The 57,671-nt window shown below is 34.1% G+C and carries 45 protein-coding genes and 1 other RNA gene (2 of these 46 only partly in view); 25 read left to right on the top strand and 21 right to left on the bottom strand.

Features of this window, described 5'->3' with window-relative positions; genetic code table 11:
- Positions 1 to 792 carry the 5' portion of a sigma-70 family RNA polymerase sigma factor gene (locus tag A8143_RS00745; protein WP_070137019.1) on the bottom strand. Its footprint begins 75 nt before the window's first position, so the window shows 792 of its 867 coding nt (coding positions 1-792); the start codon lies at positions 790 to 792; its stop codon lies off the left edge, out of view.
- Between the two features lie 227 nt (positions 793 to 1,019).
- A complete protein-coding gene (locus tag A8143_RS00750) occupies positions 1,020 to 2,237 on the bottom strand; it encodes an NAD(P)-dependent oxidoreductase (protein WP_083261160.1) in 1,218 nt (405 codons plus the stop codon).
- A 113-nt stretch (positions 2,238 to 2,350) separates the two neighbouring features.
- Between A8143_RS00750 and ssrA the strand changes: the two genes are divergently transcribed.
- Positions 2,351 to 2,753: a transfer-messenger RNA gene (ssrA, locus tag A8143_RS00755) on the top strand.
- A gap of 261 nt (positions 2,754 to 3,014) precedes the next feature.
- Here ssrA and A8143_RS00760 read toward each other — a convergent pair.
- Genes A8143_RS00760 through A8143_RS00770 form a run of 3 tightly spaced genes read right to left on the bottom strand, consistent with a single transcriptional unit; the run spans position 3,015 to position 7,614 of the window.
- The gene (locus tag A8143_RS00760) at positions 3,015 to 4,478 is read right to left on the bottom strand and encodes a cellulose synthase family protein (RefSeq protein WP_070137021.1); all 1,464 of its coding nucleotides are present in this window, start codon (positions 4,476 to 4,478) and stop codon (positions 3,015 to 3,017) included.
- A complete protein-coding gene (locus A8143_RS00765) occupies positions 4,475 to 6,631 on the bottom strand; it encodes an RND transporter family protein (protein WP_070137023.1) in 2,157 nt (718 codons plus the stop codon). The genes A8143_RS00760 and A8143_RS00765 overlap by 4 nt, the downstream gene beginning before the upstream one ends.
- Positions 6,628 to 7,614, bottom strand: a complete 987-nt coding sequence (locus A8143_RS00770) for an SGNH/GDSL hydrolase family protein (protein ID WP_070137025.1) — start codon at positions 7,612 to 7,614, stop codon at positions 6,628 to 6,630. Before A8143_RS00770 ends, A8143_RS00765 begins: the two co-directional genes overlap by 4 nt.
- 93 nt (positions 7,615 to 7,707) lie before the next feature.
- Between A8143_RS00770 and A8143_RS00775 the strand changes: the two genes are divergently transcribed.
- The 4 genes from A8143_RS00775 to A8143_RS00785 are packed head-to-tail and all read left to right on the top strand — an operon-like array spanning position 7,708 to position 12,618.
- Positions 7,708 to 9,459 carry a carbamoyltransferase family protein gene (locus tag A8143_RS00775; protein ID WP_070137027.1) on the top strand — a complete coding sequence of 584 codons (1,752 nt, stop codon included), beginning with the start codon at positions 7,708 to 7,710 and terminating at the stop codon, positions 9,457 to 9,459.
- A 2-nt stretch (positions 9,460 to 9,461) separates the two neighbouring features.
- Positions 9,462 to 9,614 carry a DUF5989 family protein gene (locus tag A8143_RS17155; RefSeq protein WP_245676447.1) on the top strand — a complete coding sequence of 51 codons (153 nt, stop codon included), beginning with the start codon at positions 9,462 to 9,464 and terminating at the stop codon, positions 9,612 to 9,614.
- A 2-nt stretch (positions 9,615 to 9,616) separates the two neighbouring features.
- Positions 9,617 to 9,964: a hypothetical protein gene (locus tag A8143_RS00780; RefSeq protein ID WP_070137029.1), complete on the top strand. Its 348-nt coding sequence runs from the start codon at positions 9,617 to 9,619 to the stop codon at positions 9,962 to 9,964.
- 56 nt (positions 9,965 to 10,020) lie between these two features.
- The gene (locus A8143_RS00785; protein ID WP_083261161.1) at positions 10,021 to 12,618 is read left to right on the top strand and encodes a sensor histidine kinase; all 2,598 of its coding nucleotides are present in this window, start codon (positions 10,021 to 10,023) and stop codon (positions 12,616 to 12,618) included.
- Here the strand turns inward: A8143_RS00785 and A8143_RS00790 are convergent.
- Positions 12,599 to 13,303 carry a LytR/AlgR family response regulator transcription factor gene (locus tag A8143_RS00790; protein ID WP_070137033.1) on the bottom strand — a complete coding sequence of 235 codons (705 nt, stop codon included), beginning with the start codon at positions 13,301 to 13,303 and terminating at the stop codon, positions 12,599 to 12,601. The two genes, A8143_RS00785 and A8143_RS00790, sit on opposite strands and share 20 nt — an antisense overlap.
- 101 nt (positions 13,304 to 13,404) lie before the next feature.
- On the opposite strand from A8143_RS00790, the gene A8143_RS00795 reads away from it, so the two are divergent.
- The 4 genes from A8143_RS00795 to A8143_RS00810 all read left to right on the top strand — a co-directional run bounded on the left by A8143_RS00795 (position 13,405) and on the right by A8143_RS00810 (position 18,669).
- On the top strand, positions 13,405 to 14,904 hold the full coding sequence (locus A8143_RS00795; RefSeq protein WP_139134224.1) for a vanadium-dependent haloperoxidase: 1,500 nt from the start codon (positions 13,405 to 13,407) through the stop codon (positions 14,902 to 14,904).
- 79 nt (positions 14,905 to 14,983) lie between these two features.
- Positions 14,984 to 15,394: a hypothetical protein gene (locus A8143_RS00800; protein ID WP_070137401.1), complete on the top strand. Its 411-nt coding sequence runs from the start codon at positions 14,984 to 14,986 to the stop codon at positions 15,392 to 15,394.
- A 165-nt stretch (positions 15,395 to 15,559) separates the two neighbouring features.
- Positions 15,560 to 17,893 carry a T9SS type B sorting domain-containing protein gene (locus A8143_RS00805; RefSeq protein WP_217494768.1) on the top strand — a complete coding sequence of 778 codons (2,334 nt, stop codon included), beginning with the start codon at positions 15,560 to 15,562 and terminating at the stop codon, positions 17,891 to 17,893.
- A gap of 62 nt (positions 17,894 to 17,955) precedes the next feature.
- Entirely contained in the window at positions 17,956 to 18,669 is a 714-nt protein-coding gene (locus A8143_RS00810) for a hypothetical protein (protein WP_070137037.1), read from the top strand.
- On the opposite strand, the gene A8143_RS00815 is transcribed toward A8143_RS00810, so the two are convergent.
- Positions 18,653 to 20,020: a 1-acyl-sn-glycerol-3-phosphate acyltransferase gene (locus A8143_RS00815; RefSeq protein ID WP_070137039.1), complete on the bottom strand. Its 1,368-nt coding sequence runs from the start codon at positions 20,018 to 20,020 to the stop codon at positions 18,653 to 18,655. The two genes, A8143_RS00810 and A8143_RS00815, sit on opposite strands and share 17 nt — an antisense overlap.
- Before the next feature lie 69 nt (positions 20,021 to 20,089).
- Positions 20,090 to 21,205, bottom strand: a complete 1,116-nt coding sequence (locus A8143_RS00820) for a hypothetical protein (protein ID WP_070137040.1) — start codon at positions 21,203 to 21,205, stop codon at positions 20,090 to 20,092.
- Positions 21,206 to 21,340: 135 nt separating this feature from the next.
- Between A8143_RS00820 and A8143_RS00825 the strand changes: the two genes are divergently transcribed.
- A complete protein-coding gene (locus A8143_RS00825; protein ID WP_070137042.1) occupies positions 21,341 to 21,736 on the top strand; it encodes a hypothetical protein in 396 nt (131 codons plus the stop codon).
- A gap of 117 nt (positions 21,737 to 21,853) precedes the next feature.
- Entirely contained in the window at positions 21,854 to 22,048 is a 195-nt protein-coding gene (locus A8143_RS00830; protein WP_070137044.1) for a hypothetical protein, read from the top strand.
- On the opposite strand, the gene mnmA is transcribed toward A8143_RS00830, so the two are convergent.
- On the bottom strand, positions 22,049 to 23,224 hold the full coding sequence (mnmA, locus tag A8143_RS00835; RefSeq protein ID WP_070137046.1) for a tRNA 2-thiouridine(34) synthase MnmA: 1,176 nt from the start codon (positions 23,222 to 23,224) through the stop codon (positions 22,049 to 22,051).
- Positions 23,225 to 23,346: 122 nt separating this feature from the next.
- Here mnmA and A8143_RS00840 point away from each other — a divergent pair, with 122 nt between their 5' ends.
- Both A8143_RS00840 and A8143_RS00845 read left to right on the top strand, forming a co-directional pair.
- Positions 23,347 to 23,901, top strand: a complete 555-nt coding sequence (locus tag A8143_RS00840) for an acyl-CoA thioesterase (RefSeq protein ID WP_070137048.1) — start codon at positions 23,347 to 23,349, stop codon at positions 23,899 to 23,901.
- A 160-nt stretch (positions 23,902 to 24,061) separates the two neighbouring features.
- On the top strand, positions 24,062 to 24,574 hold the full coding sequence (locus tag A8143_RS00845; protein WP_070137050.1) for a DUF6155 family protein: 513 nt from the start codon (positions 24,062 to 24,064) through the stop codon (positions 24,572 to 24,574).
- Positions 24,575 to 24,628: 54 nt separating this feature from the next.
- Here the strand turns inward: A8143_RS00845 and A8143_RS00850 are convergent, their stop codons facing one another.
- From A8143_RS00850 to A8143_RS00860, 3 genes are all read right to left on the bottom strand, one after another.
- Entirely contained in the window at positions 24,629 to 26,770 is a 2,142-nt protein-coding gene (locus A8143_RS00850; protein WP_070137052.1) for a S46 family peptidase, read from the bottom strand.
- Positions 26,771 to 26,863: 93 nt separating this feature from the next.
- Positions 26,864 to 27,652, bottom strand: coding sequence for a T9SS-dependent choice-of-anchor J family protein (locus A8143_RS00855; protein ID WP_070137054.1), 789 nt, complete (start codon positions 27,650 to 27,652; stop codon positions 26,864 to 26,866).
- A 77-nt stretch (positions 27,653 to 27,729) separates the two neighbouring features.
- The gene (locus tag A8143_RS00860; RefSeq protein WP_070137056.1) at positions 27,730 to 28,014 is read right to left on the bottom strand and encodes a septum formation initiator family protein; all 285 of its coding nucleotides are present in this window, start codon (positions 28,012 to 28,014) and stop codon (positions 27,730 to 27,732) included.
- 121 nt (positions 28,015 to 28,135) lie between these two features.
- Between A8143_RS00860 and miaE the strand changes: the two genes are divergently transcribed.
- The 3 genes from miaE (at position 28,136) to A8143_RS00875 (ending at position 33,626) form a co-directional block, all read left to right on the top strand.
- A complete protein-coding gene (gene miaE, locus A8143_RS00865; protein ID WP_070137058.1) occupies positions 28,136 to 28,717 on the top strand; it encodes a tRNA-(ms[2]io[6]A)-hydroxylase in 582 nt (193 codons plus the stop codon).
- Positions 28,718 to 28,815: 98 nt separating this feature from the next.
- On the top strand, positions 28,816 to 31,821 hold the full coding sequence (locus tag A8143_RS00870) for an ATP-binding protein (RefSeq protein ID WP_070137060.1): 3,006 nt from the start codon (positions 28,816 to 28,818) through the stop codon (positions 31,819 to 31,821).
- The gene (locus A8143_RS00875; protein ID WP_070137062.1) at positions 31,821 to 33,626 is read left to right on the top strand and encodes an amidohydrolase family protein; all 1,806 of its coding nucleotides are present in this window, start codon (positions 31,821 to 31,823) and stop codon (positions 33,624 to 33,626) included. Before A8143_RS00870 ends, A8143_RS00875 begins: the two co-directional genes overlap by 1 nt.
- Positions 33,627 to 33,786: 160 nt before the next feature.
- On the opposite strand, the gene A8143_RS00880 is transcribed toward A8143_RS00875, so the two are convergent.
- Positions 33,787 to 35,124: a PIF1 family DEAD/DEAH box helicase gene (locus tag A8143_RS00880; RefSeq protein ID WP_070137064.1), complete on the bottom strand. Its 1,338-nt coding sequence runs from the start codon at positions 35,122 to 35,124 to the stop codon at positions 33,787 to 33,789.
- A 169-nt stretch (positions 35,125 to 35,293) separates the two neighbouring features.
- Between A8143_RS00880 and A8143_RS00885 the strand changes: the two genes are divergently transcribed.
- Complete coding sequence (locus A8143_RS00885; RefSeq protein WP_070137066.1) at positions 35,294 to 36,013, top strand: hypothetical protein; 720 nt, start codon at positions 35,294 to 35,296, stop codon at positions 36,011 to 36,013.
- 10 nt (positions 36,014 to 36,023) lie between these two features.
- Here A8143_RS00885 and A8143_RS00890 read toward each other — a convergent pair whose 3' ends face one another.
- From A8143_RS00890 to A8143_RS00910, 5 genes are all read right to left on the bottom strand, one after another.
- Complete coding sequence (locus A8143_RS00890; RefSeq protein ID WP_083261163.1) at positions 36,024 to 36,605, bottom strand: class I SAM-dependent methyltransferase; 582 nt, start codon at positions 36,603 to 36,605, stop codon at positions 36,024 to 36,026.
- Positions 36,598 to 37,854, bottom strand: coding sequence for a dihydroorotase (locus A8143_RS00895; RefSeq protein ID WP_070137068.1), 1,257 nt, complete (start codon positions 37,852 to 37,854; stop codon positions 36,598 to 36,600). Before A8143_RS00895 ends, A8143_RS00890 begins: the two co-directional genes overlap by 8 nt.
- Before the next feature lie 17 nt (positions 37,855 to 37,871).
- A complete protein-coding gene (locus A8143_RS00900; protein ID WP_070137070.1) occupies positions 37,872 to 39,914 on the bottom strand; it encodes a vWA domain-containing protein in 2,043 nt (680 codons plus the stop codon).
- Positions 39,915 to 39,993: 79 nt separating this feature from the next.
- Positions 39,994 to 40,752 (bottom strand): TIGR02757 family protein, encoded by a 759-nt coding sequence (locus A8143_RS00905; RefSeq protein ID WP_070137072.1) that lies wholly within the window; start codon positions 40,750 to 40,752, stop codon positions 39,994 to 39,996.
- Between the two features lie 21 nt (positions 40,753 to 40,773).
- Positions 40,774 to 41,424, bottom strand: a complete 651-nt coding sequence (locus A8143_RS00910; RefSeq protein WP_070137074.1) for an ABC transporter ATP-binding protein — start codon at positions 41,422 to 41,424, stop codon at positions 40,774 to 40,776.
- Positions 41,425 to 41,562: 138 nt separating this feature from the next.
- Between A8143_RS00910 and A8143_RS00915 the strand changes: the two genes are divergently transcribed.
- The 5 genes from A8143_RS00915 (at position 41,563) to A8143_RS00935 (ending at position 48,332) form a co-directional block, all read left to right on the top strand.
- Entirely contained in the window at positions 41,563 to 42,441 is an 879-nt protein-coding gene (locus tag A8143_RS00915) for a site-2 protease family protein (RefSeq protein ID WP_139134225.1), read from the top strand.
- A complete protein-coding gene (locus A8143_RS00920) occupies positions 42,434 to 42,964 on the top strand; it encodes a Smr/MutS family protein (protein WP_070137078.1) in 531 nt (176 codons plus the stop codon). The genes A8143_RS00915 and A8143_RS00920 overlap by 8 nt, the downstream gene beginning before the upstream one ends.
- Positions 42,965 to 43,433: 469 nt before the next feature.
- Positions 43,434 to 45,119, top strand: a complete 1,686-nt coding sequence (locus A8143_RS00925) for a T9SS type B sorting domain-containing protein (RefSeq protein ID WP_070137080.1) — start codon at positions 43,434 to 43,436, stop codon at positions 45,117 to 45,119.
- Between the two features lie 6 nt (positions 45,120 to 45,125).
- Positions 45,126 to 46,037, top strand: a complete 912-nt coding sequence (locus A8143_RS00930; RefSeq protein WP_083261164.1) for a PorP/SprF family type IX secretion system membrane protein — start codon at positions 45,126 to 45,128, stop codon at positions 46,035 to 46,037.
- Positions 46,038 to 46,043: 6 nt separating this feature from the next.
- A complete protein-coding gene (locus tag A8143_RS00935) occupies positions 46,044 to 48,332 on the top strand; it encodes an OmpA family protein (RefSeq protein ID WP_070137084.1) in 2,289 nt (762 codons plus the stop codon).
- A gap of 117 nt (positions 48,333 to 48,449) precedes the next feature.
- On the opposite strand, the gene A8143_RS00940 is transcribed toward A8143_RS00935, so the two are convergent.
- Positions 48,450 to 51,008, bottom strand: coding sequence for an ATP-dependent Clp protease ATP-binding subunit (locus A8143_RS00940; RefSeq protein ID WP_070137086.1), 2,559 nt, complete (start codon positions 51,006 to 51,008; stop codon positions 48,450 to 48,452).
- Positions 51,009 to 51,335: 327 nt separating this feature from the next.
- Here A8143_RS00940 and gyrA point away from each other — a divergent pair, with 327 nt between their 5' ends.
- The 3 genes from gyrA to A8143_RS00955 all read left to right on the top strand — a co-directional run bounded on the left by gyrA (position 51,336) and on the right by A8143_RS00955 (position 55,898).
- Positions 51,336 to 53,858, top strand: a complete 2,523-nt coding sequence (gyrA, locus tag A8143_RS00945) for a DNA gyrase subunit A (RefSeq protein ID WP_070137087.1) — start codon at positions 51,336 to 51,338, stop codon at positions 53,856 to 53,858.
- A 229-nt stretch (positions 53,859 to 54,087) separates the two neighbouring features.
- Positions 54,088 to 55,287: a tetratricopeptide repeat protein gene (locus tag A8143_RS00950; protein ID WP_139134226.1), complete on the top strand. Its 1,200-nt coding sequence runs from the start codon at positions 54,088 to 54,090 to the stop codon at positions 55,285 to 55,287.
- 80 nt (positions 55,288 to 55,367) lie between these two features.
- Positions 55,368 to 55,898, top strand: coding sequence for a GNAT family N-acetyltransferase (locus A8143_RS00955; RefSeq protein ID WP_070137094.1), 531 nt, complete (start codon positions 55,368 to 55,370; stop codon positions 55,896 to 55,898).
- On the opposite strand, the gene A8143_RS00960 is transcribed toward A8143_RS00955, so the two are convergent.
- Together A8143_RS00960 and A8143_RS00965 are read right to left on the bottom strand one after the other, a co-directional pair.
- Positions 55,861 to 56,577 carry an RluA family pseudouridine synthase gene (locus tag A8143_RS00960; RefSeq protein WP_070137096.1) on the bottom strand — a complete coding sequence of 239 codons (717 nt, stop codon included), beginning with the start codon at positions 56,575 to 56,577 and terminating at the stop codon, positions 55,861 to 55,863. The genes A8143_RS00955 and A8143_RS00960 overlap by 38 nt on opposite strands.
- Before the next feature lie 285 nt (positions 56,578 to 56,862).
- A protein-coding gene (locus A8143_RS00965; protein WP_070137099.1) for a TonB-dependent receptor crosses the window boundary here: on the bottom strand, positions 56,863 to 57,671 show its final stretch. 1,849 nt of this gene lie beyond the right edge of the window; only the last 809 of its 2,658 coding nucleotides appear in the window; its start codon lies beyond the right edge, outside the window; its stop codon occupies positions 56,863 to 56,865.

A 57,671-nucleotide genomic window follows, 5' to 3' on the forward strand; every position in this document is an offset into this window, starting at 1 on the left:
GCGAACTCTTTCACGTGTTAAATTGAATTTTGATCCAATTTCTTCTAAAGTCAATCCGTGATTCATTCCTATTCCAAAGAAAAGTCGAATAATTTCACGCTCTTTATCTGTTAATGTTGACAATGAACGTTCGATTTCTCGTTGTAACGATTCCGCCATCAATAATTTATCAGCTTTTGGAGAATCTCCATTGGCCATCACATCCATTAATGTACCGCCATCTTCTGATGAAGAGAGTGGTGCATCCATTGAAACGTGTCGACCAGCGACTTTCATTGATTCTTTAATTTTATCTTCAGGCACTTCAAGTACTTCTGCCAATTCTTCGGCTGAAGGTGGACGCTCATATTCTTGCTCCAACTTAGAAAATGCTTTGTTAATCTTGTTTAATGAACCAACCTGGTTCAGCGGTAATCGGACGATACGTGCTTGTTCAGCCAAAGCTTGCAAAATGGATTGACGAATCCACCAAACGGCATAGGATATGAATTTAAATCCTCTTGTTTCATCAAATTTTTGCGCAGCTTTAATTAATCCTAAATTCCCCTCGTTAATCAAATCTGGAAGTGTTAATCCTTGGTTTTGATATTGCTTTGCTACCGAAACAACGAATCGTAAGTTAGCTTTTGTTAGTTTTTCAAGTGCCAATTGGTCTCCTTGCTTGATACGTTTTGCTAACTCTACTTCAGTTTCGGCAGTAATAAGCTCCTCCTTACCAATATCCTGAAGATATTTATCTAAAGATTGACTCTCACGATTGGTGATGGATTTTGTAATTTTTAACTGCCTCATCCTTTTTCAAAAATTTATTTATTAATAAAGTAGAATGCAAAGATACGCTAATATTGGACTCATGTCAAGCGTAAAATACATCATACCTCGAATTATTTCTCAACATATAACCGAAAAATCGAAGAATAGGTTACATAATTCTTGTGTTTTTTTGGCTAATGCTTTGTTATTAGAACGTTTATGTCCTATTAAGATTACGCAAAATATGTTAAAAAAACTGTAAAAAATTAATTTCCCTTAACATAATCCTCCAAGTAGGAATACTTTGGCATTAACTCGCCATTTAAATTCGTTTCACTAGCTCGTTCGATAATGCCATCTTTATCTTCGCCAAATAATGACGGGAAGATTTTGTCGATTAATGAATTCCCGAAATCTTCAGAAGCATCTCGAGGTAATTCGCATGGTAAATTGTCTACTGCCTGAACGCCAATGGCACCCTCTTGCATAAAATCAACTTCTTTCTCAGCTTGAGGGTCGTATCCGTATAATGGATTTGCAATCGTCGAAGGCCTAATCGTTGTAGCAACTGGACCATCAATATCACAAGATATATCAGATATTACAGTTGTGCGAATTTGAGGATCTTTGATATCTTCACGTGTAAAAATATAAGGTGAACTCGAATCCCAATAATGACAAGCAACATACATGTCCGCTTTAAGTAAAAAAGATTTAAACTTCGAACGATGTCCTGCTCCACTTTGAAAAAAGGCGTTTCGGTCGAACGGTTTACCATCAAGTCGCTCATAATAATCACCAAGTTTAATATGAGCTAATACGGGTTCATCGAATTCTTTTTCTAAAAAATCATTAGCGCTAACTTCTTTTAAACCTACTAATTTGAAAATCTCCCTTGCTCCGTTTCCAACTCTACCAAATCCTGTGGCTACAATTTTTGTGTTTTTTGGTAGGATAACCTTTTTTAATTCATTCTCCAATTCAATTCTATCGTGACACTGATTTGCAGGTTTTAAACTGTATAATTTGTGTTTTAATCCAAATGCAAGAAATCCGTTGTAGCACCCTACAATTCCAGCATAACGACCAAAACCAATAATTCTATTCCCAGCAGAATTCGTCATTACCTCATAATCTATGAGTTGGATGTTTTTCTTCAAAATCTCTTGGAGAAGGGTTCTATTGTACGGTTGTTTTTTAAAGGTGTGCGAGAAGAAAATGTACTTTTTATTCGGTATTAAATCTTCTTTATTTACTTCTTTCACCCCTATCATAATATCACAATCATTAATATCCTCGACAACGGGTATTCCCAAGTTCGAATAATCCTCATCTGGAAAAGCACGAACCGAACTTGTTTGTACGACTAATTCTACATTAGGAAATTGTTCTTGAACTTCTAAACATTGTTTTGGTGTTAATGGAACTCTTTTGTCTGGTGGAACTTTCCCTTCGCGAATAATTGCGAGTTTAATTTTTGTCATTATCAAGGATTTTTGTGGTAATTTCGAGCAAAAATACAAATTTAAATGCTTAATAAAGTGTTAAGATTAGATGTTTGAATCGAAAAATAATTAATTTTGCACACTAGTTCTTTGGGGCCGACTTGGATTTGACTGCAACTGCGGTAGATATACAAGCATGTCGAGAAATGCAATATACCTCGTTAAAAGTATTTGTAAGAAGAATAATTGACAACAATAATTCTTACGCATTGGCTGCGTAATCTAACGAAGTTTAGATTATGCTTAATTCACCCGAAGTATAGTAAGGGAACCTAGCTGTCTGCCGACCTTTTGATCGTTTAGGTAGGATAACAGGCATCATAATTACGATCTGGCTTTCTTAGTGCTGCGATGAGGAAGTGAGATAAAGTAGCTTAGGTTAGGTGTGGGGTGTTTGTTCCCAGCATTTAATTGAAATTCAATAACAAACTAAACATGTAGAAACTATATAGACTCATTGTTAGGACGAGGGTTCGATCCCCTCCGGCTCCACAACAAACAGAATAATAAGATATTTCATTTTTTTGTGAGAGTCCCCTCCGGGTGGGGCTCCACGTTAAAATGAGGTGTGATCTAATTTAATAGCCCTTGTTTGTAAGGTGTTCAACATCAGTTAGAATTAATTATTTTGATTTAAATTGTTGTTGATAGATTTATGTTTCGTTTAACGTTTTATTGCGCCGAATATAGATATCTAAACCGCTATACTCTAAATATATTATGCTCTTTGGTTATGCTTTAACTGATTTGCTCAGATTATTTTCTGAAAGTTTGCTTTGAAAAGAGCACTGCTAATGCAAATCCAAGAGTAATAATTGCACCGTATACTCCCATGACAATATTTTTTTCAAAAAAGGCAAAAGTTAGAATGAACAGGCCATAACACATTAAGACTGATTCAAACACTTTTAAACGGTCTTCTTTTTTGAAATCATAACCCTTTTTAATTTTATTTTTCAATTCATCCGAGTCGCCAAATTTCGGTGTTCTAACGAACGGTGATTTTTTATTAAAGTACCCTTGTATAACTCCTTTAATCATAAATAATGAGATGCCGCTTGTCATTGCAAAAAACACGAATAGAGAGGGGGTGAACCATAACATTCTTTTGAGTTTATTTTTTTGTCCAACTAAATTTCCTATAAAAAATATTGCAATTAATAATGATGAAGTAATGAATCCAATAATCGCTAACTCTCTATTGTAAGCTAAGGAAAGTAAGTTGTTTTGCTGTAAATAATAGATGACTGGGCTGAATAGAATCAGCGGGATTAAAAGCAGGTAGATCGAACTATTAAAAAGGTGAAATGTTCCAAGTATTTTTTGTTTTAAACTACTGGTTGATTTCCACAATAATGAAATGTTCTTATTCACACACTCAGCAGCTCCTTTTGACCATCTAAATTGTTGTGTTCTAAATGCTTCAAAGGTTACAGGTAATTCAGCTGGTGATCCAACTTCAAATTTGTACACAAATCTCCATTTTTTTATCTGAGCTCGATAGCTCAAATCTAGGTCTTCTGTTAAAGTGTCGGCTTGCCAACCGCCTGCGTCCTCAATACATTTTTTTCGCCAAACTCCTGCGGTCCCATTAAAGTTGATGAAAGCGTTGCTCGCAGATCTTCCTAACTGTTCAATGCTGAAATGGGTGTTTAACATAATTGCTTGTGCCCTTGTAAGGAGAGAATAGTCTTCGTTGATATGTTGCCATTTAGTTTGAACTACGCCAATTTTGTCGTTTGAGAAATGGGGGATAGTTTCTAACAAAAAATTCTGCTGAATGATAAAATCTGCATCGAAAATTGCAATAAATTCTCCTTTTGCGGTATTCAATCCGTATGAAAGTGCTCCAGCCTTAAACCCTGTTCTATCTGGTCGACGAATGTGCTCAAGTTCGCAATTGAACTTCCTCTTTTTTATAAAGTTTTGAATTATTTCTGTGGTTTCATCTGTAGAATCATCCAATAATTGTATCTGAAGTTTATTCGTAGGATAGTTAATGGAAATTGCAGATTCAAGCAACCGTTCGATTACATATTTCTCATTATATACCGGTAATTGAATTGTAACAGTAGGTTTTTCTTTGTGTTGAGTTTTTTGGGGGGTACTCACTTTTCTCGCGGTAAACACTTTAATGACTAGGAGAAACTCGTGAATTACAAAAAACAATAAGACAAGGTTTAGTAAAAACCAAATAATAAATAATGAGTTCCAAATCATTTTAGTGCAATCTTTTTAAATGATGGCAAAAATAAAATATCTAAGATTAACGCCGATGCAATTCCCGTTAGAAAAACCCAAAAAAATGGTCTTAGCCAATCAAAATTTGAGAACACAAAACAAAATAAACCTGCAGCTAATACGGCACTTGTAGTAAGAATGGGGAAAAATTCAATTTCTTTCCTAGACTTAGCTTTACTGAACATTATAAATATTGAATCATCAATGCAAATACCACTCAACAGTGCGAGGAAAAATAAACTTTGTGGATTGAATGGTAAATTCAGGAAATTCATAATAATTACAGCTAGTAGAAGTGGTATTAAATTGGTTAAAATAAATGCAAATCCACTCATGGCTGACTTTAAGACGAAGATAATAAGTATTCCTGTCAAAATCGCGGATAGAGACCAAGCTTTCATTAATTCATTGGTAAGTCTAACTGTGCTTAAATCAGATAAATAGTCTATGCTAAGCAATTTAAATCTAATGTCGTCTTTAGATATTCTTTTTAGTTGCTTTTCTAAATTCTTGAATTTTTCTAGGCGTTGTTCAAGGGTAGGTTCGTTAAACCCAAAAATTAAGCGATATGAATTATTGTTTTCTGAAACAACATCTTGACTTCCGAATTGCTTGTGATAGTTAACTAAATAAGATTTCCAAGAATTTGTATCAAAATTCGGAAGTTTAAATGCTTCGTTTTTTTGTCCAAGTCTATAACGATGAGCTCTTTTTGCAATGAGTACAGGGCTGGTTAAGTATTTGGGAACGAATATTTGATTTATCATTCTTTCAACTGTTTCAATTTCTTTAAGGTGATTTAACTTCCATATAGAATCATCTTCGTTTATGCTAATTTGTATATGTCCAGTATAATTACCAAAGAATGAATTGCTTAATATTTGTTGCGCTTTTAATTCTGATGTATTTGTTTCTAGGAAATTGTTATCGTTTATTTGGACTTTTCGTTGTGCTACAAAAAATAATAAGAAAGCCAAAGTTGTGGTAAAAACTAACGATTTTTTAGAATTCTTGATTTGTACCTTGTTAAGAATTCTCCAGTTTTGAATGCGTGATATACGTTGAGCTTTAATGTAAACTGTAGAAGGATTAAAGATCTTTATGGCGATAAACCTTGAACTTAGGAATGACAATAAGATTGAGGATAGTGTGATTGTAGTTAATTCAAAGATGGATTGATGTTCGGTGAATATTAAAAATATGATATACGCAAAGGCGTTTGAGATGGAGGTGAAAAGTATAGGTTTTGAAAGCTGATGTGTAATTCTTTTTCTTAAGATTTTGGATGATGAAATATTGTCTCGCAATTGTGATTGTTGGTAAAGTATGTGAAGTATATCTGAGAGTGTGAATACAATAATCAATCCTGGCAAAGGGATTAGGTGAATTGTAAGTTTAAAATTGAACAGCCAAATAAAAATTATGGTAGTAGAAAAATTAAAAAAAATGAATAATAAGGAGAATAGAATTCCTTTCCAACTACCAATAAAAAGATAAAAAATACAAATGACACTGATAAGACTTACTAAGACCAAAAAAGAAGTCTCGCTATAGAATATATTTTCAGCGACCCTTGAATTATTAGGGGTAAAAATGTAGGAAGAGATAGGTTTTCTTAATTCGGGCCATTTTTTTATTTTCGATTGTAGATCTAGTTTCGTTTTTGGTTTTTCAGTGATATAGATTAATGCATATTTTCCATTAGGAGAGATGAATTTATGATAAATGTCTTTTTTCTTTCTAATAGAATTGATTTGACTACTTAAGTATTCGTTTAGTTGATTTCTGTTAAGGTGTTCATATTCAGGTTTGAGGGGTTTATTATTTGTGATTTTTAGACTTGTAATGCTGATAACCGTCTCGACTTGACTCAGATTCGTTAGTCGATGAGTGATTTGCTGAATTACTTTAAAAGCTTCTGGAGCGTTAAACGATGATTCATGCTCTAATAATAAAAAGGTAACATTTTTTTCTTGAGAAAAGTTAGAATCGAGCAGCGCCAGTTCTGCTAATTCCTTTTCTGAAACTAATTTTATAGTTGAAAGATTGCCGTTAAAAGGTATTCTCGGTAGAATAAAAATTGCTAGAGCTATCGGCAGAAATAAAAATAATCCAATTTTTTTAGTAATCATTCAGCAAGAATTTTTTGAATGAAAGGAGACAGTATTGTGGCAATATACTCATGTCCAGCTTCGTTTGGATGACTGTCAACGGGATAGTGTGTTAGCGTAGTGCTTTCAAAATCGAAATCAATTCGAACAAAATTGGGAACAGAGTGACTCAAGACTCTGTCATTATTTAGTTCGTCTAATAAAACCAGACCAAATTTAATGTTGTTTTCATAACACAATTCATTCATTTCTTTGATTAATAGTTCAGTCAATTCAATTTCCCGATTGACATTAGTTGATGATTTTTCCCAGAGAGTTTGTAACCAGTTGACACTGGCTAAGTACTCTCTAAAAAGCCAATTTTTATGCAGGTTTGCCCAATTCTCATATTCAATTGAATGCACATTCTCATTAATGTATGGGAACCTTGCGTTTTTCATGTTTTGATTGATTTCTGGATTAGCTTTGCCAAATCCAAGTTTTAAGTTTTTTCTGAAATATGGAGAAAGCACGTTTCTTGATGGGTGGACAGCAGAAAAATTTAACAGAATAGCCTCATAATTTTCCGAGTTTGGGATGATTTCATTTTTTAACTGTAAATAGGACTGAACTGTTCCATAACCAATCACTCCAAAATTTTCATAAATGTGAGTAGTGTCAAGATTTTGAAGCTTCTGAACAAAATTTTTATTGTTGTCAACACCGTAGCCATAGGTAAATGAACAACCTAGGAATGCAATCTTTTTTTTACGATTTAAAGACGGATGGATTGTTTCTCTTCTACCATTTTTGCAGTGAGTCGTTTTAAATTCTATGGAATCATTAAGCGATATTTTATAATTTCCCGGGTTGAGTTTAATTCCATAGCTGCTATCTCCAACAAAGGCATTTGAAGGATTTATTTTAATTTTATAATGATCATAGTTATAAGGACGGTAGCCCAGAATTAGCAATGCTAATTCGAAGCATACGAAAGTTATAATTGGGTAATAAATTAACTTCAATGAGTATTTTCTGAATACGGTTTTCAAACTTAAAAGATTTACAAACCAAATTTATACAATAGTTCTTATCTTCACATCTGTTTGAACTTAGAAATGGTGTTTAAAACGATTATCGGTATTTCAGCATATTATCATGACTCCGCAATAGCGCTTATTATCAATGGTGAAATTAAGTTTGCAGCTCAAGAGGAGCGTTATACGAGAGAAAAGAATACAGCTGCTTTTCCTTTCAATGCTATACGTAGTTGCTTGGAAGAATTTGATTTAACATTAGCGGAGGTCGATGCTGTCGTGTTCTATGAAAAACCATTCTTGAAATTAGAAAGGATAATTCAAAATTTTTATGAAATTGCACCGAATGGATTTATGCAATTTATGCCATTTTTTAAGGATTGGACAGCCAAAAAGCTCTTTTTAAAAAACGAAATTCGTAAAAAACTGAGGGAAATTGATGGGAATAACGGTCATTTAGTACCAGTTTTTTTTTCGAGTCATCATTTATCTCATGCTGCCAGTGCATTTTTTCCATCTCCTTTTGGTAAAGCCGCTATCCTAACGTTAGATGCAGTTGGGGAATGGGCTACAGCTTCGATTGGTCAAGGAGATCAAAATAAAATTGTCCTTGAAAAAGCAATGAATTTTCCAAATTCTGTTGGAATTCTCTACAGTTCATTCACTTATTTTTTGGGTTTCTCAGTGAACAGTGGAGAATATAAAATGATGGGACTGGCTCCTTTGGGTGATTTAAACTCTGATCAAACCAAGAGGTTTATAGCCATTATTAAAAAAGAGATTGTAACTGTTTTTAGTGATGGAAGTATCAAGTTAAACCAGCACTATTTTAAATATCGGTCAGGACTAAAGATGATTCGAAAGAAACGGTGGGAACAATTGTTCGGTGCGAAAAAGAAACCCAATGAATCATTTAATCAACGTCACAAAAATATCGCGCTTGCAATTCAAACTGTTTTAGAGGAAATCATACTGAAAATGGCTATTACAGCAAAAAAACTTACCGGCAGTTCAAACCTTTGTTTAGCTGGAGGTGTTGCTTTAAATTCCGTTGCAACAGGTAAATTAGTTGAATCAAAAATATTTGAGCAAATCTGGATTCAACCCGCAGCAGGTGATGCAGGAGGCGCTTTAGGTGCTGCATTGGCCTTTTATTATTCTAAAAATGATCGGTTTGTTTCGGCTAAAGATAAAATGAATCATGGTTTCATAGGTCCTGCCCATAAAAAAAGTGAAATTCTTGGTGCATTGAGGTTAAAGAAACTGAAATATGAATATTTTGATGAAGCGTTTTTATTGAATCAAAAAGTTGCAAAATTTCTTGCTCAAGATAAAGTAGTAGGGTGGGTTAAAGGTCGTTTGGAGTTTGGACCAAGAGCTTTAGGAGGCAGAAGTATATTGGCTTCTCCAAAAAGTAAAGGAATGAAAGATAGGATTAATAGACGCATCAAATTTAGAGAAGATTTTCGTCCATTTGCTCCTGTAATGTTATCTGGTGAAGCTGAGAAATACTTTAATGTTTGCCACGATGCTTCTTACATGCAATATGTTCATCGTATTACTGAAAATCAGAGAGAAGTTGGTTTGGAGCAGTTTCCTAGTGTTTTGCATGGCGATTCTTCAGCACGTATTCAGACCGTAACTTCTAATGAACATCCATTATATGGTATTTTGAATGCATTTAAAGTTCAAACAGGTATTGGAATGTTAATTAATACGAGCTTTAATCGCAACAAAGAACCAATTGTGCAAGGTCTAGAATCAATAATAGAAGTTTTTTTAATGTCTGATATTGATATTCTTGTAATCGATAATTTTTTTATAAAAAAATAAAAATGTTTGAAACAATTAAAGAGTTATTTCAATTCGTAAAATCGAGAAAAAAATATTGGTTGTTCCCCATAATTTTGATTTTAGTTTTTGTGGGTGTTATCCTTGTGTTCGGTGTTTCCACTGGTCTTGCACCATATATTTATCCATTTTTTTAAATATGCTAAATAATAACGTTTTACGTGATTTTTGTCTGTTGCTCCTTTTTGGTTTGATTGTCATAATTTATACAGAGAAGTGGATATGGGGTTGGGGACTCTTAACGTTTATGATTCTTGGCTTAGTTTTACCTCAAATTCAGCAATATGCACAGCTCTTTATTAACATGGTGAGTAATGGCTTACAGTTTCTGATATTGCCATTAATTGCTTCGATTATATTCTTTTTAATCTTAACACCAATAGCATTGGTTTATAGATTATACAAGAAGAGAAGTCTAAATAAGTCATCTAGTTTCGTATCGGTTAATGTTACTTTTAATGATGATTTTTTTAAAAGGCAGTGGTGAACCTTTAAAGGAAATGATAACTTTATGAATAAAATTCTACAAAAATTTCAAGAGGCATGAATTTGAAGTACTTATCCTTGGCTGCAAGAAACGCTTTGGTGTATTTTGTGTTGTTTATTTTGGGCTTAAGCATATTAGGGTACTTCATGATTTCATATAGCTCGAAAGAAATTCTAATGTTAACCGAAAAGAATTTAAGCCACTCTTCGGAGATGGTGAAAGTAAAATTCGAAAGTGATTTAAAGAATTTTGAGACTGATATTAAGCAACTTGCTGAAAGTCCAGTTTTACATGAATTTTTAGGGAGTAACGAAAACGCAAAAAAGGAACTGTTAACGGCGGAGTATGAATCATTTTTAAAAACGAATTTAAATTATTTTCAAATAAGATTATTAGATAGTCGAACGGGGGAGGAAATAATTCGGACTGAAAGAACAAAGGAAGGCAGCATTCATAGAACACCAGCAGAGCAGCTTCAAATTAAAAAAGATCGTGACTATTTTCAAGAAATTGAGAGTCTTACTGCGGATGAAGTTTATCTCTCTAAAATTGATTTGAATAAAGAACATAATAAAATAAGTATGCCAACAACCCCTACGATTAGAGTGGCAAAGCAGATTGTATTAAGAAATGAAATTCCATATTTTTTAATTTTAAATGTTGATTTATCAGATCAATTCGAATATTTAATAAAAAGTATTCCAAATTCATATGAATTAAAAGTGTTTAATAACGATGGTCATTATCTTATTCATCCGGATACAACTAAAGAGTTTAGTTTTGAATATGGAAAGTCCCCCAGTTTTTTTGATGATTATCAACTCTCCATCGATTCTATCAATTATAACACGATTGTTCAATCTACGAACTCGGAGGTAAATACATTTGCAAAGTTCAATTACCGTAGACCTAATTACGGAGTTTATTTTTTACTCACAGTTGATAAAGAATTGATTTTTTCCTCATTCTATTCATGGAGAAAGAATGTGATTTTGACCATTTTAATTATTGCTTTTTTATTTGTGCTTATAGCCTTTTTATATATGCGAAAACAGGTGAGGGAATTAAAGAGTATTACCGAAAAAATGGTGCATTTTTCAAGTCATTTAATCCCACATCATTTACCGATACATCGTTTTGATGAGATCGGAAAGCTGGCCAGAGGTTTTGAACATATGTCGAAAGAAATTGCAGAGAGTCATGAAGAAATTAATGAGGCTAAATTAAAAGCGGAATTAGCTTTTCAAGAAAAAAATGAATTCCTAGAAAACATGAGTCATGAAATTAGGAACCCACTGCAAGCAATTGTAGGAACGGTAGAAATTCTTAGCCAAAATTCGTCGAATTCTGCAGAAAGTAAATATCATGAAGCGCTACGCTTTAATGCATTACAATTAAAGTCTTTAGTTACAGATGTGTTGGATTATAGCAAAATTAAAAATCAACAAATTAGATTAAACGAATCGTGGACTGATTTGAATAAATTCATTAACGATTTTTGTAAAGGTTTTAAATACCAATTGATTGAGAGACAGTTAAAATTAGAAATGAACCTTCCAAATGCTTTTGTAATTTCTCATTTTAAAGTCGATCGAACAAGGTTATATCAAGTTTTAAATAACCTAATGACAAATGCAATAAAATTCACTCAAGAAAAAGGTGAAATCGCCTTAAAGGTTACTCAAGTAGACGAAAGCGGTGAATTGTTTAGATTCGAAGTTCATGATTCCGGAAGTGGCGTTTCGCAAGCTGAAGTGAATCAAATTATTGAAAGAACTTATACATCAAATTATAATACTGGAGCTGGTCTGGGACTGAGTATTGTACAGGAGCTCCTTCATTTACAAAATAGTAAGCTAGAAATCATTTCTAAGAAAGATGTTGGAAGTGTTTTTTCATTTCAACTTCGTTTAAAAAGTAAGTCTAATAAATCAAAATTGAATATTGATTTCATTAAGAATTTAAAGGTTAGTATTCTTGTGATAGATGATGACTCTTTACAATTGGACTGGTACCAATACGTACTTGAAGGAGTTAACGTTGAATTTTCCAAAAATATGGAAAAATCGCATGAATCAAAATTCAACATCATCATCGCTGATCGTCATTTAAACGAATCGATTATTTCTGACCAAAAATATAGAAATCTACTTTCTGATAAGTTGGCGATGAACGGTATAATAATATGGGTTAGTGCGGATGAGGCTTTTTTATCGACTACCAAACATCAAGACTTTGTTTTAACTAAACCAGTTAATAAGGAAAGGTTTTTATCCCTTTTACAGCAGGCTGTGGTTTACCAGTCTTTTGGTCAAGTAGATTTGCGTAGCATCCAAGAAGATTATGATTTTGAAGAAAACTTGGTCCAAAATGCTATGAAGGTATTGATTTCTGAATGGAAAAGAGATGTGGTCGATTTGTCTGAAGCGATTCTTAATAATGAGAAAAATAAGGTTGCCAAAATAAACCATCGAATAAACACAGCGTTGAAAAGACTAGGTTTGGTGAAGTTTGAAAATTATTTAATGGAAATTGAGGGCAACATGCCAGATAGTGATGAGCTAGCGTTAGAGTCTTTCGAAGAAGTGGTTCGCTTAACTTTCGAAGTATATTTACAAGATATTGAATCTGCACTTAATCGTTCCAGCCTTTAATTCTATTGGATACTTTATCCTTGTGCTTTGCGCCAATCGGTATTTGTGTACCATCTATAATTAAATGTTCTGTTCGTAATTCTTCTAAAAAGTTTAAATTAACAATGTACGACTTCTGAACTCTAACAAAATTTTCAGGTAGCTGAATTTCTAAGTTTTTTAAGCTCATTAATGACATTACTTTTTTTTCGTTTAAATAAAAAACTACATAGTTTGATTCGGACTTAATATAGCGAATTTCATCAATTTTTATTATAACAGTGGCGTTGCCATCTTTAACCAATAACGTTTTCTTTTTATAGCTATTGTTTGACTGAGTTTTTGACAGTAACCGCTCAATCGAACGCGAAAACCTAGTATAGCGAATTGGTTTAGCCAAAAAGTCTATAATTTGATCATAGTCATACGATTTTGCCCCAAAACTAATTTCACTTGTAATCATAATAACAGGAAGGTTATGAGGCAATTTTTCTAACAGAAGGTCAGCTTTAAAATCAGGTAAATTGAAATCTAAAAAAATGACATCAAAATCATCTGAATGAACAGCATTCAAGGCTTGATTACCATTTATAACAGTTGTGTGAGATTTAATGTGTTGATTTTTAGAGCAAAAATGCTGGAGCAAATCACAAACTAAAGGATCATCATCCACAATTAAAGTTTTAAGGCGTTCATCGATATTCATATTTCATCAATTCAAAAGGTGGTTTCACATATCACAATGAAGGAAAGCTAATAAAAAAAATATATTAGTCCTTAATTAAGCAATCAATTTAAATAGAAAGAATGAAAATTAAGCTACTAAGTGCTTATGCACTTTCCCTACTGTTACTGACTAATTGTGGCTCATCAAATGTTGATGATTCTCAAGGTCAAAAAGATGAAAAACAAACCGTAAAGGAAGAAAAGCGAGGTAAAGAAAACGTCGCTTACATCTGGGGTGCTGCTGCTTTGGAAGGTACAGCAAGAGATACTGATCGATTCAAACCACGCCCTACGGTAACTTCGAGGTATTTAGGTTTAACCTTTGTGGCAATATTTGACGCCTGGAGTAGGTATGATGAGAATGCTATTCCCGTATATGCTACTGACATTGAAAGAAGACCTATTGAAGAGCATACCATAGAAAACAAAGAAAAAGCAATAAGTTATGCAGCTTATGGAGCACTATGCGAATATTATTATTCAGACAGTGCCTACTTTCAAGGTATAATGGCCGACCTTGGTTTTGATTATAGCAATCGTACTATTGATCCGTCAACTCCAGAAGGAATAGGGAATTTAGTTGCTAAAAAGATAATTGAGGAAAGAAAAAATGATGGTTCAAATCAATATGCAACACATGAAGGTTCAAATGGTGTTCAATATTTTGATTATACGAACTATAAACCCGTTAATGAAGTTGAGAATTTAAAAGATATAAATCGTTGGCAACCTAAATACTTTGATGATGGTAAAGGCGGTAAATTTGCCCCAGGTTGTTTGACACCACATTGGTATTTAGTAGATCCAATTTCAATGGATTCTTCATCTCAGTTTCGTCCAGGTCCTCCACCATTAGTAGGCTCAGATCAATTGAAGAAAGAATTGGAAGAGGTTGTTTCCATTCAAGAAAACATGTCGGATCATGACAAAGCGCTTGTAGAGTTTATGCGGGATGGACCGAAATCAGTTCAACAAGCAGGTCATTGGTTGAAATTCGCTCAGTTTATATCAATTCGGGATAACCATACCTTAGATGAGGATGTGAAAATGTATTTTTTAGTAGAGGTTACAGCAATGGATGCGTTTATAGCGTCATGGGATTCTAAAATGTATTATGACTTTGCTAGACCATATGCTTTGGTTCATGAGTATTACGCAGGTAAAGAGATATTTGGTTGGGCCGGTGCAGGTAAAGGATTCAAAAAGATGGATGGTAGTGAATGGCAGCCTTATTCACCTGCTACATTCCTTTGCCCACCTTTTCCAAGTTATACTTCCGGTCATAGTACTATCAGCGGTGGATGTGCTGAGGCCTTGAAGTTGTTCACCGGGTCGGATGAATTTGGTGATAGCGCATTTGTGCATACAGGCGTGTTAACTGAAACTGACCCTGCATTTTATGGTGATACAGTATTGCTGAAGTTTCCAACATTTACAGAGGCTGCAGAAATGGCTGGACAGTCGCGAGTTATGGGTGGATATCATATTCAAGCTGATAACGTTGCAGGATTAGAACTTGGTCGTGATGTGGCAAGAAATGCGTGGGACTTTTACAATGTTCATATTGGTACTTCTAAATAATTTGTAAATCATTTGTTTGTTTAGATTTAATAAAGGCTGGGAGGTGTTTTCCTCCTGGCTTTTAAAAGAAGAGGAAGGCATGAAGAAACTAAAATTTTTATCAATCGCTATTGGATTCATTTATGTATGGTTTGGCATTCTTAAGTTTTTTCCAAGCTTGAGTCCAGCAGAATCATTGGCTGCAAATACTATTGAATTTTTATCTTTTGGTTTAATTACGCCAAATGTAGGAACAATTGTATTGGCTGTAGCAGAGGTTTTAATTGGTTTTGGACTTATTTTTACTTTAAAAATGAGCTGGGTTGTTCGAATCGCTATTGCTCATATGATTTTCACCTTTACCCCTTTATTTATTTTTCCAGAAATAGCTTTCAATAAGGCTCCATATAGTTTTACTATCACTGGTCAATATATCATGAAAAATGTAGTGATAATAGCTGCATTAGTACTTTTAATTCCCGCTAAAAAAAAAGTGATTAACCCAATTTAAACGATCTTTACTTGAGTTTAAATTCATATTAATTTTAGTTTAAATTCGACTAAGGTTGACGCTTATTATACTTTACGATGTACCTTTGCAGCAAAATTACTTTCAGGTATGTCAAACTTTAGCAAACTACACATTTTACAAATTATATTTCTAGCTTCTTTTTTTTTGAGTAATACAGTTAAGGCTCAGATTGTTTTTCAAGAAAACTTTGATGAGGAAGAAGCAACAACAGGCACAGACGAAGTTGGTGGTGTTGCCTGGGAAAGTGATTGTCCGGATTGTGCTGATGCTGCTGATTTTATGAAAGTACATACGGGTAGAATGACAGGTCAAGACACAAACGGTCCTGCAACATGGACTACTGATGAAATCGATATATCTTCTTGTGATCAAATCTCAATTTCTTTTGATTTAACGGAAGAAGGTACTATGGAGGGGTGTGGTACAGGTTGTAACTCCGTTGATTGGGTGAGGTTTGAATATAATATAAATGGTGCTGGTTGGGAAGATCCTGCTGTTGCGGAATTTTGTCCTGGAGATTGTGCCGGTATTTTTGTGATTCAATCTGATGATATGGAACTAGGAGAGTCGTTATTTGATTCGGGCTGTTTACCAGGTGGTGAAACTGTTCAATTGAGAATTACAGTTCAAGCATGGGCTGCAAGCGAAAGATGGAGAATTGATAACGTAATTGTTTCTTGTGAAGATGGACCCGAGCTTTTTGCCGGAGAAGATCAAACAATTTGCGCAGGTGAGGAATTAACCTTAACAGCTGAAAATCCTGATGGTGTAATTATTGAATGGAATAATGATGTTGAGGATGGGGTGCCTTTTATCCCTGAAGATGACATATATGTCGTTTCTGGTGAGCTTAGTGGTTGTGTAGCGAGAGATACAGTAGAAATTACCTTGATAGAAAGTCCTGAAATCGAAATCGAGGAAGTGCCTGATTTTACAGTTTCCGATGATTCGTATTTTATTTCGGCTATCCCCGCAGGTGGAGTCTGGTCTTCGGAATGTGGAGGTTGCATAGACGCTGAAACTGGTGAATTTGATCCAAGCATTGCAGGTGCCGGTGTTTGGGAAGTTTGTTATCAAGCCGGAGATGAACCTTGTACTAATGAAGTTTGTATAGACATTTTAGTCTCGGATGATGCAGGTTGTGTACTTGATGGTGAAATCATCAGTAATCCACCAACCTGTTTTGGTTTTTCAGATGGGTCAGTAACAATTAATATGACAGGAGCAACTGGGGATGTAATATATGAGATTAAAAATGAAGACGATGAAGTTTTAAATGTTGAAAATAGTAATACGGCGAACGGATTGAACGAAGGCTGGTATTACTTTACTATTTTGGATGACGGTCCTTGCGAATTTGTCGACTCAGTTTATCTCGATGATCCGGATCAAATGTCGATTGAATTGGAAACAATTAACCCACGGTGCCATGATGATTATACTGGAACAGCTTGGGTTGATACCGTTTATAATGCAACGGGAGATTATAATTCAATTGATTTTATTTGGTCTCCAAATCCAAATGGTGATAATGGAATAGGTGAGGATACTCTTTTTGAGGCTAATGCTGGAACTTATAATCTTCTCGTGAATGACGAAAATGGTTGTTCAATAGCCATTGATTTTGAATTGAAAAATCCAGCTGAATTAAAAATAAATAATTTAGGTTATGAACCTGCCTATTGTAGACTTTATGGTTATCAAAGTGGTAATGGTCTTGTTTATGCAGATGCTATTGGCGGTACACCAGATTATGATTATTTATGGGAAAATCTTAGTAATGGAGACGTTTTTATCAATACAACCTGGGGTGGCTTAAACCCTGGTAATTATAAAATTACAGTAACAGACAATAATGATTGTGTTGTTTCTGAGCTAATTACAGTAGATTCGCTGAACCCCATTGCTGATTTTGAAATGACGTCAGATCAGTTCTCGGCCGAATGGGAAGGTACTAGCGAATTGGATGTTAACTTTGTGAATCTGTCGGATAATTTTGCGAATCCTAACAATCCATTTGCTGATACTGCGTTTTTCTGGTCATTCGGTATGGGGGGCTATGAATTTTCAGATGACTATTATGAAACTTTTAATATGACTTATGCTAACGCTGGGGATTATGAAGTGTGTTTGGTGGCCACTAATAAAAATGGTTGTACAGATACTACTTGTCGTACAATAACAGTATTTGATCCTTTTATTTTTACTCCTGTAAATACGTTTACTCCGAATAATGATGGGATCAATGATGTGTTTACATTTGATGTATTATCTCAATCTATTGACCAGTTTGAGTGTGTAATCGTTAATCGCTGGGGGAATGTTGTGATAGAATTCAATGATATATCGGATATGTGGGACGGAAGAATGAAGAGCGGTTCAGATGCGGCTCAAGGAACATATTTCTACAATTATAGAGGTGTTTCCGATAATGGAACAAATTTTGAAGGTCAAGGAACAATACAATTATTGCGATAAGTTAACGAATTGGTGAAACTCTTTTTTCTTTCTTTCGTTATTAATTGAAAACGGAAGAAAGGATGAAGAAGTTGTTCTCAATCATAGTGGTGTTATTCGTGTCGTTATCGGTTAATGCTCAGAAAATTAGATTCACTGAAATGAATCAAAATGTTTTTAAGCATGATAATGTAAGAGGATTTCAATACCTTCACGAAAATACATACGACGGTTTTTATAATTGGATAGGTAATGCGAAGATAACCTTTGATACCATTTTACCAAACACCATTGAATCCCTTTACGCTGAATTAGCACATAAGGCAAATTTGCTGGGAGGTAATTCTTTTAGAGTGAATAGTTCTGATATTCATTCTTATGGTAAAAATAAGTTTATTGAAGTCAGCATCTATTATTTGAACCGGGAAAATTACGATGAAAATCGTGCTCATTTTATTTCAAATAGTGTCTATATATTTGGTTTTTTAAGTTATCATGAAAAAATTCCTGGCTACAGGGTAACAGTGAATGAGGAGAAGTTACTCGTAAAGGAACTGCAGTATTATGTATATGATTTACCGAATAAAATGCAAATGAATATAAAGTTGTATAATGGTGTAGGGCATACTGAGCTTACGATAACTGGAGATAATAGAAGTAAGGCGCATTACATCAAATTTAATTTAATTCAGAGAACATTTGCAAAAGGAATTATAAGAGAGCATAAATGGAGTTTTGGAGAATTTTTGATACGCATCATGGATCGGCATGATCTTGTGCTTAATTCGTTGGATTAAATCGATTATTGTTGATTAAAAAATCTTCTTTACATTTTTTTAATGATTCTATAATTTTCAACCTTTTACCCATGAGTTGAACGATTATTTCTCTTTTGTTCTTTGAATAAAATCTTAATTGATTTCGTTTTTTACTTTGTCGGATTGCTGAATCGTAGATTAAACAATAAATACCAGAAATATACATGGTAACTGGGTAAATTACTGCCCATAATCCCAACCAAAATAAACCGACTAGAATCGAAATTAAAATATACCAAAACAAAAACATGAAAAGTCCGATAGCCAAGCGAATTGAGCCAGAGAATGTTTGGTCGATTTTAAGTCGATCTGTAATGAATCCTGTTAATCGGTAAGGGATGTAATTATTAACAAATCCAAAAATAAAAAGGGGTAATCCTACTATGTAAGAGAGCATTCTTCTTTTGTTAATTTCTTTACGATATTCACCAATTACTTGATCACTTATGTTAAGTTCGTTTAAGCGAACAATATAGGATTTGATATCGTTAGCTAATTCTTCATAAAGGAATGGTGAATTCTCCTTAAAATGATTTATAGCCGCACTAAAATCCTGTTGAACATAAAAATCTCCTTCCTGATCATTTAAATCAATTGAGAAATCCCTTTTGATATCTCTGGAGTAAACTTCGAACAAATTGTTTAAAAGCTCTTCTTCCGCCTTTGATTCGAGATGAATTAGATTTTCTCGTAATTTTTCATGAAGTACTTTCGTGGCCTCCTTTGTGAATTCAATTTCAGCTGATTTGGAATTGAATTTTTTAAAACCATCCAATTCATCTAAATAGATCGGTTCGCTTATTTTTATAAACAAATCGCTTCTAAAAGTGTGTGGGTCACTATAGTTTAGGCCGATAGGTAAAATGGCAATTTTATATTTATTTTTGCTTTGCTGTTGAGCGCCCAAAGCAATTCTAATGGTACCTGTTTTTAATGGTTTTAGTTTTTTTTCAGTGAGACTAACACCTTCAGGGAAAATAAGTAACGATCCTTCTTTATTTAAATGCTCATAACATTTGCTGAACATTTCTTTGTTTTTATGCGTTTCTGTTGGACGTTTGTCCGGTCTGAATACTGGAATCATGTGAAAAATATTTTGAAACAACCAGCCCTTTAGTCCATTTCCAACATATTCTCCAGCAGCAATAAAATATAATGGGAATTTTACAGTAGTTGCAACAACTATAGGATCCATAAATGCGCTCGGATGATTAGCGATGACAATAACCGGCCCTCTGTCCGGAATGTGTTCTTTCCCAGATACACTTAATTTATTAAAATAGCCTTTTACAGTGAGCTGAGCGAGCTTTTTTAAAATTGTATATATCATTTAATTGGTATTGCTTCTTTTGTAAAACTAATAAAAAGGAATACTTATCAATAAGAAAATATGGTGATCTTAGCTGGATAACGCTACTTTATATCGAATTTCTTGTAGAGGACGAATGAATTCACAAATTAAAGGCCAGCTATCTGGATGTTTTTCAATTAGTTTGGCAATTTTTAATTGGTGTTTTTTAATGGCGTCTGTAATTGCAGGACCACTAATTTCAAGTGTTTTTGCAAGATTTCTTCCGTTTATTTTTACGGAGTTATCGTTCAACTGGCGCGCTGCTTGTTCGTAACGATCTAACAAGGCATGCGTTTTGTCTAAAGCAATTAGTTGACTTGATTTGTGCTTAGTTTGGTCTGTTCTTTTTACATCAATTAAATTGGCGCTTAAATTAATGTTTGATTTATCAACTGCCAAGTCATGAGCAGTAGCAACTGCGGTTTCAACGGCAGATTTAATTTCATTAATTCCAATGTCGGCGTTAATTATTTTATCTAAAAAACCTTTTTTGATACGGATGTTTGCGTCTAATTCAATTTCTTTAGATCGAAGAAGTTGGAGTAAGTAACGGTCTAAAAGTGCTCGATTATTATCTCGCTCCTGTTCTAATTTTACGTGTAATTCATCAACTTCGTCTGCATGTTTTAAATAGGCTTGTTGAATTCTACGAATACTATTTGATTGTTTTTTATGTAGTTTATATGTCCATAAAACTTGATTACGAATCGTTTTTCCAAGTGCAACTTTCATCTCTGAAGATAAGGCGTTACGACCAGAAGGAATGTAAAAATTACTAAATGATTTTGAGAAAGTAATTGAGAATACATCATTACTGTCATCGTTAAGACTTGGAACTCGAAAAATCAGAATGTTTTGCTCAATTTCATCTTGAATTGATAATTGCTTTATTGTTCGAGTATGACTTTCTTTTCTAACAGGCAAATCATCATCATCACCCCAAAAAACTTCCTTTTTTAAATCTCTGAATTTTTGAATTTTTATTTTTAATTCTTGATTTATGATGTTTTTAGGAGTGAAATCATCCATATTTTTTCCGTCACAAGAGTATAGGGCAATACCATTATCGTTGCAGAAACATCGAAAGTTAAGTGCTGCGGGGAATTGGTCAAAGAGTGATTCTAGTGCCAATACTGCGGGATGATATGAACTAATAATTTTCACTGCTTAATCAATAACTTAATATTTAAGTTAAGTTACAAAGTTTAAGTTTTAGCTTAATTCTGTAATGCAAATCTACTTAATTAATTTAAATATTTTTTACGAATTCACTTTGTTTGTAGTCTAAAATGGAAAGAAATGAAGGGTAATAGATGGAGTGATTCGTTAAGTAATAATTTAAGTAACTTAAGTGAAGGCTTGGGGAAAGAAGTTTGGTTCCTAACAAAGAGACTGTTTTTATTATTACAGTCCTTCCGAATTTATTTTAATGATCAAATCCAGTTTTTAAGGAGTTTTGAATACTCAAAGAAGAATATCGAAAATCACTTCATGCAAAAAGCAGCTCGATTTTTTGGCTTTGAATGGACTGCGCTAGATTTAAAACGCAAAAATAAAAACTGGAAAAAAAGGATTAAAAAGTGTTGTTTAAGGTATATCGATAAGAAGTTGAATATGGAAAAGAGAGAAAGTTCTGTAAAAGGATTTAATACGAATGGTGTTGGAACAAAAAACATTTATCGACCGCCAAGCTGACATTATTTAGTTTAAGGCGTAATAAATGATTCTAAAGGTAAAAAAATAGGGGGAGAACCTTTTTCGATTTTAGCCGTAGAATCTTCAGACAACAATGAAATTATATTAGTCAGAAAAATGGAATTTTTAAACATTAAAAAATCAATGCTAAATTCTGCGAAGGCAAAACTAGACCAGCATAAAGCACTCGGACAACATTCGCGTTTGTCTATTTTTCAAGTCGCTCAATTATTAGATTTTGTTAGCGGTAAAAGTGAAAGTAATCAAATTCCAAAAGAGTTGTTTTTAGAGGAAACCTTTAGTTTAAACTAATTATTGCGCTATTATTCCAGATCCGATCAATTCGTCGTCTAAATACCACGCTGCGAATTGCCCTGGACTAATTCCTGAAACTCCTTCTTCAAAAAGAATGTACAAACCATTCGATTTTTTAATTAGTTCTGCTTTTATTAAGGCTTGTCGGTAGCGGATTCGTACATTATAGTTTGCTGAATCTCCATCGTTTAACTTTAAATCAGTTCTAATCCAGTGCACATCTTTATCACGTATAAAAAGAGCATATCGGTTTAAGCCGGGGTGATCATCACCTTGACCTGTATAAATTGTATTGGTTTCCACATCAGTTCCTATTACGAATAAAGGTTTAGGAGTACCCCCAACACCGAGTCCTTTGCGTTGTCCTATTGTAAAATAATGAGCACCTTGGTGCGTACCGACAATTTTTCCCATTTCAGGGTAAAACTTAAAGGGTTCCGACATTTTAATGAAGTCATTCCTGTTAATTGGGGCGTGGTAAGCCTTAAATTGTTCAAGATCTCTATCGAGCTCAACGATGTTTCCTTCTTTTGGTAAGAGCTGTTGCTGCAAAAAAGTTGGTAATTTTACCTTGCCAATAAAGCATAGCCCTTGAGAGTCTTTTTTGTCCGCTGTTATGAGGTCTTGGCTTGCCGCTATCTCTCTCACTTCTGGTTTTTCAAGTTCTCCAATTGGAAACAGAGCCTTAGCGAGCTGGTCTTGCGTTAGTTGACATAAAAAATAGGATTGATCTTTGTTTGCATCAACCCCTGCTAACAAGCGATATGTTCCGTCAGCAGTTACATCCTTTCTGCAGTAATGACCAGTAGCAACAAAGTCTGCTCCGAGTTTTTCAGCGGCTTTTAAAAAAACATCAAATTTAATTTCGCGGTTGCATAAAACATCAGGGTTCGGGGTTCGACCTGCTTCGTATTCAGAGAACATGTAATCAACAATTCTTTCTTTATACTCAACACTTAAATCTAATGTTTGAAAAGGAATACCTAATTTTTCTGCCACCAATAGGGCATCTTGACTGTCGTCAATCCACGGACACTCGTCTGAGATTGTAACGGATTCATCGTGCCAGTTCTTCATGAAAATCCCTATCACATTATATCCTTGTTCTTTAAGTAAGTATGCGGCAACACTGGAATCAACTCCTCCTGATAATCCTACAACAACTGTTTTCATGTTAAATTTTAATTTGCAAAATTAAAGAAATTAGAAGTATAAATTTGAATTATTTGTTAAAATCAAAAATCATTTCTGGTTCAATTGATTATCTTCATTTTATAATTAAACGAATATAATTTATGGCAAGAGAGGTTAGATCAGTGAATTTTTCACGAACAACGATAACAGAATTAATGATACCTTCTTTCGCTAATTTTTCAGGGAAAGTACACGGTGGTACACTGCTCTCATTAATGGATAAAGTCGCATACGTATGTGCTGCAAAGCATTCCGGTGCTTATTGCGTAACGGTTTCCGTTGATGGTGTTGAGTTTAAAGAGCCAGTTGAAGTAGGGGAGTTAGTGTCATTAGCTGCTTCTGTCAATTATGTTGGGAATTCGTCTATGATAGTAGGAATAAGGGTCGAGTCTTTAAAACCAAAAACTGGTGTTTCTAAACATACAAATTCCTGTTACTTTACGATGGTAGCTAAGCACGAGGACGGCTCGTTAATGACTGTTCCAAAATTGTCACTTGAAAGTGCGACAGATGTGAGACGGTTTTACGAAGCAAAAATGCTTAAAATTAAACGTAAAGAAATTATGTCAATATTACACGATGAAGAAAGAATAGTATCACTCGAAAAAATGATTGAATCTTTAAGCGATGATCGTTGCGATGTTAAATTTTCTTAAACCTCTATTTTTTTTGTTAAAATGTAGAACTTTTTTGAGTCTTATACGTTCAAAAATAAAGAAGTGTTAATTGCGTTTAGAATTAACATTTATTTATACGGTTTTTTGTGAGGGTTTTCTTACTGCGGTGAGGAAACCCTTTTTTCTTAGATTTGTTTTTATGAGTAAGCGAGCCTTAAGTAAATATTTAAAAGAATTATCTAAAAGTGATCTTGAAGAGCAGGTTTTGGAATTGTATGACCGCCTGAAAGAGGTGAAAGAATTTTATGATTTTGTATTTAATCCGAATGAAGACAAATTACTAGAGGATGCAAAATTTAAAATAAGTAAGGAATATTTTCCCATTGGTAAGAGAAAAGCGAAAAAAAGAAGGTCGATTGCACAAAACATAATAAAAAATTATATCAAATTGGGAGTGGATTCATCTTTTATTGCCGATGTAATGTTATTTAATATTGAGGTTGCCCAAACGTATAATGAAACAAATACGATTAATGGAGATGCATTTTATAAGAGTATGCTAAAGTCGTTTAAAGATGCTGTAAAGTTTATTGATTCAAACGGTTTGGAAGCAAGTTTTAATGAAAGACTAGAACGTATTACTGAAATTACTTACAATCAAAATTGGGTGAACAAAAGAGTCTTTGAAGATGTTTTGGACAAAAGGTTTTAATATTAAAAAAGGGAGCAATTCATTTGCTCCCTTTTCATTTAAAATGGTGTCTATTTATTCTACGATAGTCATTTCATCAATTAAATGGCTTGCACCTGCGTATTTGTCGACAACAAATAATACGTATCGAATATCTACACAAATTGTTCTTTGAAAATCATCCTCAAAAGCGATATCACCACTCATAGCTTCCCAGTTTCCATCAAAGGCGCAGCCAATTAACTCCCCTTTACTGTTCATGACTGGACTACCAGAGTTTCCTCCAGTTATGTCGTTGTTCGTTATGAAGTTTACCCATAATTCACCATCTTTTCCATAACGGCCATAGTCTCGCGTTTCGTACAATTCTTTAAGTTTACTTGGAACTATGAATTCAGGATTATTTGGATCTTCTTTTGCCATTAATCCTTTCATTGTAGTGTAGAACGGATATTTTTTACCCTCGTTAGATGTGTAAGGAAGGACGTTACCGTATGTCAAACGAAGTGAGAAGTTGGCGTTTGGATAATATTTTTTCTCTTTGTTCATTATTCGAAGGCCTTCTATAAAAAGGCGATTCGCTTTGTCAAGTTTAGCTTGTGCGATTGCTGAGGCTTCTCCATTTACTACAGAAAGATAATTCATTAATAGTGCTTCATTTAATAAGAATAACGGTTCTGCTTCTAAAGTTGTAGCTGTTGGATTTTCAAGGAATTCCTTGTAACGTTCAATTGAAGTGAATACCGACGATTTTGTTGTCCATCGTGTTAGTTCTTCCCAGTTGGATTTATATTCTTCAGCTAATTTTTTAAATTCTTCTGGTTGTTGACTTGAAGGGACGTCTTCATAATACATCTTTAACATGGCTTCAATTAATTTGATTTCAGTTGGGATGTTTATTGAGCTAAAAAATTCATCTGCGGCTTTTAGGTATGGTTCTGCCGCTTTTTTAATTTCCTCTTCGCTTGCTTCACTCTTCAATTTCTTGAAAAACCGCACATGAGAAATCATGAATTTGTTAAGGGCAACCGAATAGATCGCTTCAAAGAAATACACTTTAGTAGGGTTGATTTCAGTAAGCGTTTTATAGGCTTCTTCAATGTCAGTTAATACATTTCCATAACGTTGTTTGCGCTTATCTTTTTCATTTATCCATTGAGTAAAAGCTTGTTCGATAGCAACTTTTTTTTCTGTCACTTTATTTCGCTCTAGTTGCTCTGTTTGACCAATGAAATATTTCCAATAATTACTGACTTGGGCGTAGGTTGAAGCGTATTGAATCCGCACTGCGTCGCTTGCATTCATATCTTCTTTCATTAATTCAAGCTTTTTTCCTCTTACTTTAACACGACTTGGTTGATCTTTCTCTATTGCCATTTTAACCCCGTAAGAAGTGAGGTATCGATCGGTGCTACCAGGGAATCCCATTACCATTGCAAAATCATTTTCTTCAACACCCTTTAGAGAAATAGGTAAATGATGTTTTGGTTGATACGGCTGGTTGTCCATAGCAAATTCAGCGGGTTCGTTCTGATTGTTGGCATAAACTCGGAACATGGTGAAGTCACCAGTATGTCTTTCCCACATCCAGTTGTCTGTGTCTCCTCCGTATTTCCCAATCGCTGAAGGGGGAGCGCCTACCAAACGAACATCTTTAAACGTTTCGTTAACGAATAGGTAGAACTCGTTTCCTTCATAAAAAGGTTTGATTTCTGCGTTATAGTTTGTGCCTGCAGTTGCCTCTTCGATTAAACGTGCAGATACTTCTTGTATTTTTTCTTCACGTTCAGACTCACTCATTCCATCGTTCAAAAATTTGTAAATGTCTTTTGTGACGTCATCAATTCTTACAACGATTGTTGCTGTAAGTCCAGGGATAGGTTTTTCTTCCGAATAATTACTTGCCCAAAAACCATCTGTTAAATAATCGTTCTCCGGGGTAGAGTTTTCACGAATTGCATCATATCCACAATGATGATTCGTTAACATAAGTCCTTTATCCGAAATGAGTTCTCCCGTACAAAAACCGCCTAATGATACTATAGCATCCTTTACGCTTGGTTTCTTTGGATTGTAAATTTCTTTCGCTTTGAGCTCAAGACCTTTTGCTCGCATTTCCTTTTTATACTTCTTTAGTTGAAAAGGGAGGAGCATTCCTTCGTCTGCATAAGATGATCCTGCAGCTATCATCAAAGATAGGAATAAGATTTTTTTCATGTAAATTTCTATTTAATTCTGAACAAAAATAGAATTAAGAGCGTAATTTACGGGTGTTTCAACAAGAAAATAAAAGAGGTTTTTATTTAAAACCTAGTTTTTAACGAATTTCAAGTGATAAAAAGTATCCACTGATTGAATATAAACCATATAAATCCCATTCGGGAGACTGCTAACATCGATGTGTTTTTCAGTTGAATGGATTAATTCTTTTCCTTGAATATCCATAATTCTTGCAGAAACTAAGTTGGCAACGTCAATGTTTACCTCATTTGATGCAGGATTCGGGAAAAGGTAAATCTCTTGTTGGTTGTTGTTTTCTGCTATTTCAGCAAACTCACTTCCGTAGAATTTAATGTCATCTAAAAGTAGTATAAACCCATCTTCTGTTATGTTCTTAAAAGCAACATGTATGTCTTGGTTAGCAAACCCTTTTTCGTCAATCCTAACACTTCTGGTGTGCCAATGTGGTGTTTCGTTATAAACACTAAGTAAGGTGTCGGTAAAATTTTCAATTTCTGGACCCATGGTAGAAAGTAAGACAACATAGCTATCTGGAAAAGAGGCGTCAACCGAACGACTTTCCCAAATTATGTTTGAATAAGAAGGGATGTTTATTAAAGGAGTTATCAAATAATCTTGGGATTGGCCAGATGGCTCATAAAAGGATGTGCTCCCGACGCAAATTACGGTATCAGTTTCATAACTAATCCAAGCGTTGTTGAAATAACTTACTTCTGGAGCTGGCTCTAATCCGTCTTTATCTTCCGTTATCCATGTCTCAGGAATGCCGTCATCAAAATTTTCTTCAAACAATAAAGTTTGTGAGTGACTAAAAAGATGGCTTGTGAGAAGTCCTAAAAGTAAAACGTTTCTTATCATAATATTATCGTATTCAATGCAAAAATAGAGATTCACTCCCTTGTGTGGAACTTTTTAACAGATTTTAGTAAGATTTATTATTCAAAAGATAGAATGAACAAATCTTCATCGTCTTTTTTAAAAAGATGTTCTTCTCTCGCATATTTTTCTAATTTACGAAGGTCCTCCAGCTGTTCAATAGATTCCTTGAGCTCAATGATTCCTGTTTTTTTACGCTCAATTTCATTTTCCAAGGACTCTACACGGTTCTGTCTATTAATTAATGTGACGATATCTGTGTCATGAAGAATTAAAATATAAACGACCACAAACAAGCTGGATAAAATATATTTATTCCGTATTTTTTTTGCAAAGTCTTTCACACAACAAAAATAACTTATAAGAATTGATGTCGATTTGTCTCGTATAAATCTTTTAAACAGTTATTATTTGAAAACAAGAATAGTCGTTTCGTTTTAGTTAGTTTTGTTAAAAAGAATAAATATGCTAGGATTAAAACTTCCAACTGATCCACGTTGGGTGAATATTGTCGAAGAAAATATTGATGAAATACTCACAGATCATGCTTGGTGTGAACAAAAGGCAGCTACGAATGCAATTGGTTTGATTATTCAAAACCCAGAAAGAACGGAACTAGTGGACGAACTAATAGTTGTTGCTAGGGAGGAGTTGGAGCATTTTGAGCAAGTTCATAATTTGATTAAAGCTAGAGGTAAAACATTGGGAAGAGAGTGTAAAGATGATTATGTCGGAGATTTGTATAAATTTATGAAGAAAGGACATAGTCGTCATATTTCTTTTATTGACAGGCTTTTGTTTTCGGCGATGATAGAAGCAAGAAGTTGTGAACGTTTTAAAGTCTTGTCGCAGAATATTCCAGATCAAGAATTGTCAAAGTTTTATCACGATTTAATGGTAAGTGAAGCAGGGCATTATACGATGTTTATAAAATTTGCGCGAAAATATAGTGAAGGTGTAGATGTCGAGAAACGATGGCAAGAATGGCTGGACTACGAAGCTGAAATAATTAAAAACTATGGGAAGCGCGAAACCGTTCATGGTTGACCTAAGCTAATTTTAATGTTTTCATTGTTATTATGGTTTTCAATGTTTTTTCACTAAATTGGTACAGTTTACTGTGGTAAATACCCAAAATTAATTTCATGGCCATAATGCAACCAAACTTACACACAATTTCCATAAAAGATGTTCTATACGGTCGTGAAACTGAATTGGATTTACTGAATTTGTATCACCAAAACTCTATGGATGGTGAGAAGATTATTGTTTTAATTAAAGGGAATTCTGGTGTTGGAAAAAGTTCATTAGCGAATAAGTTTGGATTAGACAGGTCAAAAGAGGGGGATTTGTTCGTAACGAGTAAATTAGAGATAAGTCGAGACAACCCACCTTATAATGCTTTGATTGAGGTTTTTAGATCAGTGGTCAATGAATGGTATCATTTATTAAAGAGTGGAAATAATAAGTTAAAAGCAACAATAGAAGAAGAACTTGGTGTCAATTTGGATTATTTCTGCCAGGTTTTTCCAAGAATCAAACATATGTTTGATTTGAAAGAGATGGCTTCGCAAACAACGGAAGAAGTTATTTTTAGAGGTCGACTAAACGAGATGTTATTGAGTCTAACTCGTGTGATCAATCGATACGATCAACCAGTAATTGCATTGCTCGATGATATCCAATGGACTGATAAAGGAACAGTTGAATTTTTTCGCTGCTGGCTTTCAGAAGGGAGTAATGAAAATCTTTTTTGGATATGTACTTTTCGTTCTGAAGATGATGACCGAGTTGTTTGGGCCCTAATTGAAGAAGTGTTGTTACCCTACTATAAAAGTAATATTCGACTTTTATTATTGCGTGGGTTAAAGTTGGTTGACATTCACAAGCTAATAAATCGTCATTTAAAAATCAAGCATGACGATGTTTCTGAATTAATTCAACTAATAGATAATGTAACAGGAGGTAATCCGTTGTATGTTAATATTTTCATTCAAGAGTTGTGTGCGAAACAAATCTTGGCTCGGGAGGAAGAAAGAGAGGGTTTTAGATGGACTTATCATCCACAACGATATAAAGACTTAAATAGAAGTATGAATATGTTGGAGGTGATTATTAGAAGAATCGAGTTTTTACCTCAAGAAACTATTAAGCTATTAGGAGTAGGAGCTGCAATAGGTAGTAGTTTTCATATCTCTCTAATCTCTGGAGTAAGTGAAAAACCCATTGAAACTGTGAAAGAGATTCTTATGCCTGCAGTTAACAAGGGAATTATTGAAGTGATTAATAATCAGAATAATTCAAATGCTCCAATAAAGTTTAGGTTTACTCATGATAAATTTCAAAATGTAACATATAGTTTGCTTTCGGAGGATAGAAAGAAATGGATTCATCAAGCAATCGGGAGAACATTTTCAGCTTCATTAGGTTATGCAGCTGAGGATAGAAATATATTCGATATAGTGAATCATTACAATCATTGCTATAATTATTTTAACGCTATTGATGAACGAAAAAAAATGGTTGAGATGAACTGCAACGCCGCGGAAAAAGCCATTAAGTTATGTTCATATGATCACGCGGTGGCATACTACAATAAAGCGATTCAAATAATTGATTCACACAAAGAAGAATGGGAAGACGATAAGATTTATCCTATCTATTTATCAGCGGGTCGAGCGGCTTTTCTAAATAAAGATTTTGTTTCTGCCGTGATGTTTTACGAATCTGCCCTGAAGTTTGCTCATTCTAACCTCGAAAAAGCGTATGTGTATTATCAATTTATAATCATGTATAATGATGTTGATGATACCGAATCTGTATTTGATAGTGCTTCAAAAGCTCTTAAATTGTTAAATTATCCCTTCAATTTTAATGTTTCTAAATTTCAATTATTTCTTTTATTCTGGAAGATCAATCGAAAAACAAAGAAAATAACACCGAATTCTTTAGTGAACTTTGTGAAGAATGATAGTCAAGAGGAAAACTTAATTGGTCAAATCTTGTTCGAATTATGGGTGCCTTCTTGGAGTGTGAACTTGAAAAGTTTGACTTATCTGAATTTAAAATGTCTCGAACTTACTTTACAAAAAGGATTATCTAACGGAAGTTATTTTGGTATTGTCGGTTACGGTGTTTTTTCTGGTTATTATAGTGGTAAAATAAAAAAAGGTTGGGAATGGGTTCAGGCGGGTTATAAAGTTGCTGAGGAAACAGATTTTCCAATCGTACTAGGAAAGGCTTTGGCTGCTGGCAGCACAGTATATGGTCATGCCATTCACGGTTATAAAAAAAATATAACAGTTTTAGAACGCAGTTATAGACTAAGTAAAAGTACTGGGGATTATATTACTGCTGCATATGTCAGTCTTGTAATGATTGAGAACTATCTATTAGCTGGTGTGAATCTCGACGAAGTTTGTCAAATTGCACAGAACAAACAAAGTTTTCTTAAAAGAACTGAGAATAAAACATACGTGACATTGAATAAAATAATGATGGTAATCCCAAAAACTCTTACAGATTCAAATTATGTTTGGACTTCTGAAATTGAGAGATTAAGTAAAAAGAACGATTATATCTTTACCTTGCATTTGAAAGTTAGGTGGTATGTTGTTCAATTATTTTTAGGGGTCCTTTTTAAAAATGTTGATGTAATTAATCGTGTTTTGAAGCACCCATTAGTGTTCTATAATAATGATATGACGCCGATTCAATATTTACGAATACTCACCGTAAGTTGTCTTCTAGTTCGAGATAAAAACAGATTTAAATTTAAAAAATCATTAAAGATATTGGCTGAATTTAAAAAACGTTTGACACCCTTATTGGAGGTGAATAATAAAGACTATTTTCATTTGGAAAGGTTTTTATCGGCAGCTGAACTTGAGTTAAAGGGTAAGCTCAATCAAGCAATTAAAATATATGAAATTGCTATTGAAGAAGCAGAAAAAGTCAATGCATGGCCGTTTTTAGGGATGTATGCCGAAGAGATAATAAGAATTTCTGAAGGAATCGAAAATCGTAATTTGGGTAAGATTTACTTTAAAAAAGCTATATTGGGATTTGCTAATTGGGGGGCAACGGTTAAGGTTGTTATGCTTGAAGACCAATTTCAAAACTGGTTAAAGAAAGAAGAACGTAAAATGTAATGAATCAAAGTAATAAAAAACCAATAACTAATGCACATGCTCATGTTTTTACCCATAAAAGTGTTCCGCCGTTTTTAGCCAAAACACTTGTCCTTTGGCCTTTTTATTATTTACTACATGTTCCAACTTTTGTAAGATTGTATAAGTTTTATGAACATCTAAATGCTAAAAAATATCATACTAGGGCAAAGCGAATTAAAAGAATAATTGTTCGAATAAAACGATTTATTCATCAACACTTCATTACTGGTCTAATTTATCGTCTGGTAATTTTGTGGTTAGGATTAACTTGCTTTTTCATATTTTATCACTTCTTAATTTCCATTCAAATTTTAGAGGGTGACACTATGTTAGAAGGTGAGTTGAACAATTTAGTCGAATTCCTAGAAGCAAATTCCTTATTATTCAAACGACCAGATTGGTTGCCTTATTCGATTAATTTGATTTTAGGTTTAATTATCCTATTGCTGGTAAAATCCGTTCAAAAGACAGTTTTATTTTTACTTAATCAAGTCAGAAAATTTCTTCATTTTTTACCTGGTGAGAAAACAAAAACGCTATTTAGGAGGTATGTAAAAATGGCAAAGTTTGCTTTGTACGGAAGTCAAAGTAATATTTATTCAAGGTTAAAAAGGCAATATCCACTCGGGTCCCATTTCATTCTGCTCTCTATGGATATGAAATACATGCAAGCAGGATCTATTGCAAAACATGGAACATTTTATAAACAGCTTGAAGAATTAAAAAAATTAAATCGCAAAAAAGAAATCCACTCATTTTTATTTATTGATCCGCGGAGAATTCGTGATAAGAAAGAAGGGAAGAGATTTTTCGATTACGAATTGAAAAATGAGAAAATAACATTGAAAGAGTCAATTGTCAAGCAATATTTAGAGGATGAAGGATTTGCAGGAATTAAAATTTATCCTGCTTTAGGCTATTTTCCATTTGATGAGGACTTATTGCCCTTATGGAAGTATGCAGCAGATAATAACATTCCTATTATGACACATGGTGTTAAAGGAGTAATTTATTATAGAGGGAAATTATTAAAGGAGTGGAATGAACATCCTGTTTTTAAGGAGTTTGTTGGGAGTGGTCGATATAGACAAATTCTTTTTGATGAGTTTAAAAATGTGGATTTTCAGGTAAACTTTACGCATCCAATGAATTATTTGTGTTTATTGGAAGAGCCGCTTTTGAGAATCCTAATTGGAAATGGTAAATCTGAGGAGAATAAAAAAATCTTTGGTTACACAAATTCAGAAACACCTTTAAAGTGGAATTTGAGCAACCTTAAAGTTTGTTTCGCGCATTATGGTGGTGCCGAAGAATGGAAAAAATTTTTAGAAAGAGATCGAGATAATTATGCGCAACAATTAATGTCGAAACCCGAAAGTGGTGTCTGGTTTGGGTTAAATGAGCATGGTGAAATTCCTTGGGGTCGATACGAGAACGTATGGAAGTATACAGATTGGTATTCGATTGTTTCAAGCATGATGATACAGTATGAGAATTTTTATGCAGATATTAGTTATATCGTTAGTGATCCGGATTTGTATCCAATGTTAGGAAGTACGATAGGTGAAGGAAGCGAATATGAAAATTATTTTACAAAAACATTAACCTATTCAAATAAGAATAAACTTAGGCAAAAAGTCCTCTTTGGTTCAGATTTTTATGTAGTTCGCAGTCAAAAGGCAGATAAGGATATTTTTATTGAATTAAAATCGTTTTTGTCGGAGAAAGATTTTGATTTAATTGCGCGAGAGAATCCCTATAAATACCTGAATAAGAATATTTAACAAAAAATTATTCGGTTCTTTTATTTTTTCGTTGTATATTAGACTGCAGTTCACCCAAAACGCATTATTTTCATATCAAATTATTGGCTCGTTTTGGGATGTTTTGCTCCCACTGTTGCTACCTTGCCCAATTTTTGGGTAAGGAGCAACATTACATAAATCAATTGATCTTTTTTAAATTTCTCCCGCCAGATTTTTTGACAAATAGCTTACGGTCCGAATTAAGTTGTTCAAGCGTATATTCCTTATCCGCAATTTCGGATAATTCTTGAAACCGCCGATCTGCTTTTAAAGCTAAGGGGTCTACTTGTAAAGCAGTATTGTTAAAACCTAATAATTTTAGACGCTCTAATTTTCTCAATCGAGATAGGGCAACATAACCTTGACCACGCTCAAATGTTTTACTCAAGTCGAGTTCTGCGGCGTCCAAGGTCATACCTTGACTTTTATGAACGGTAATGGCCCATGCTAAGCGCAGAGGGACTTGTTGATATGAAGCAATTGTTTGTCCGGTATCGTTTGTAACGGTCCATTCTTCAAGACTTGCAGTAATTTCGTTATTGTCTAGCGTTTTCACCACTGGAAATCCGATATCTGAATAATCTATAACTTCGCCTAATGTGCCATTTATAAAGTCTTTTTCAGGATTGTTTTTTACAAACATCACTTTTGCACCGATTCTAATTGCCATATCATCCGATGTCAAAACACTTCTCTTTAGAATATCAACTACGTTCTTTTCTCCTTTTGTTTTAGCCTTAAAATAACGACTTTTTCCAGGTAATGCCAAAAGATGCTCGTTATTGATAAAATCAACATCTTTATTATGTGTGTAAAGTTTTGTTGGTGTAATATCTTTAGGGAATTCAGTAGTTGCAGCATTTTTTAAATGATTTACAGCTACAGTGCTCACTTTTCCTTTTCTAATTTCATCCAAAATTACACTCAAATAGTCATTTTCTTGTCTAAATTGTTCGGTCAAATAACATATGGTGAATTCAGCAAATTGCCAAGCATCACTCATAAAAGCAAATTTATCTTTACTTTTTTCTGTATAGTCGCCAATAGGGGGCAATTGAAAAAAATCTCCTGTTAAAATTATTTGCACTCCTCCGAAAGCAGCGTTATTATCTCTACAATAAGATAATATGTGATGAATAGAATTTAACTGATCACGATGAAGCATTGAAATTTCATCTATGATGAGTACTTTCGTCTTATTAAACCTTTCTCGAATCGATTTTTGCTTTTTTAAATAACTTAATTCTTTCTCGGTTATTTTTTGCTTAATTCCTAGTCCAGCCCAAGAATGAATAGTGACACCCTGTATATGGGTGGCAGCAATACCTGTAGATGCCGTGACAGCAACGTTTATTTTTGCATCTTTTAGGTGTTGAATGAATTGGTTAAGTACATAGGTTTTACCTGTTCCTGCCGAACCAGTTAAAAATATATTCTTTCCTGATTTTAATAATGCTAAGGCCTTTTCTTGCTTCATAATTCTCGTTGGACAAAGTTAAAATTCATTATGAATGGAGCTTTAGTTTTCTTTTGGAAATCAAAAAAAAATCAAGGTACTGTTGAATTATGGGGTTAGCTGGATCTTTTTAATTAACAGTTTTTAACGAAGGCAATTCACATAAAATTCTTTACTTCGTAGTCTATATATGAAAACAGCTCAATTCATACTTTATTTGTTTCCATTCCTTGTATTAGCTCAAGCCCCCAGTTATAATGACTCACTCATTACTATTAAGGGTCAAGTTCTTGATACTAATTACAATGTTGGGTCCTATAGTGCATTGATTTTAAATAAATCAACGGGTAAGGGCTTTTTTGGGAACTATGATGGAAGCTTTACAATCAAGGTTAAAAAGAGTGATTTAATTGGTGTTTCTGTTCAGGGCTATAAAACAGTTTATATCTCATATGCAGACAGCGCATTCAAAAGTGTATATAAGAATGTGTTTTATTTAAGGGAACTTTCTTATCAGGCAAAAGAGGTTATTGTAAGGCCAATGAAAACACTTGAAGAGTTAAAGGAAGAACGAGCTTTGATCGAAAAAAGAGAGGTGCCCGAACTGAAAGCAGTCAATGCAATTTCAAGTCCTATCACTGCATTATATGTGGCCTTTAGTAAGCGGGAGAGAACGAAAAGAATGGTTGCTGAAATGGAATATCAGGATCGTCAAGAAGATGTGCTGAGAGAAATCTTAAAGGTATATGTTCATCATGATATCTTTGAACTTTCAGAAGACGATTTTGATGAATTTATACGTTTTTTAAACCTTGACCCTCAATTTTTAGCTTCTGCAAACGATATGGATCTTGTCTTGTATATACGTGCAAGATTTAATCAATTTCAGAAAATAAAATCAGGTTATTAAGTGAATTAAATTAGCTTTTTATTCCGGTATATACAAAAGCCGGTGGAATATTAATAGGAACAAAATTTAAATGAATAGATCCAAACTTTAGCTCTAATAATTTTTTTGCATTTAACGAGTACTGATACTGAACGTACACACCTCCCTTTCTTAAAACATCAAACGCTTTAATTATTATTCTTTTTTTAATTTGCTCTGGAATTACAGCAAGAGGTAGAGAGGAAAGGATAGCGTCTGCAGAACCTATTTTGTGGTCTTGCAATATTTTGTCAATATTGTCTGCACTTTCTCGAAGGAGGATAATGCGCTCGTCTTTGAATTTGTTTTTTAGAAACGAATGAAACTCACTGTTTAATTCAATCACAAATATTTTGCAATCAGGATTTGCTCGTTTTAGCAATTCTTCGGTGAATACACCTGTGCCAGGCCCAAACTCAACTATTGTTTTCGCTGAATTAAAGTCGATTTTGTCACACATTTTTTTTACTAAAAAACGGGAACTTGGAGCTAATGCTCCGACTTGTTTTCGTTCTTTTATGAATGTTCGTAAGAACTTACCTTTTTGTTTGCTTTCTTGTTCCAATTTATTCAATTATTGAGAGTTTCCCTTCGTTAAAAATTCCGTAGACTTCTCCTGTCAATTCCTCGCCCACAAGAGGTGTATTCTTAGATTTTGAAATAATATCTTCCGACTTTAATTCCTTTTTAATCGATGGGTTAAATAAAGTTAAGTTAGCCACCTTACCAACTTGAATCGAATTATCACTTAAGCCAAATACTCTTCTAGGTTTAGAACTAATCAAATCAATTCTTTCCGAAAGGGTAAGTGACTCTAATTTATTTAATTGAGCAAATAATGTCTGAACTCCAATAATTCCAAAAGCCGCTTGATCAAATTCTACTTCTTTATTTTCAATGTCTTCTGGAGTATGGTCAGAACATACAAAATCAATTGTACCATCTTTAAGACCTTCGATGAGCGCATCTCTATCACTTGCAGAACGTAGTGGAGGTAAAACTTTATACATCGAATCAAAAGCAAACATTTCCTCTTCGGTATAAATCAAATTGTGGATGTAAACATCTGCCGTGATTTGAAGTCCTTCAGATTTTGCCTTACGAATTAATTCAACCCCCTCTTTAGTAGAAATTCCGGTAAAATGTAGTTCACCATTCGTGTAACGAACTAGATTTAGGTCTCTTTCAATCGTCATGGATTCAGCTATGGATGGGATAGCTTTTAAACCGGTTGAAACACTTGTTATTCCTTCGTGAATATAACCTTCACCAAAAATGCTTGAATCATAGGGGAATGATATGATTTTTCCGTTAAAATTTTTAGCATAGAGTAGTGCTCTATACAAAATCCCACCATGTAAAGGAGAGCTTACATCCGTAAAACCTATGGCGCCCGCATTTTTTAAATCATACATTTCAGATAGGTTTTTACCTTCCATGTTTTCCGTTAAGGTTGCAAAAGGATATACTGAAACATTGTTTCCAAGCCCTTTCATTTTTAAATATTCTATTTGCGATTTATTCGAAATAGCAGGACTAGTATTTGGGCTTATTCCAACGGCCGTCATTCCACCTGCTAAAGCCGCATTTAATCCTGATAGTAAATCTTCTTTTATCTCATTTCCCGGATCACAAAAATTAACTTTCGCGTCGAACCAACCTGATGATATATGTAAATCGTTTTTCTCGATAATTTGGTCGACCGGTTCATTAATCTCTGGTGCAATTTTTTCTATTACACCGTTGTTAATTAAAACATCTTGTTTGTCTTTGTACGTATTCTTGGAAGAAACAATTGTACACGATTTTAACACTATCTTCATAATTCAACGCTATCAGTTTAGCCTTTCCAAAATTTAAGGAGTAAAATTTCAATTCCTATAAAAACTAATGCCAAAATTAGTAGAATTCTCCAGTATTCTTGAGCTTTTATCTGATTAATTTGGACACTTCCAGAACCGGAAATTTCTAATTCACTTGCGTTTGTCCAACCTATTGATTGAAAGTTGTCTAAAAGTTCAGGTCCTTTCAAAGATTTGATATTGGACTCTATCCGATTGTAATTAACGCCTATTATCTCATTAAACGTTCCATGATCTGTAAGTTTATAAAATCCAGCAGTATGAATTGCATCTTCGAGATGATTAAATGAAACCATTTGTACTTTCCCCTTACTAATCACTTCAGGAATAACATCTACCTTTTCTTTTTCATTAATTAAATGAATCGGTTGTTGTTCAGTTAGTTCATGATATACAGGAAAATTATCCATAGCTCCAATTGTCGTAAAAAGTGGCTTTCTGAAAGTTGCTGTTTCGGCAAGTCTCAAAAATGTTGCTGCAAAAAGCGCATGATTTTGAATGTTTGTAAAGTCGCTGATAAAAGGGCTTGCCGCAAATACAATTCGACCTGAATTTTTACTTTTGTATAATAAATATGGGGAAGTAGGGGCCGCTCCAAATAAAGTAATATAATCCTGTAATCCGGTAAGGCTGAGTTGATAATGTTTGAAAGTGATTGGGTTTTTAAAATTATTTGGTTTACTGGTGAAAACACCTGTATAAAGAGGGTCTTCATCATTAAAATAACGAAGTTGTAAATCATTTGTATCCAACGCGTTAATTGTCGGTAGCTGATGATTTGATAAAAAATCATTCCAATTCGTACGATCCACAGCTGTTCCTGGGATAAGCACTACAGTCCCTCCATTTTCCAATTTCTGGTTTAACAACCCCTTAATGCCATTAGGAATTTTGTTGATTCCGTTTAATATGATGAGTTCATTTTCTTCAATTAATTCAGGTTTAACATTATTTATCGATGAAATTGTGGTTTGGTAATATTCATCAAGACTGTATAATTGTTCAAGGTTTTTTGATTTGGTTTCTTCTTCTTGTACTACTAGTATATTTACTGCTTCTTTTATTGTATAAGTAAAGTAAAAATGATCATCAAAAAACAATTGACCCGTTTGAATTGATATTTCTCCGGTTTTTATACCTGAAGTTCGGTCAGTAAAAGTTATTTGATCTTCAATGAACGAATTAGCCGCTATTGAAATTCGTTTTGGGCTTGGTTCGTTGCCATCTATTTTTAATCTAACCGATAAGTTTTCTACAGGCGATTCAGAGTTGTTTCGTATTCTAAAATGTACATCTACAGGAGTTTTTACGCGATGAACAGGACTTTCGAACCAAACAGTATCAATAAAAATGTTTTCTTCTATAGCTGGTTTAGCTTGATAGTAATAAGTTTGAATTTCTGACAAATTTAAATTTTCTAATGAATTAGTGGATGCTTGAAAATCACTAAAAATAAAGAGTCTTTGATTCGCATTTTCGAATGAGTTTTTAAAGAGGTCAGCTTGAAGTCGAATAACATCCTCTAGTGCTGTTGAACGTGCAGAAAAACCAATTTCTTTAATTATTTCTATGGCTTCACTTTTGGAGTAGAAACGCTGATGTATCGAAAGTAAATCGCCGGTTAAAACATTAACTTTTTCATCTTTATCAAGTGTTTGAACAAGGTCAATTGCTTGATTTTTTAGCTCGTTCAGTAAGTTTCCATCGCTACCTTCAGCTTGTAAACTAAACGAATTGTCAATATAAATTGATGTAAGGTTCTTCGTCTTTTCCCCACTTTTTGAAGGGATAAAGGGTTGTGCAAAAGCTAAAATTAAGCAGGAAAGAAATAAAAGTCGTGAAAATAGAACAAGTAGATGTTTAAGTTGATTCCCAGATTTTGAATCCTCTACAACTTCTTGCAAAAACTTAACCCTTGAAAAATAAACTGTTTTATACCGACGAAAATTGAACAAATGGACTATAACAGGAAGGAGTAAAACCAAAAAGGCCCAGAGAAATGTCGGGTACACAAAAGTCATATCACAAATATGCAAATAAGGATTCGAATTTTAAGAGTTAGAAAAGGAATTAATTACGAATTTATAAACAGTTATGCTGTTAATTGTTTAATATCCCTGAAACGCCTATGCCAAACAATGCGTAATCATAATGGCAAGGGTCATTTGGGTTATACTCCTTTAATTGAGACATAAGTTCTTCTAATGCTTTCCAATCGTTCTGTTTTCTTTTGAGTAATCCCAGTTGACGAGCAACGTTACCCGTGTGCACATCTAATGGGATATAAAGTTCTGATGGTTTTATCTTGTTCCATAATCCAAAGTCCACGCCTTTATTATCGTCCCTAACCATCCAACGTAAAAACATATTAATTCTTTTCGCAGCAGAACCCTTTAACGGGTTGGATATGTGTTTTTCACTTCTTTGTTCATGAGTGGTTTTTAAAAACACTTTTCGAAACCCATATATTCGTTCGCTCATAATCTTTGAGGTACAAAATGCTTGTTCTAATCCTCCATTGTAGTCCTTATAAATTGAGCGTAGTGAAAGAATAAAAAATTGCAAATCTTGAGTGTTAAATGTACGGTGCACAAAATGTAAGTCCTGCAAGTCCTTTTCGCTTGCGTTTATAATGAACTCATACGGTTGTCCACCCATAATGTCCACAAGCTTATTACCATTTTTTATAATAGACTTTCTGTTTCCCCAAGAAATTGTGGCAATGATAAAACCAATACTTTCAATATCTTTTCGTTCGGAAAATTGATGGGGTATACTTATTGGGTCATCTTCAATAAAGCTTTTATTATTGAAACGGTCTGCGTAAAAATCTAAATACTCTTTGAGTTCTTTCTGCATCCTGATGAAATTTAGTCTTGTCTAGATGATAATACCATCCCGCATTTCTAATTTACGGTCAGACATTTCTGCTAACTCTCTGTTATGAGTAACAATCACAAAGGTTTGTTCCATTTCTTCTTTCAACTTAAAAAACAACTCGTGAAGCTCTCTAGAGTTGTTTGAGTCTAAATTACCAGACGGTTCGTCAGCAAAGATAATAGATGGATTGTTTATCAATGCTCGAGCGACTGCTACTCGTTGCTGTTCTCCGCCGGATAACTCAGAAGGTTTATGGTTTAAACGATGACCTAAACCAAGGTAATCTAATAGTTCTTGACCTCGACTAATTGCATCATTCTTCGATTTATTGCCGAGTAAAGCAGGGATAATTACATTTTCAATTGCCGAAAACTCTGGTAGTAATTGGTGGAATTGAAAAATAAACCCAAGTTTTTCATTCCGAAACTTAGCTAATTGATTGCCTTTTAGTTCATTGGTTGTTACACCATCAATTATTACTTCACCTGAATCAGGAAAATCTAAAGTTCCTAAGATTTGAAGTAAAGTGGTTTTTCCAGCTCCGGAAGAACCAACAATCGAAACAACCTCTTGTTTTTGAATTTCTAAGTCAATTCCTTTTAAGATGGAGAGTTCTCCATATTTTTTATAAATTTTATTTGCACTCAACATAGGTGGCTAAAAATAGGTAGATTTGCTGGTATATTTTGTATCTTTATTGAAGTGTTTGAAGAAAATGAAAATATTTATCCCGTAAAGCCCGAACTATTAAAGGGGACTTCCCGCAAAAACGCGGTGTATTTAATTCTATTGTTAATTGCTTTAATGAGTGTTATAGTTGACTATAATTTAAATACTTACATCGTTTTATTTGAAGTGCTTTTTGTATTGTTTCTTCATGAGTTAGGCCATTTTTTTATGATGAAATACTTTAAAGTTCAAGCGCAAGGAATGTTTTTTATGTCTTTCCTAGGAAGACAAATAAAGTCGCTACGCCTTAGTGACTCACAAAAGGAACAAACATTAATAAATTTAATGGGACCATTGCCTGGTATATTGATTGGTGTTGGTTTATTTTTAGTTGTTGAAAATGGTTTTAATAACTATTATTTACTAGAGTTGTCTTATATCTTTATAGCAATAAACTTATTGAATCTTGTACCAATTGACCCTTTTGATGGTGGGAGGATTATTGGTGGTTTTTTCTTTTGTAAAAACGATCAATACCGAATGGTTTTCACTTTGATTTCTTCTTTAGCTTTTATTGGTGTTGGGGTATATTTTCAGTTTGTTCCTCTTATGATATTTGGATTCCTTATGGGGCTAAAAGTACGCAGTCTACAAAAAAGTCAGGAACTCCATGAAAACCTGGAAGAGACAAATGTTAATTATAAAAAGACTTACGAGGATTTAACTGATAGAGAGTATTGGAAAATAAGGAAAGCATTTTTAAAAAAGAACCCTAAGTTGGAGGAAATGATTCCTTCAGGTTATACTTTATGGGAAAATGAGCGATTATTAGTTGAACAAGTTCGTCAAATTTTAAGAATAAAAACAAAACCTGACTTATCGGTATTAGCTAAATTTGGTATATTAATAATTATGGCAGCCTTAGTGGTTGTTCCTGCTTACTTGCTGTATCAAAACAGAGAAATTTTCGATTGGTATTTAGATAGAACAAATGCTTAAGATTGGAGATTTTGTTTCAGTATTGAAGGACACCATTAAGGGTAGGGTGGTTGACTTTAATGGAATTAGAGTTCTAATAGAAGATACGGATGGTTTTGAACGTTCGTATTTAGCAAACGAATTGGTGGCTTTAAATGATGAAAAATCATATAGAATTACGAAAAATATTCCTCAAAAAGATGAGCAAGCCAATCAAAGATCAAGAAATGATTTGCAATCAGCAATTCAAATCCCAGAAATCGATTTGCATATTGAAGAGTTAATCGATACAACGGTGAACCTTACAAATTATGAAATCGTTCAAATTCAACTCAATGCTTGTAAAAAATTTGTTCTGAAACACCTTAATTCAAAATCGCAAAAAATTATAATTATTCATGGCAAGGGAACAGGAGTTCTTAAAGGCGAAATTCGAGCTTTTTTACATGATATATCGATTGATTTAGAAAAAACTATAAGATATCATGACGCATCTTATAATTCTTACGGAATTGGTGGAGCAACAGAAGTTTTGTTCTTGTAGTAGATTATAATTTCATTGATTTACAGTTAAGTTATTAACAATTCGATTCGTTATTCTGAATGTCGAAAATCAATGCTCGAATATAAGAGTCGTGCAATTCAAAAAAGACTTACAAAAATCCTGAAGTTATTGACTATTAGAACTATTTTCTCAATATCAATTTTGCTTTTGGAATTTAAATTACTTATAAAGCAATGATAGACAGATTTTTAATGTTGATTTAAGTGTTTTAAAATATTACCTTATTAATAAAAAACCTTCACAATTGTAGGCATGTTTAGGAAATCATTTTCAATTGTTCAAACATCGATTCATGTTCTTATAGTGACTGAATTCTTACAATAGAAGGTTCCGTAATTATAATGAAATGTAGATAACTTGAGTGAACCCTCAGAATATCAATCCATTTTTTTTATTATTTTCGCTTAAGAATTTTGTAATTTACTATTAACCTCACTTATTGATTATAATGAGCAATCATAATAGAAGTAAATATAGCTTAAGTCTTTTTTGTGCTTTCATTTTTTCTTTTAGTGGATTTTCACAAAACTTAACTGTAACAAATTATGCAGGAAATGGGACTTCTGTGTTTTCGGCAGGTAACCAAGCATTAGAAACTGGCTTTGATGTTCCCTCAGGAATGGCTGTGGATAGTGAAGGAAATATTTACTTTTTTGTGGCTGGTGTATTGTCAGAAGAAGCTTCGGGACTTTATAAAATAGATGCGGAAACCAATGAGTTAGAAAAAGTACTTACTGGTGTGTCAGGAATTTCTGGAGTTGATGTAGATAAAGACGATAATGTCTATTTCTGTTTTGGAATTGCTGGTGATTTAGAACCTAACCCTGAGTATATTTACTATATAAACGGTGAAACTGGTGAGATAGATACACTTGCTGGAAATGGAATTGATGGTGTTCCTGTAAATGGGGCCTTGGCAAGATCAACACCAATGGGTAACTCCGGAGGTTTAAAGGTTGACCCAAATAGTGAATATTTGTATTACAGTGCTGTTTTTGGTGGTAAAAATTTCATACAAAGAATTAATTTAGATACCAGAGTAACCACTCGTGTTGCTGGGGTAGGTGGACCAGATGGCGCAGGGGATATTCCTGATGGAACTTTAGCTTTGGAGGCAGACATTAACTTGGGAGTTGGCTTAGCTTGGGATAGTTACGGAAATCTTTATTTTAATACGATAAATGCTCGAACCAAAGTAATTAAAGCAGATGATAATAAAATATATCATGTTGCTGGAACTGGGGAAAGTGAGTATAATGGTGATGATATTCCAGCTGCAGAAGCTGCTCTAAACAACATAGGTTCAGGGTTGTATATAAATCAAAATAACGAATTGTTTATTTGTGATCGAAACAATAATAGAATAAGAACAATAGATCTGTTTCCAGCATCTGGTGAACCAATGATTACAACTTTTTGCGGCACTGGTTTTGAAGAAGGGGACGGAGAAAACCCAAGTGGAGATTTGGAAAATGGTTTTTTTAAAGATTTAGATGAAGCGAATGTTTCACCAACTGATATTTTGAATTATAATGGTGAGCTGTATTTTACGGATATCGGTGTGAATCGAATTCGAAAAATTAGAGCTTGTGAACAGCCGGTTTTTGAGAGTGTTAGTGCTAGTTCGAACGAAGTGTGTAACGGTGAAAATGTAATACTCACAGTTGATGGTGAACTCGGGGATGGAAGCAATTGGGCATGGTATAGTGATGAATGTGGAATCGGTACTACTCCGGAAAGTACAAATCCAAATTACGAAGTTCAGATTAACGAATCCACAACGTTTTTCGTTGCAGCGGTTGGTGGATGTCTTTCAAATGAGGTCTGCAAGGAAATTGACATAGAGGTGACTTGTAAAGAATTTTATAATGCTTTTTCCCCTAACCGTGATGGAGTGAATGAATTCTTAGAAATACCAGCAATTGGCAATTACAACACTAACACCGTAATAATATATAATAGATGGGGGCAAGAAATTACACGAGTAACAGATTATAACAATGAAGACAAAGCATGGTTCGGCACCTATAACGGAACAAGTGAAGGAGATGTGGTTGATTCTGGAACTTATTTCTTCACCGCTGAAGCTGATGGAGAGATTATTGTTTCTGGTTGGGTTCAAGTTGTAAAATAAATAAGGATGAAGAGATTTATACTTTTATTTTTAATGGCGATAAACGGGAATATTTTTGCTCAACAAGAAGCAATTTATAGCCAATACATGTTTAATCAATTCGTTATTAATCCAGCATATGCGGGATCGAGAAATTCAATGAGCGCGGTAATTTTGCATCGTTCAAGATGGACTGGAATGGATGGCAGTCCTACGACTTCTACTTTTTCTGTTCACTCTGGAGTTAAAAACTCTAATTTGGCATGGGGTGCAAATTTTGCGAGTGATAAACTTGGTGTGACTTCAAATACTTTCTTTGCAGCGTCCGGAGCCTATCACGTTCGTATGACAAGAGGTAAGTTAGCCTTTGGATTACGTATTGGTGCATATAATAGTTCTATCAACACAAACACGCTAGATTTTAAAGACAAAACGGATATTTTCAATATCGGTGAAAGTCGAAGTTCATTAACGCCATCGGCCGATTTTGGTGTTTACTATTATACACGTAAATTTTATGTAGGTTTTTCTCTGAATCACATGGGGAATAGAGAGATTGAATTTGATGATTTCTCTGACGCTACCTTTAATCTTTCAACTTATGCTACACTAGGTTTAGGTTATGCCATGGTTTTAAATGATAACTTGACTTTAAAGCCTTCTTTTTTACTTAAAAACACGACGAATACAAGAGCGAACTTAGATTTAAATTTGAGCGCATTAATCTATGACCGTGTTTGGTTAGGGGTTTCTTTTCGTAATCAATCAAACATTAATTTTTTAATCGATGTCAATATTACGGATTATCTGAGAATAGGTTATTCTTATGACTCTTTTATCAATAAATTGAATTCTGTAGCCGTTGGTGCTCATGAAGTTTTTGTCGGGTTTGATTTTGCTTTTAATAAACCCAAAACTGTTTCACCACGATATCTCTAAATACGAATGAAAATATATAGAACTATCATAATTTTAATTTTCCTTTTAGCGTTTGAAGGTAGGGCGCAGGTAAACGAAATAATTCATGTTGAAATTGATTGTGAAACATTACCATTGGAAAATAAACTCAATTCAGAGGCAAATGACTTTAGTCCCTTTATAGTAGGGGATATGATTTATTTTTCTTCTGACCGAGATCCAGATGCACTTGTAGAAAACGAAAATAATTGGAGTAAAACAAAACAAATTAACCTCTATCAAGGTAAGCTTAAAGAAGGGGTAAGTCCAATTGGTAAAGTAAAGGGTGTACGCTTGGTTTCTGAAAAATTCACCGCAAATAGTCATACTGGTCCTGCTTGTTTCTCAAGGTCTGGGGATACATTGTTTGTTTCCAAAGTTATGACGGATAAAAATAATGATACAAATTATCCGCAATTGTATATGGCTACTAAAGATGGGAGCAAATTTGGGAAATTGCAAGAGTTACCGTTTAATATTAAAGAATTTTCTTTTGCTCACCCTTATTATGATTCTTATGATAGAACCTTGTACTTTGCTTCTAATAAACCTGGTGGAAATGGAGGGTACGATTTATATTATTCACAGCTAACAAACGAAGGTTGGGAAGATCCACTTCCGTTAATTGGTTACAATTCTGCGGGAGATGATGTGTTCCCGTTTTTAATTGATCGTATTTTGTTCTTTGCTTCAAACGGATGGAAGGCAGGGCAGGATCTAGATGTATATTGGAAAGTTCTGGACACTAAAATTGAACCGGAGAATTTAAAAGGAGTTAACTCTAAAGCTGATGATTTTGGTGTTTTCGTTCAACCGGGCATGGAAAAAGGATTTTTTTCGTCTAATAGAAATGGTAACGATGATTTGTTCTATTTCGATATGGTTCGAATAGTGACGATTAGAAATGAAATTACTGGAGAGTTCAGGTACAAAAACTTAGATGCAAATGCTGCAAATGTAAAAGTTCAAGTATTGGATGAAAATGAATTTGTTCTTTTTGAGACTACTACAAATGAAAATGGTGAATTTATTATCACAGAGGTCGATCCAGACAAATTATACGCAATTCGTGCTGACAACGATAATAAAGGAGAGTTAGAATTGACGCTTAAAGGTGCTGGTGAAGGAGTTGATATGATTGGCGATAAGCGAAATGTTTTTGCTTACAAGAAAGTTGATATGACGAATGGAGGTACTTTAGCATTGATTCCTGACAACATGATTGATATCTCACTTAATCAAGGTCACCTTTCTGGTCAATTGATCTATGAAAGCGAGCCGAGTAGATATCCAAGTGGGATGGAAGTGGTATTGGTAGATGAAGAAGGCAACGAATCTATTAAAAGGGTGACGGATGATCATGGTAATTTTGAATATAAGGCGCTAAGTCTTGCTAAAAATTACTTATTAAAGGTTCCTGCAGGAGATGATGATATTGTGTTAATGATATTCGATTTAAATGGGAATGTTGTTGCGCAAATGAAAACTGATCAAGACGGTGTGTTTACATACAGAAATATTAGACCTGACGCTGGACTTAAATTGGATAAAATCACCGCAAATGATGAAGTTTTTAAATATACGTCACAGACAATATATGGGTATTTCGAATATGACAATAATAAAACATTGAATCGTGAAGGTTTAGCTGTCACGGCCTTTTTAGAGGATGGAACGCCAATTGAAAAAGAAATTACCGATCAAAATGGAGCATTCAGGTTTCGAAATTTACCTCCACAAAAGAATTTGTTGTTTAAGTTAAGTGGAGTGGATGATGGAATGATTGAAGACGATTTCACTTTATATATTTATGATCGATATGGTAAAAAAGTGGCTGGGTTGAAAAAAGGTCAAAATGGGTATTTCACATTCAGACCTTTAGGATATGATAATACGAACGCGTTGAGCACAGTTGAAGAAGACCATTTGTCGTTTATTCTTGGTAATCAAAATAAAGAACGAGAAAGAATTCTTGTTTATTTTGATTCAAACCAAAGTAAAGTGAAGTCCGGGGACACTAAAATTTTAGATAATGTAGCAAAGGTTTTAAAAGAAAATCCTTCAGTTAAAGTTGAAATTAATGCGTATGCGGATTCTAAAGCCACCGATGAATACAATTTGATATTATCTGGTAAAAGAGGGGATTGGATTGTCGATTATTTCGTTCGTAAAGGGATAGATAAAAGTCGATTTATAGTGAATGCTTATGGTGAATCGAAACTTGTGGACAAGGAAAATGATGCCTTAAACAGGCGTGCTGAAATTCATCTTTATTAAGGTAAAACCGTAATCATTGGAAAGTTTTTCGATTGGATATAATTAGAGTAGAAATTACAATAAAAAAACTCCCGACTTAATCAAAGTCGGGAGTTTTTTTATTCGTAACACTTCGTGTTACTCTTCTTTTTTTGTTTCCTTTTTCTTTGGAGGTTTTTTATCTTTTTCAATTTTAATATCAACCTCTTCCTTCTTTTTGTTGTAGGAAATTTTGATTGTATCACCTTCAGTAAGTGTAGAATTGATTATTTCTTCCGCTAAAGGATCTTCAATGTATTTTTGAATTGCTCTATTCAATGGTCGAGCGCCATACTTTTCGTCGTACCCTTTATCAGCAATAAAATCTTTCGCATCTTCCGCAACTTCAATCCCATAACCTAATTCATCAATTCTGCTATATAACTTCTTTAATTCAATATCAATTATCTCATGAATATCTTTACGTGTTAAAGAATTGAAAATAATCATGTCATCAATACGGTTTAAGAATTCAGGTGAGAATGCCTTTTTTAGCGCATTTTGAATGATTTTTTGAGAATTTTCTTCTAATTGAGACTGTTGCGCCTTTGTTCCAAACCCAACACCAGTTCCAAAGTCTTGAAGCTGTCTAACTCCAATATTCGAAGTCATTACAATTATTGTGTTTTTGAAGTCGATTTTACGGCCTAATCCGTCCGTCATGTGTCCATCATCTAAAACTTGTAAAAGAATGTTGAAAACATCTGGATGCGCTTTTTCAATTTCATCAAGCAAAATTATTGAATAAGGCTTACGTCGAACTTTTTCTGTTAATTGTCCGCCTTCTTCATATCCTACGTATCCCGGAGGTGCTCCAACTAATCTTGAAATCGAAAATTTCTCCATGTATTCAGACATGTCTACACGAATTAATGCATCTTCAGAATCAAACATTGTTCGCGCTAAAACTTTAGCTAGCTGTGTTTTACCTACACCTGTTGGTCCAAGAAAGAAGAAGGATCCAATTGGTTTGTTAGGATCTTTTAAACCAGCGCGGTTACGTTGAATGGCTTTAACAACTTTTGCAACCGCTGCGTCTTGTCCGATTACATTCCCTTTAATTGTTTCACCCAGGTTCATGATTCGACCCGTTTCCGACTCTGAAACTTTTCTTAACGGAATACCAGTCATCATTGATACAACTTCAGCAACATTATCCTCCGATACAACTACACGGTTTTCTTTTGCAGCCTCTTCCCATCGTTCTTGCGCCTTTTCTAATTCAGCTTGTAAATTTTTCTCTGTATCTCTTAACTCTGCTGCTTTTTCGTACTGTTGACTTTTAATTACATCGCCTTTTTTATCTTTGATTTCTTCGATCTTTTTCTCCAGTTCTGTAATTTCTTTTGGCACATTTATGTTTGTAATGTGTACGCGTGAACCAACTTCATCCATCGCATCAATCGCTTTGTCCGGTAAGTTTCTGTCAGACATGTATCGTTCCGTCAATTTTACACATGCTTCAATTGCTTCTTCCGTATAAGTAACATTGTGATGATCTTCATAACGTTCTTTAATATTGTTCAAAATCTCGATTGACTCAGCAATATTTGTTGGTTCAATCAATACCTTTTGAAATCTTCTCTCAAGTGCGCCATCTTTTTCAACATACTGTCTAAATTCATCTAACGTTGTAGCACCGATTACCTGAATTTCACCCCGAGCCAAAGCCGGTTTAAACATATTCGAAGCATCAAGAGATCCGGAAGCACCACCAGCACCAATTATTGTATGAATTTCGTCAATGAATAAAATAATATCTCTCGACTTTTCCAGCTCATTCATTACGGCTTTCATTCTCTCTTCGAATTGTCCTCTATATTTTGTCCCGGCTACCAAACTAGCCAGGTCTAAAGAAATGATTCGTTTATTGAATAAAATCCTTGAGACTTTCTTTTGTACAATTCTTAATGCCAATCCTTCTGCGATTGCAGACTTACCAACACCTGGTTCACCAATTAAAATGGGGTTATTTTTCTTTCTCCTTGACAAAATTTGCGAAACTCGCTCAATTTCAAGTTTTCTTCCTACGATAGGATCTAACTTGTTTTCTTCGGCCATTGCTGTTAAGTCGCGGCCAAAGTTGTCAAGAACAGGAGTTTTAGATTTGCCGTCAGCAGTTCGTTTTGAACTTGAACTGCCTTTGTATCCTGAACCTTCATTCCCTTGTTCATCGCTTTCTTCAGCATTGCCCGGGAATTCAGCTTTCGGATAATTCTCTTCTTCAATCATTGCTTCTAATTCTTCTTTAATGTTTTCATAAATTACACCATATTTATTTAATATGCGTGTTGCTAAATTATTCTCTTCTCGCAATATAGCAAGAAGAATATGCTCAGTGCCTACTTTATTACTTTTAAACAATTTAGCTTCTAAATAGGTTATTTTTAAAACCTTTTCGGCTTGTCTAACCAAAGGAATGTTATTCGCTGTAATGCTTTTAACACGACTTTCCTTTAATGTTTTTTCTAGTTCCAAGCGAATTCGTTGCAGGTCAACTTGGAATTCAAGTAGCAATTTTATTGCTAAGCCTTCACCTTCACGAAGAATGCCCAGTAGGATGTGTTCGACTCCCAAATAGTCATTCCCTAGTCGCAAGGCTTCTTCTCTACTGAAGGAGAGTACGTCTTTTGCGCGTGCAGAAAAATTTGCGTCCATAGTTTTCTTCTAATCGTTTTATTAAAGGTAAATAATTATACCAACTTTTATTTAATACTTAAACCGTTTTATTCAAGCGATTTTATACGTTTTATTGTATAAGACGTTAAACTTGACCGTTTATTTCAGAATTTGTGATGTCATTTCTGAGAATTAAAATAACCCAATAAATTCTGATTGTCAAAATACGAATAACAAATTTTATACCGATTGTTAATAAAGATTATTTTCATGACATTTTTGTTAATAAGTCGCCATAATGACATGAATTTCCTAGCCAAATAATGCCTATTTTCGGACTTTGTAACTAAAATGTAAATGAGTAATATGTCCGACGGAGAAAATATCATCAAAATTGACATTGACGAGGAGATGAGATCAGCCTACATTGACTATTCAATGTCGGTTATCGTATCTAGAGCATTACCAGATGTTCGTGATGGATTAAAGCCTGTTCACCGAAGAGTGCTTTATGGAATGCAAGACTTGGGAGTTTATTCCAATAGACCTTATAAGAAATCAGCGAGAATTGTAGGAGATGTATTAGGGAAATATCACCCTCATGGGGATTCTTCTGTTTATGATACAATGGTTAGAATGGCACAACCTTGGTCATTACGTTACCCAATGGTAGATGGACAAGGTAACTTTGGATCTGTCGATGGTGATAGTCCTGCTGCAATGCGTTATACGGAGTCGAGATTGCAGAAAATTGCGGAAGAATTATTAGCGGATCTTGACAAAGAAACTGTTGATTTTTCACTCAATTTTGATGACTCTCTTGAAGAGCCAACTGTCTTACCAACGAAGGTGCCTAACCTTCTTGTAAATGGTGCTTCTGGTATCGCTGTAGGTATGGCAACTAATATGCCTCCTCACAATCTCTCAGAATGTGTTGATGGGATTACGGCTTATATTGACAACCGCGAAATAGATGTTGAAGGGTTGATGGAGTTTATCAAAGCTCCGGACTTTCCTACAGGTGGCGTAATTTACGGTTATGAAGGTGTCAAAGAGGCATTTGAAACTGGAAAAGGTCGTGTTATCATGCGCGGAAAAGCTATAATTGAAGAGATTCGGGAAGGTAAGGAGGCAATCATAGTTACTGAAATTCCTTATCAAGTGAATAAGGCAGATATGATTAAGAAAACCGCTGACCTCGTTAATGAGGGTAAAATAGCAGGAATTTCTGATATTCGCGATGAATCGGATCGAAATGGTATGCGTGTCGTTTATGAGTTAAAACGTGATTCTATACCTAATGTTGTGTTAAATAAATTATTTAAATACACGGCGTTACAATCCTCTTTCCCAGTAAATAATATTGCCTTAGTAAAGGGTCGTCCTGAAGTGCTGAATCTTAAGGATATGATTATTCACTTCGTTGACCACAGACATGAGGTTGTTGTTCGTAGAACGAAATATGAATTACGAAAAGCGGAAGAGCGCGCTCATATCCTAGAAGGATTGATTATTGCTTCAGATAATATTGACGAAGTAATTAAATTGATAAGAGCTTCTAAAAGCCCAGATGAAGCAAGAGAGAAATTAATCGCTCGCTTTGATCTATCGGAAATTCAAGCTAGAGCAATCGTTGAAATGCGATTGAGACAGTTGACCGGCCTTGAACAAGATAAGTTAAGGGCTGAATATGAGGATTTAATGCTAAAAATTGCTGATTTAAAAGATATTCTTGCGAATGAAGATAGAAGAATGTCAATCATCAAAGAGGAATTAGCCTATATCAAAGATAAATACGGAGACGAACGTCGTTCAAAAATTGAGTATTCAGCGAATGAAATGCGTATTGAAGATTTAATTCCAGATAAAGAAGTTGTCATTACTATTTCACATGCTGGTTATATTAAACGTACGCCATTAGATGAATACAGAGTTCAAAGTAGAGGTGGTGTTGGTGCTAAAGGTTCTGCTACACGAGATAAAGACTTTTTAGAACATTTATTCGTAGCGACAAACCATAACTGGTTGCTTATTTTCACAGAAAAAGGAAAATGTTTCTGGATGCGTATTTTCGAAGTTCCTGAGGGGGCTAAAAACGCAAAAGGTAGAGCGTTACAGAACTTAATAAATATCGAACAAGATGATTCTATTAAGGCATTCATTAATGTTCAAGATATAAAAGACGAGGATTATATTCAAGACAAATATATCGTTATGGCCACCAAAAAAGGTGTCATAAAAAAGACGAAGTTAGAGGCGTACTCTAGACCACGAACGAATGGTATTAATGCTATTGGAATTCGAGAAGGAGATGAGCTATTAGAGGCGAAGTTGACAAATGGTTCGAACGAAATTATGCTTGCGCTAAAATCAGGTAAAGCCATACGATTTAATGAAGAAAAAGTGAGATTCATGGGTCGAACAGCTTCTGGTGTAAGAGGTATTACCTTAGCTGACGATAATGATGAAGTAGTAGGGATGATTGCGGTTGAAAACGAAGAGGCGAATGTCTTAGTTGTTTCTAGTAATGGTTATGGTAAACGTTCAGAGGTTTCTGATTATCGAATTACAAATAGAGGAGGGAAAGGTGTTAAAACAATTAATGTAACTGATAAAACAGGAACTTTAATTGCAATGAAAAATGTTTGTGATGATGATGATTTGATGATTATAACACGTAAGGGAATTACTATACGAATGCATATTGATGCATTAAGAGTTATGGGGAGAGCGACCCAAGGCGTAAAATTAATTAGCTTGAGAGGTGGAGATGAAATTGCTGCTGTGGCTAAGGTGTATCGCGATCGTGAAGAAGAAGATGAAGTAGAATTAGATGAAGATGGAAACCCAATTATTACAGATCAAATAAATGACTCTGAAGAGGAATAGACTTTATCAAATAGATAATATGAGAAAGCCAATGGAGTAATTCTATTGGCTTTTTTGTTTTGTGATTTTCGTTTTGAAAAAAAGTCCTTCATATTTAAAAAAGTTTGGCGCTTAACCCTTTGAATTATTAAGAATCATTGCTTATTTTTGTGGAATGGCATAGAAATTGGTTTGTAATTTATGGAAACACACAATTTCTGCATCAAGTATAAAACGAAAAAAAAATTTAATGAAAAAAATATTTTTAACATTCGGTATTGCCTTAATTGCTGGAGCAAGTATAGCTCAAAAAAGTAATGTAACGAACGCTGCTTTGGCATACAAAGATTATGAGTCTAATTTCCAACAACAAAAAGCGGAAGAGGCTGTTAAATCAATTATTGAGGCAAAAGGATATATTGATAATGCGCTCAAACATGAAGATACTAAAGAGGATCCAAAATGTTTGATGTATGCTGGGAAAATCTATATCAGTACAACAATGGCTTATGCTCTAGATTCTGCCTCGTTTCAGGGTTTAAATGTTGAGAAAACAGTTGAAGACGGATTTTCGTATTTAAAACATTCAAAAGAAGTTGATAGAAAAGGAAGATATGAAGATGACGTAGATGATTTTGCAAACTACTGGAGAGCATTGTTGTCGAACCAAGGAATAGCCGCATATGGAGAAGAAAAGTATCAAATGGCGATGGGTGGACTTTTAGGTGCTGCTCAATTTGGAGAAGTTTTAGGAATAACTGACTCTTCATTTTATTTCTTTGGTGGACAAGCTGCAATCATCGAAAAAGAGTACGAAACAGCAGCTGAAGCATTCAAAAAATGTGTAGAAGTAAATTATAATGTTGCTCAAAGTACAGGTTTTTTAGCTGAAGCTTTAACTGAATTAGGAAGAGCAGAGGAAGCTGAAAAAGAATTAAAAGCTGCCGTAGCTAAATATCCTGAGAATCTCGAAGTTTTAATCCAAATGACAAACTTCTATATTGATCAAAAAAGAAATGAAGAAGCCGGTAATATTATTGGTGAAGCGATTAAGTTAGATCCAAGTAATATTTCTCTTGTTTACACGTCTGGTATTATATATGAAAACATGGGGGCTTTAGATAAAGCTGAAGCAGCTTACAAAAAAACGGTTGAATTAGATTCGAAAAATACCGACGCCATGTACTCTTTAGGTGTATTCTTCTTTAATAAAGGAGCTGATGCTAATAATGCTGCGAATGAACTTTCAATATCTGATCCTCAGTATGAAGTTCTCATCGCAAAAAAGAAAGAGTTTTTTGCAAGTTCTGTTGAATGGTTAGAAAAAGCCGACTCATTAAAAGAGAATGATTTACAAATATTAGAAGCCTTAAAAATGGCTTACGGAAAATCCGGAGATGTTGAAAACTTTAAGGCAACTAAAGCAAAAATTGCAGAGCTTAAAGGTTAACACTAGCTTAATTTTTTAATTACAAAATCCCATTTGATAGACGTAAAATCGCATCAAATGGGATTTTTTTTGTGTCAAATATGATAAGATTAAGAAGATCGTCTGAATATCTTATTCCTACAAAGGATAGAAAGGAGCTTTACGATATTATAATTACAGCGTATAGGTTGACTGAGGTAGAGGTTTGGGGACATGAATATGAGCGGATTAGTTTTGTTGATTATAATAAACTTATTGAAAAAGGAGAAATTATAATTGCTTATTGGCATAATCAAGTTGGAGGAGGAATTCATTATTATGAACGTGAACCAGGAGTTTTTGTTTTTAGTTTGCTTGGAAGCGATTTTGATTTAGCAGGAAAAGGAATAGGAAGGGCTTTGGTAGAAGAAGTTGAGATTGCAGCAAAAGAAAATGGAGCAAGAGCGATTCAATTAGAAATTTTGAGACCTAAAGGAATTGAAGTGCCATTTAAAATTAGAATTAAAAATTGGTATGAAAGAATGGGATATAAATTTACCCATTCTGAAGACTTTGCAAAAGTACACCCCATAAAAAGTAGAAAGCTAGTTAACCCTAGTAATTTTGATTATTATTGGAAAGACTTGGGTTGAACCCTAAATAGCGATATGCAGTAAACCAAAAATGGGGTAGTGGTGCAATTATTTTAATTTCTTCCTGACTTTTCGGGTGTTGAAAGACTATTTTTCTGGCGTGTAAAAATAGGTTAGATAAACCAAACTCTTCAACAAACATTTTGTTATGGTGCCGATTTCCATAACGATGATCCCCAATTATTGGGTGGCTAATTTTGTTCATGTGCTTTCTAAGTTGGTGTTGACGTCCCGTTTTAGGGTAAAGTTTAATTAAGCTGTATCGACTTGTTGAATAGGGTTGTACCGGAATAGGTGTTTCTTGCTGCTGGGCGGTTTTATAATAGGTTAAAGCTGTTTTATATTCTTTCGATTCCGAATTTTTAATGGGTGTATCAATCACACCTTCAGATTCTGTGTAACCTCTGACTATCGCATAATATTCCTTCTGGATTAATTGATTTGCAAATTGTTCTTGTAAGGACTGTGCCGAGGCTTTGTTTTTAGAAAAAATAACAATTCCCGATGTTTTAAAGTCCAAACGATGAACAGTGTGAATCTTAAATTCCCCAAAATCTATTAAATCAATTAAGGTTGGTCCTTTTATATTTCTAGCGTAATAAGAAGGGTATACTAGTATATTATTTGGCTTATTTACGACCAATAAATCTTCATCCTCGTAAAGGTTTTCAATTTTCATTCCGGTAAATATAGAAGAATATGTTTTTGATCGCTACAACACAAGAAATTCTAGAATAAGATTTGCTAAAAAAACTTTCTTTAAATTGGTAAGTGTATTAAAAGTGAAAAGGGGACTGAAACCTTTGTTTCTTGTCCCCTTTACCGCAACCAACTTTTTTAATATGAAAATTTTCTACTAATCTTCATAATCAATACAATCTTAAATGACTTTTCCCCTAAAAAAAATAATATTTTTTTGTGTTTTTTTTGTTAAGAACAGTTAATCACCTGTTTATCAATTGGTTTAAAATCCAATTTTATAAGAGAAATTTGGAAGTACGGGTATTGATTTTAATGGATTTGATATGATTTGACCGGTTGTTTGGTCGATATATTGTACTTCAAAAATGGCTGGATTATTTGAACTGAATAAATTATAAACACCAAACTTAACAGTGTGCTCAAGCTTTTTACCTTGTTTATAATATTGAATATTGACATCAACTCTCGTGTATGGTCTACCTCGTGTTGTGTTTTTCTTTCCTGGTGGGTCTTGATCAATATTTGAAAAAGATCCATTTGCACTAAATCGAAGCACATTGATGTGTGGTCGTGGAGAATTGTAAACAAGATTCATACCCACCATAAAAGATTTTGAAATGGTGTGATGGAATGCGGCTTTAAATTGATGACGATTATCATAATTTGAATAATACTGATTTCCCAAATTAATTGAATCGAATTGTCTGGTTGATTTGGACAAAGTATAAGTCAATAACATTCCTTTCTTTTGTTCCGAAACATCCATACTTAACTCAATTCCTTTTGATTCTCCTGACCCTTCTGTTAGAAAGTCAAAATTAGCATAATCTGCACCATTGGATAAATATTCAAAAGTTTCAGGGTATGCAAATACACTTTGGACATATCTATAATAAGCAGTTGTATTAATGTTAATGGTTGGTTTCAGTTGATATTCAAACGATATCTCAGTTTCATACAATTCCTGAGGAGCCATGTCTGCATCAGAAGGAAGCCATAAATCGTTTGGTAATTGGATAGCTGGGTTCGCAATTAAATGCAGGTATTGGAACCTCCTATTACCGACCCAAG

This window comes from Crocinitomix algicola, from assembly GCF_001661595.2.
Classification (GTDB): domain Bacteria; phylum Bacteroidota; class Bacteroidia; order Flavobacteriales_D; family Crocinitomicaceae; genus Crocinitomix; species Crocinitomix algicola.

Excerpts from the sequence above, each read along its gene's own strand:
- A8143_RS00895 (WP_070137068.1), bottom strand. The coding sequence starts at position 37,854 with ATGAAGATAGTGTTAAAATCGTGTACAATTGTTTCTTCCAAGAATACG.
- A8143_RS17155 (WP_245676447.1), top strand. The coding sequence starts at position 9,462 with ATGTTTGAAACAATTAAAGAGTTATTTCAATTCGTAAAATCGAGAAAA.
- A8143_RS00925 (WP_070137080.1), top strand. The coding sequence starts at position 43,434 with ATGAGCAATCATAATAGAAGTAAATATAGCTTAAGTCTTTTTTGTGCT.
- A8143_RS00960 (WP_070137096.1), bottom strand. The coding sequence starts at position 56,577 with ATGAAAATTGAAAACCTTTACGAGGATGAAGATTTATTGGTCGTAAAT.
- A8143_RS00775 (WP_070137027.1), top strand. The coding sequence starts at position 7,708 with ATGGTGTTTAAAACGATTATCGGTATTTCAGCATATTATCATGACTCC.
- A8143_RS00855 (WP_070137054.1), bottom strand. The coding sequence starts at position 27,652 with ATGATAAGAAACGTTTTACTTTTAGGACTTCTCACAAGCCATCTTTTT.
- A8143_RS00795 (WP_139134224.1), top strand. The coding sequence starts at position 13,405 with ATGAAAATTAAGCTACTAAGTGCTTATGCACTTTCCCTACTGTTACTG.
- A8143_RS00825 (WP_070137042.1), top strand. The coding sequence starts at position 21,341 with ATGAAGGGTAATAGATGGAGTGATTCGTTAAGTAATAATTTAAGTAAC.
- A8143_RS00870 (WP_070137060.1), top strand. The coding sequence starts at position 28,816 with ATGGCCATAATGCAACCAAACTTACACACAATTTCCATAAAAGATGTT.
- A8143_RS00790 (WP_070137033.1), bottom strand. The coding sequence starts at position 13,303 with ATGAATATCGATGAACGCCTTAAAACTTTAATTGTGGATGATGATCCT.
- A8143_RS00910 (WP_070137074.1), bottom strand. The coding sequence starts at position 41,424 with ATGTTGAGTGCAAATAAAATTTATAAAAAATATGGAGAACTCTCCATC.
- A8143_RS00750 (WP_083261160.1), bottom strand. The coding sequence starts at position 2,237 with ATGACAAAAATTAAACTCGCAATTATTCGCGAAGGGAAAGTTCCACCA.
- A8143_RS00950 (WP_139134226.1), top strand. The coding sequence starts at position 54,088 with ATGAAAAAAATATTTTTAACATTCGGTATTGCCTTAATTGCTGGAGCA.
- A8143_RS00765 (WP_070137023.1), bottom strand. The coding sequence starts at position 6,631 with ATGATTACTAAAAAAATTGGATTATTTTTATTTCTGCCGATAGCTCTA.
- A8143_RS00875 (WP_070137062.1), top strand. The coding sequence starts at position 31,821 with ATGAATCAAAGTAATAAAAAACCAATAACTAATGCACATGCTCATGTT.
- A8143_RS00920 (WP_070137078.1), top strand. The coding sequence starts at position 42,434 with ATGCTTAAGATTGGAGATTTTGTTTCAGTATTGAAGGACACCATTAAG.
- A8143_RS00815 (WP_070137039.1), bottom strand. The coding sequence starts at position 20,020 with ATGATATATACAATTTTAAAAAAGCTCGCTCAGCTCACTGTAAAAGGC.
- A8143_RS00955 (WP_070137094.1), top strand. The coding sequence starts at position 55,368 with ATGATAAGATTAAGAAGATCGTCTGAATATCTTATTCCTACAAAGGAT.
- A8143_RS00905 (WP_070137072.1), bottom strand. The coding sequence starts at position 40,752 with ATGCAGAAAGAACTCAAAGAGTATTTAGATTTTTACGCAGACCGTTTC.
- A8143_RS00885 (WP_070137066.1), top strand. The coding sequence starts at position 35,294 with ATGAAAACAGCTCAATTCATACTTTATTTGTTTCCATTCCTTGTATTA.
- A8143_RS00935 (WP_070137084.1), top strand. The coding sequence starts at position 46,044 with ATGAAAATATATAGAACTATCATAATTTTAATTTTCCTTTTAGCGTTT.
- A8143_RS00880 (WP_070137064.1), bottom strand. The coding sequence starts at position 35,124 with ATGAAGCAAGAAAAGGCCTTAGCATTATTAAAATCAGGAAAGAATATA.
- A8143_RS00940 (WP_070137086.1), bottom strand. The coding sequence starts at position 51,008 with ATGGACGCAAATTTTTCTGCACGCGCAAAAGACGTACTCTCCTTCAGT.
- mnmA (WP_070137046.1), bottom strand. The coding sequence starts at position 23,224 with ATGAAAACAGTTGTTGTAGGATTATCAGGAGGAGTTGATTCCAGTGTT.
- A8143_RS00760 (WP_070137021.1), bottom strand. The coding sequence starts at position 4,478 with ATGATTTGGAACTCATTATTTATTATTTGGTTTTTACTAAACCTTGTC.
- A8143_RS00785 (WP_083261161.1), top strand. The coding sequence starts at position 10,021 with ATGAATTTGAAGTACTTATCCTTGGCTGCAAGAAACGCTTTGGTGTAT.
- A8143_RS00845 (WP_070137050.1), top strand. The coding sequence starts at position 24,062 with ATGAGTAAGCGAGCCTTAAGTAAATATTTAAAAGAATTATCTAAAAGT.
- A8143_RS00930 (WP_083261164.1), top strand. The coding sequence starts at position 45,126 with ATGAAGAGATTTATACTTTTATTTTTAATGGCGATAAACGGGAATATT.
- A8143_RS00780 (WP_070137029.1), top strand. The coding sequence starts at position 9,617 with ATGCTAAATAATAACGTTTTACGTGATTTTTGTCTGTTGCTCCTTTTT.
- gyrA (WP_070137087.1), top strand. The coding sequence starts at position 51,336 with ATGTCCGACGGAGAAAATATCATCAAAATTGACATTGACGAGGAGATG.
- miaE (WP_070137058.1), top strand. The coding sequence starts at position 28,136 with ATGCTAGGATTAAAACTTCCAACTGATCCACGTTGGGTGAATATTGTC.
- A8143_RS00850 (WP_070137052.1), bottom strand. The coding sequence starts at position 26,770 with ATGAAAAAAATCTTATTCCTATCTTTGATGATAGCTGCAGGATCATCT.
- A8143_RS00830 (WP_070137044.1), top strand. The coding sequence starts at position 21,854 with ATGGAATTTTTAAACATTAAAAAATCAATGCTAAATTCTGCGAAGGCA.
- A8143_RS00810 (WP_070137037.1), top strand. The coding sequence starts at position 17,956 with ATGAAGAAGTTGTTCTCAATCATAGTGGTGTTATTCGTGTCGTTATCG.
- A8143_RS00900 (WP_070137070.1), bottom strand. The coding sequence starts at position 39,914 with ATGACTTTTGTGTACCCGACATTTCTCTGGGCCTTTTTGGTTTTACTC.
- A8143_RS00800 (WP_070137401.1), top strand. The coding sequence starts at position 14,984 with ATGAAGAAACTAAAATTTTTATCAATCGCTATTGGATTCATTTATGTA.
- A8143_RS00840 (WP_070137048.1), top strand. The coding sequence starts at position 23,347 with ATGGCAAGAGAGGTTAGATCAGTGAATTTTTCACGAACAACGATAACA.